General features: G+C 68.7%; 56 protein-coding genes and 1 tRNA gene (1 of these 57 running past the window's edge). 41 read left to right on the top strand and 16 right to left on the bottom strand.

Annotation, left to right across the window (positions count from 1 at the left end; translation table 11 throughout):
- The 25 genes from carB to AC1DG4_RS05135 all read left to right on the top strand — a co-directional run.
- Positions 1-3,071: the 3' portion of a carbamoyl-phosphate synthase large subunit gene (gene carB / locus AC1DG4_RS05255; protein WP_477381789.1), read on the top strand. The gene continues 217 nt to the left of window position 1, outside the view; the window shows 3,071 of its 3,288 coding nt (coding positions 218-3,288); its start codon lies beyond the left edge, outside the window; its stop codon occupies positions 3,069-3,071.
- A 2-nt stretch (positions 3,072-3,073) separates the two neighbouring features.
- Positions 3,074-3,928, top strand: a complete 855-nt coding sequence (gene pyrF, locus AC1DG4_RS05250) for an orotidine-5'-phosphate decarboxylase (protein ID WP_477381833.1) — start codon at positions 3,074-3,076, stop codon at positions 3,926-3,928.
- Positions 3,921-4,835, top strand: coding sequence for a guanylate kinase (gmk, locus tag AC1DG4_RS05245; RefSeq protein ID WP_477381790.1), 915 nt, complete (start codon positions 3,921-3,923; stop codon positions 4,833-4,835). The genes pyrF and gmk overlap by 8 nt, the downstream gene beginning before the upstream one ends.
- A 99-nt stretch (positions 4,836-4,934) precedes the next feature.
- Positions 4,935-5,189, top strand: coding sequence for a DNA-directed RNA polymerase subunit omega (gene rpoZ, locus AC1DG4_RS05240; protein ID WP_477381791.1), 255 nt, complete (start codon positions 4,935-4,937; stop codon positions 5,187-5,189).
- 129 nt (positions 5,190-5,318) lie between these two features.
- Positions 5,319-6,512 (top strand): methionine adenosyltransferase, encoded by a 1,194-nt coding sequence (metK, locus tag AC1DG4_RS05235; RefSeq protein ID WP_477421116.1) that lies wholly within the window; start codon positions 5,319-5,321, stop codon positions 6,510-6,512.
- Between the two features lie 29 nt (positions 6,513-6,541).
- Positions 6,542-8,623, top strand: coding sequence for a primosomal protein N' family DNA-binding protein (locus AC1DG4_RS05230; protein ID WP_477381793.1), 2,082 nt, complete (start codon positions 6,542-6,544; stop codon positions 8,621-8,623).
- A gap of 48 nt (positions 8,624-8,671) precedes the next feature.
- Positions 8,672-9,628, top strand: coding sequence for a methionyl-tRNA formyltransferase (fmt, locus tag AC1DG4_RS05225; protein ID WP_477381794.1), 957 nt, complete (start codon positions 8,672-8,674; stop codon positions 9,626-9,628).
- Positions 9,629-9,762: 134 nt separating this feature from the next.
- Positions 9,763-11,118 carry an RsmB/NOP family class I SAM-dependent RNA methyltransferase gene (locus AC1DG4_RS05220; protein ID WP_477381834.1) on the top strand — a complete coding sequence of 452 codons (1,356 nt, stop codon included), beginning with the start codon at positions 9,763-9,765 and terminating at the stop codon, positions 11,116-11,118.
- 128 nt (positions 11,119-11,246) lie between these two features.
- Positions 11,247-11,942, top strand: a complete 696-nt coding sequence (gene rpe / locus AC1DG4_RS05215; protein ID WP_477381795.1) for a ribulose-phosphate 3-epimerase — start codon at positions 11,247-11,249, stop codon at positions 11,940-11,942.
- On the top strand, positions 11,939-12,202 hold the full coding sequence (locus AC1DG4_RS05210) for a phosphoribosyl-ATP diphosphatase (protein WP_477381796.1): 264 nt from the start codon (positions 11,939-11,941) through the stop codon (positions 12,200-12,202). The genes rpe and AC1DG4_RS05210 overlap by 4 nt, the downstream gene beginning before the upstream one ends.
- A 55-nt stretch (positions 12,203-12,257) precedes the next feature.
- Positions 12,258-13,100 (top strand): ATP phosphoribosyltransferase, encoded by an 843-nt coding sequence (gene hisG, locus AC1DG4_RS05205; RefSeq protein ID WP_477381797.1) that lies wholly within the window; start codon positions 12,258-12,260, stop codon positions 13,098-13,100.
- Positions 13,100-13,861 carry an imidazole glycerol phosphate synthase subunit HisF gene (gene hisF, locus AC1DG4_RS05200; RefSeq protein ID WP_477421115.1) on the top strand — a complete coding sequence of 254 codons (762 nt, stop codon included), beginning with the start codon at positions 13,100-13,102 and terminating at the stop codon, positions 13,859-13,861. Before hisG ends, hisF begins: the two co-directional genes overlap by 1 nt.
- Positions 13,858-14,256, top strand: a complete 399-nt coding sequence (gene hisI, locus AC1DG4_RS05195) for a phosphoribosyl-AMP cyclohydrolase (protein WP_477381799.1) — start codon at positions 13,858-13,860, stop codon at positions 14,254-14,256. Before hisF ends, hisI begins: the two co-directional genes overlap by 4 nt.
- Complete coding sequence (locus AC1DG4_RS05190; protein ID WP_477381800.1) at positions 14,256-14,834, top strand: Trp biosynthesis-associated membrane protein; 579 nt, start codon at positions 14,256-14,258, stop codon at positions 14,832-14,834. The genes hisI and AC1DG4_RS05190 overlap by 1 nt, the downstream gene beginning before the upstream one ends.
- Positions 14,835-14,930: 96 nt before the next feature.
- Positions 14,931-15,161: an HGxxPAAW family protein gene (locus AC1DG4_RS05185; protein ID WP_477381801.1), complete on the top strand. Its 231-nt coding sequence runs from the start codon at positions 14,931-14,933 to the stop codon at positions 15,159-15,161.
- A gap of 2 nt (positions 15,162-15,163) precedes the next feature.
- A complete protein-coding gene (gene trpC, locus AC1DG4_RS05180) occupies positions 15,164-15,973 on the top strand; it encodes an indole-3-glycerol phosphate synthase TrpC (RefSeq protein WP_477381835.1) in 810 nt (269 codons plus the stop codon).
- Positions 15,970-17,193 (top strand): tryptophan synthase subunit beta, encoded by a 1,224-nt coding sequence (trpB, locus tag AC1DG4_RS05175; protein ID WP_477381802.1) that lies wholly within the window; start codon positions 15,970-15,972, stop codon positions 17,191-17,193. Before trpC ends, trpB begins: the two co-directional genes overlap by 4 nt.
- On the top strand, positions 17,190-17,978 hold the full coding sequence (trpA, locus tag AC1DG4_RS05170) for a tryptophan synthase subunit alpha (RefSeq protein ID WP_477381803.1): 789 nt from the start codon (positions 17,190-17,192) through the stop codon (positions 17,976-17,978). The genes trpB and trpA overlap by 4 nt, the downstream gene beginning before the upstream one ends.
- A 29-nt stretch (positions 17,979-18,007) precedes the next feature.
- Positions 18,008-19,021, top strand: coding sequence for a prolipoprotein diacylglyceryl transferase (lgt, locus tag AC1DG4_RS05165; RefSeq protein WP_477381804.1), 1,014 nt, complete (start codon positions 18,008-18,010; stop codon positions 19,019-19,021).
- A 169-nt stretch (positions 19,022-19,190) separates the two neighbouring features.
- Positions 19,191-23,708: a glutamate synthase large subunit gene (gene gltB / locus AC1DG4_RS05160; RefSeq protein ID WP_477421124.1), complete on the top strand. Its 4,518-nt coding sequence runs from the start codon at positions 19,191-19,193 to the stop codon at positions 23,706-23,708.
- Positions 23,701-25,155: a glutamate synthase subunit beta gene (locus AC1DG4_RS05155; RefSeq protein WP_477421114.1), complete on the top strand. Its 1,455-nt coding sequence runs from the start codon at positions 23,701-23,703 to the stop codon at positions 25,153-25,155. The genes gltB and AC1DG4_RS05155 overlap by 8 nt, the downstream gene beginning before the upstream one ends.
- Before the next feature lie 67 nt (positions 25,156-25,222).
- On the top strand, positions 25,223-26,668 hold the full coding sequence (gene pyk / locus AC1DG4_RS05150) for a pyruvate kinase (RefSeq protein WP_477381806.1): 1,446 nt from the start codon (positions 25,223-25,225) through the stop codon (positions 26,666-26,668).
- 75 nt (positions 26,669-26,743) lie between these two features.
- Positions 26,744-26,829: transfer RNA gene (locus tag AC1DG4_RS05145), tRNA-Leu, on the top strand.
- A gap of 93 nt (positions 26,830-26,922) precedes the next feature.
- Positions 26,923-27,540 (top strand): ANTAR domain-containing response regulator, encoded by a 618-nt coding sequence (locus AC1DG4_RS05140; protein ID WP_045252013.1) that lies wholly within the window; start codon positions 26,923-26,925, stop codon positions 27,538-27,540.
- Positions 27,541-27,544: 4 nt separating this feature from the next.
- The gene (locus tag AC1DG4_RS05135) at positions 27,545-28,096 is read left to right on the top strand and encodes a GNAT family N-acetyltransferase (RefSeq protein ID WP_477381807.1); all 552 of its coding nucleotides are present in this window, start codon (positions 27,545-27,547) and stop codon (positions 28,094-28,096) included.
- Positions 28,097-28,100: 4 nt separating this feature from the next.
- Here the strand turns inward: AC1DG4_RS05135 and AC1DG4_RS05130 are convergent, their stop codons facing one another.
- Entirely contained in the window at positions 28,101-28,475 is a 375-nt protein-coding gene (locus AC1DG4_RS05130) for a hotdog fold thioesterase (protein WP_477381837.1), read from the bottom strand.
- A 118-nt stretch (positions 28,476-28,593) separates the two neighbouring features.
- Between AC1DG4_RS05130 and polA the strand changes: the two genes are divergently transcribed.
- The 4 genes from polA (at position 28,594) to AC1DG4_RS05110 (ending at position 34,925) form a co-directional block, all read left to right on the top strand.
- On the top strand, positions 28,594-31,227 hold the full coding sequence (polA, locus tag AC1DG4_RS05125) for a DNA polymerase I (RefSeq protein WP_477421113.1): 2,634 nt from the start codon (positions 28,594-28,596) through the stop codon (positions 31,225-31,227).
- A gap of 94 nt (positions 31,228-31,321) precedes the next feature.
- Positions 31,322-33,007 (top strand): DUF885 domain-containing protein, encoded by a 1,686-nt coding sequence (locus tag AC1DG4_RS05120; protein ID WP_477381809.1) that lies wholly within the window; start codon positions 31,322-31,324, stop codon positions 33,005-33,007.
- 84 nt (positions 33,008-33,091) lie between these two features.
- Positions 33,092-34,126 carry an LLM class flavin-dependent oxidoreductase gene (locus AC1DG4_RS05115; RefSeq protein ID WP_477381810.1) on the top strand — a complete coding sequence of 345 codons (1,035 nt, stop codon included), beginning with the start codon at positions 33,092-33,094 and terminating at the stop codon, positions 34,124-34,126.
- A 31-nt stretch (positions 34,127-34,157) separates the two neighbouring features.
- Complete coding sequence (locus AC1DG4_RS05110; protein ID WP_477421112.1) at positions 34,158-34,925, top strand: SGNH/GDSL hydrolase family protein; 768 nt, start codon at positions 34,158-34,160, stop codon at positions 34,923-34,925.
- 39 nt (positions 34,926-34,964) lie between these two features.
- Here AC1DG4_RS05110 and AC1DG4_RS05105 read toward each other — a convergent pair whose 3' ends face one another.
- The 8 genes from AC1DG4_RS05105 to AC1DG4_RS05070 all read right to left on the bottom strand — a co-directional run bounded on the left by AC1DG4_RS05105 (position 34,965) and on the right by AC1DG4_RS05070 (position 41,806).
- Entirely contained in the window at positions 34,965-35,702 is a 738-nt protein-coding gene (locus AC1DG4_RS05105) for an amino acid ABC transporter ATP-binding protein (RefSeq protein WP_477381812.1), read from the bottom strand.
- Positions 35,699-36,565 carry an amino acid ABC transporter permease gene (locus AC1DG4_RS05100; RefSeq protein WP_477381813.1) on the bottom strand — a complete coding sequence of 289 codons (867 nt, stop codon included), beginning with the start codon at positions 36,563-36,565 and terminating at the stop codon, positions 35,699-35,701. The genes AC1DG4_RS05105 and AC1DG4_RS05100 overlap by 4 nt, the downstream gene beginning before the upstream one ends.
- Complete coding sequence (locus AC1DG4_RS05095) at positions 36,562-37,422, bottom strand: ABC transporter substrate-binding protein (protein ID WP_477381814.1); 861 nt, start codon at positions 37,420-37,422, stop codon at positions 36,562-36,564. The genes AC1DG4_RS05100 and AC1DG4_RS05095 overlap by 4 nt, the downstream gene beginning before the upstream one ends.
- Positions 37,423-37,484: 62 nt before the next feature.
- Positions 37,485-37,916: a cupin domain-containing protein gene (locus AC1DG4_RS05090; protein ID WP_477381815.1), complete on the bottom strand. Its 432-nt coding sequence runs from the start codon at positions 37,914-37,916 to the stop codon at positions 37,485-37,487.
- 23 nt (positions 37,917-37,939) lie between these two features.
- The gene (locus AC1DG4_RS05085) at positions 37,940-39,223 is read right to left on the bottom strand and encodes an amidohydrolase family protein (RefSeq protein WP_477421111.1); all 1,284 of its coding nucleotides are present in this window, start codon (positions 39,221-39,223) and stop codon (positions 37,940-37,942) included.
- Positions 39,220-40,659: an adenosylhomocysteinase gene (locus AC1DG4_RS05080; protein ID WP_477421110.1), complete on the bottom strand. Its 1,440-nt coding sequence runs from the start codon at positions 40,657-40,659 to the stop codon at positions 39,220-39,222. Before AC1DG4_RS05080 ends, AC1DG4_RS05085 begins: the two co-directional genes overlap by 4 nt.
- A 54-nt stretch (positions 40,660-40,713) precedes the next feature.
- Positions 40,714-41,286 carry a dihydrofolate reductase family protein gene (locus AC1DG4_RS05075; RefSeq protein ID WP_477381818.1) on the bottom strand — a complete coding sequence of 191 codons (573 nt, stop codon included), beginning with the start codon at positions 41,284-41,286 and terminating at the stop codon, positions 40,714-40,716.
- 10 nt (positions 41,287-41,296) lie between these two features.
- Positions 41,297-41,806 carry a DUF2127 domain-containing protein gene (locus AC1DG4_RS05070; protein WP_477381819.1) on the bottom strand — a complete coding sequence of 170 codons (510 nt, stop codon included), beginning with the start codon at positions 41,804-41,806 and terminating at the stop codon, positions 41,297-41,299.
- Positions 41,807-41,847: 41 nt separating this feature from the next.
- On the opposite strand from AC1DG4_RS05070, the gene AC1DG4_RS05065 reads away from it, so the two are divergent.
- Entirely contained in the window at positions 41,848-42,591 is a 744-nt protein-coding gene (locus AC1DG4_RS05065; protein ID WP_477381820.1) for a formylglycine-generating enzyme family protein, read from the top strand.
- Positions 42,592-42,593: 2 nt separating this feature from the next.
- On the opposite strand, the gene AC1DG4_RS05060 is transcribed toward AC1DG4_RS05065, so the two are convergent.
- Positions 42,594-43,376, bottom strand: coding sequence for a class I SAM-dependent methyltransferase (locus AC1DG4_RS05060; RefSeq protein WP_477381821.1), 783 nt, complete (start codon positions 43,374-43,376; stop codon positions 42,594-42,596).
- Positions 43,377-43,521: 145 nt separating this feature from the next.
- Here AC1DG4_RS05060 and AC1DG4_RS05055 point away from each other — a divergent pair, with 145 nt between their 5' ends.
- The 5 genes from AC1DG4_RS05055 to AC1DG4_RS05035 all read left to right on the top strand — a co-directional run bounded on the left by AC1DG4_RS05055 (position 43,522) and on the right by AC1DG4_RS05035 (position 46,585).
- A complete protein-coding gene (locus tag AC1DG4_RS05055; RefSeq protein WP_477381822.1) occupies positions 43,522-43,881 on the top strand; it encodes an MmcQ/YjbR family DNA-binding protein in 360 nt (119 codons plus the stop codon).
- Between the two features lie 382 nt (positions 43,882-44,263).
- A complete protein-coding gene (locus AC1DG4_RS05050; protein ID WP_477381823.1) occupies positions 44,264-44,467 on the top strand; it encodes a cold-shock protein in 204 nt (67 codons plus the stop codon).
- A gap of 74 nt (positions 44,468-44,541) precedes the next feature.
- A complete protein-coding gene (locus AC1DG4_RS05045; protein WP_477421109.1) occupies positions 44,542-45,522 on the top strand; it encodes an aminoglycoside phosphotransferase family protein in 981 nt (326 codons plus the stop codon).
- Positions 45,523-45,569: 47 nt separating this feature from the next.
- Positions 45,570-45,836: a hypothetical protein gene (locus AC1DG4_RS05040; RefSeq protein WP_477381825.1), complete on the top strand. Its 267-nt coding sequence runs from the start codon at positions 45,570-45,572 to the stop codon at positions 45,834-45,836.
- Positions 45,837-46,174: 338 nt separating this feature from the next.
- Positions 46,175-46,585 (top strand): VOC family protein, encoded by a 411-nt coding sequence (locus AC1DG4_RS05035; protein ID WP_477381826.1) that lies wholly within the window; start codon positions 46,175-46,177, stop codon positions 46,583-46,585.
- Between the two features lie 76 nt (positions 46,586-46,661).
- On the opposite strand, the gene AC1DG4_RS05030 is transcribed toward AC1DG4_RS05035, so the two are convergent.
- Positions 46,662-47,978 carry an MFS transporter gene (locus AC1DG4_RS05030; RefSeq protein ID WP_477381827.1) on the bottom strand — a complete coding sequence of 439 codons (1,317 nt, stop codon included), beginning with the start codon at positions 47,976-47,978 and terminating at the stop codon, positions 46,662-46,664.
- Between the two features lie 36 nt (positions 47,979-48,014).
- A complete protein-coding gene (locus AC1DG4_RS05025) occupies positions 48,015-49,064 on the bottom strand; it encodes an SDR family oxidoreductase (RefSeq protein WP_477381828.1) in 1,050 nt (349 codons plus the stop codon).
- 84 nt (positions 49,065-49,148) lie between these two features.
- Between AC1DG4_RS05025 and AC1DG4_RS05020 the strand changes: the two genes are divergently transcribed.
- The 4 genes from AC1DG4_RS05020 (at position 49,149) to AC1DG4_RS05005 (ending at position 53,587) form a co-directional block, all read left to right on the top strand.
- Positions 49,149-49,463 (top strand): ArsR/SmtB family transcription factor, encoded by a 315-nt coding sequence (locus AC1DG4_RS05020; protein WP_477381829.1) that lies wholly within the window; start codon positions 49,149-49,151, stop codon positions 49,461-49,463.
- A 45-nt stretch (positions 49,464-49,508) separates the two neighbouring features.
- Positions 49,509-50,927 (top strand): proline--tRNA ligase, encoded by a 1,419-nt coding sequence (gene proS / locus AC1DG4_RS05015; RefSeq protein WP_477381830.1) that lies wholly within the window; start codon positions 49,509-49,511, stop codon positions 50,925-50,927.
- 973 nt (positions 50,928-51,900) lie between these two features.
- Positions 51,901-52,347 carry a hypothetical protein gene (locus AC1DG4_RS05010; protein ID WP_477382208.1) on the top strand — a complete coding sequence of 149 codons (447 nt, stop codon included), beginning with the start codon at positions 51,901-51,903 and terminating at the stop codon, positions 52,345-52,347.
- A 475-nt stretch (positions 52,348-52,822) separates the two neighbouring features.
- Positions 52,823-53,587: a class I SAM-dependent methyltransferase gene (locus AC1DG4_RS05005; protein WP_477382210.1), complete on the top strand. Its 765-nt coding sequence runs from the start codon at positions 52,823-52,825 to the stop codon at positions 53,585-53,587.
- A 75-nt stretch (positions 53,588-53,662) separates the two neighbouring features.
- Here AC1DG4_RS05005 and AC1DG4_RS05000 read toward each other — a convergent pair whose 3' ends face one another.
- Both AC1DG4_RS05000 and AC1DG4_RS04995 read right to left on the bottom strand, forming a co-directional pair.
- Positions 53,663-54,106, bottom strand: coding sequence for an N-acetyltransferase family protein (locus AC1DG4_RS05000; RefSeq protein WP_477421108.1), 444 nt, complete (start codon positions 54,104-54,106; stop codon positions 53,663-53,665).
- Between the two features lie 145 nt (positions 54,107-54,251).
- Positions 54,252-54,812 carry an AAA family ATPase gene (locus AC1DG4_RS04995; RefSeq protein WP_477382206.1) on the bottom strand — a complete coding sequence of 187 codons (561 nt, stop codon included), beginning with the start codon at positions 54,810-54,812 and terminating at the stop codon, positions 54,252-54,254.
- A 179-nt stretch (positions 54,813-54,991) separates the two neighbouring features.
- Here AC1DG4_RS04995 and AC1DG4_RS04990 point away from each other — a divergent pair, with 179 nt between their 5' ends.
- Positions 54,992-55,309, top strand: a complete 318-nt coding sequence (locus tag AC1DG4_RS04990) for a hypothetical protein (RefSeq protein ID WP_477382205.1) — start codon at positions 54,992-54,994, stop codon at positions 55,307-55,309.
- A gap of 240 nt (positions 55,310-55,549) precedes the next feature.
- On the opposite strand, the gene AC1DG4_RS04985 is transcribed toward AC1DG4_RS04990, so the two are convergent.
- Positions 55,550-55,900 carry an ArsR/SmtB family transcription factor gene (locus tag AC1DG4_RS04985; RefSeq protein WP_477382204.1) on the bottom strand — a complete coding sequence of 117 codons (351 nt, stop codon included), beginning with the start codon at positions 55,898-55,900 and terminating at the stop codon, positions 55,550-55,552.
- A gap of 93 nt (positions 55,901-55,993) precedes the next feature.
- On the opposite strand from AC1DG4_RS04985, the gene AC1DG4_RS04980 reads away from it, so the two are divergent.
- Positions 55,994-57,313, top strand: coding sequence for an MFS transporter (locus AC1DG4_RS04980; RefSeq protein WP_477382203.1), 1,320 nt, complete (start codon positions 55,994-55,996; stop codon positions 57,311-57,313).
- A gap of 147 nt (positions 57,314-57,460) precedes the next feature.
- Here AC1DG4_RS04980 and AC1DG4_RS04975 read toward each other — a convergent pair.
- Positions 57,461-57,671 (bottom strand): hypothetical protein (locus AC1DG4_RS04975; RefSeq protein WP_477421107.1); only part of this gene is annotated, 211 nt, incomplete at its 5' end.

Genomic DNA, 57,671 nt, shown 5'->3' with positions numbered 1-57,671 from the left:
TGATCGAGACCATCATCGCCAAGGAGAAGCCGGACGCGATCCTGCCGACCCTGGGCGGCCAGACGGCGCTCAACGCGGCCATGGCGCTGCACGAGCGCGGGATCCTGGAGAAGTACGGCGTCGAGCTCATCGGTGCCAAGGTCGACGCGATCCGGAAGGGCGAAGACCGCCAGATCTTCAAGCAGCTCGTGCTCGATGCGGGCGCGGACGTGGCCGCATCCGTGATCTGCCACACGATGGACGAGCTGATCGAAGGCGCCGAGAAGCTCGGCTACCCGCTGGTCGTGCGCCCCTCCTTCACGATGGGCGGACTCGGATCCGGTTTCGCCTACGACGAGAGGGACCTGCGCCGGATCGGCGGCGCAGGCCTGCACGACTCGCCGACCACCGAGGTGCTCCTGGAGGAGTCCATCCTCGGCTGGAAGGAGTACGAGCTCGAGCTCATGCGCGACACCGCCGACAACACGGTCGTGGTGTGCTCGATCGAGAACGTCGACCCGGTCGGCGTGCACACCGGCGACTCGATCACGGTCGCCCCGGCGCTCACCCTCACCGATCGCGAATACCAGAACCTGCGCGACATCGGCATCGACATCATCCGCGCCGTGGGTGTCGACACCGGCGGCTGCAACATCCAGTTCGCCGTGAACCCGGAGAACGGCCGCGTCATCGTCATCGAGATGAACCCCCGCGTGTCCCGTTCCTCGGCACTCGCCTCGAAGGCGACCGGCTTCCCGATCGCCAAGCTCGCGGCCAAGCTCGCCCTCGGCTACCGCCTGGATGAGATCCCCAACGACATCACCGGGGTGACTCCGGCGAGCTTCGAGCCGACGCTCGACTACGTCGTGGTCAAGGCGCCGCGATTCGCGTTCGAGAAGTTCCCCGCCGCCGATGCGACGCTGACCACGACCATGAAGTCGGTCGGCGAGGCCATGGCGATCGGGCGCAACTACACGACGGCGCTGCAGAAGGCGCTCCGCTCGCTCGAGAAGCGCGGATCCTCGTTCCACTGGGGCACGGAGAACCGCAGCGTCGAGGAGCTGCTGGAGATCTCGAAGATCCCCACCGACGGCCGCATCGTGACGCTGCAGCAGGCGCTGCGCAAGGGCGCCACGATCGAGCAGGCCTTCGAGGCCACCGCGATCGACCCCTGGTTCATCGACCAGATGGTGCTCATCAACGAGGTCGCAGAGCAGATCCGCACGGCGCCGGAGCTCGACGCCGAGACGATCCGGCTCGGCAAGGACCATGGTTTCTCCGACGCGCAGTTCGCCGAGCTCCGCGGCCTCCCCGAGGCCGAGGTGCGTGGCGTCCGGCATGGGCTGGGCATCCGCCCGGTCTACAAGACCGTCGACACCTGCGCAGGGGAGTTCCCCGCGCTCACGCCGTACCACTACTCCAGCTACGACAGTGAGACCGAGGTCACGCCGTCCGGGCGCACCAAGGTCGTCATCATCGGATCCGGCCCGAACCGCATCGGCCAGGGCGTGGAGTTCGACTACTCGTGCGTGCACGCCTCCTTCGCGCTCTCGGATGCGGGCTTCGAGACCGTGATGGTCAACTGCAACCCGGAGACGGTGTCCACCGACTACGACACCTCCGACCGGCTGTACTTCGAGCCGCTCACACTGGAGGACGTGCTCGAGGTGCTGCACGCCGAGGCGCAGAGCGGCGAGATCCTCGGCGTCGTCTGCCAGCTCGGCGGGCAGACCCCGCTGGGGCTCGCGAAGGGCATCGAGGCGGCCGGCTACACGGTGCTCGGCACGAGCCCAGAGGCGATCGACCTCGCCGAGGAGCGCGAGCTGTTCTCGCGGCTGCTCGACGCGGCCGGCCTCGTCGCGCCGCGCAACGGCACGGCGATCGACGCGGACGGCGCCGTCGCGGTGGCCGAGGAGATCGGCTACCCGGTGCTGGTGCGCCCGAGCTTCGTGCTCGGGGGGCGCGGCATGGAGATCGTCTACGACACCCCGGCGCTGCGCGACTACTTCGTGCGCACGGCGGGGGAGGTCATCATCGAGGAGGGCAAGCCCCTGCTCGTCGACCGCTTCCTCGACGACGCGATCGAGATCGACGTCGACGCGCTGTACGACGGAACCGAGCTCTACATCGGCGGCGTCATGGAGCACCTCGAGGAGGCCGGCATCCACTCCGGCGACTCGAGCTGCACCCTTCCTCCGGTCTCGCTCGGACGCACCGACATCGACCGGGTGCGCGAGGCGACGCTCGCGATCGCCGAGGGCGTGGGCGTGCGGGGCCTGCTGAACGTGCAGTTCGCGATCAGCGCCGGCGTGCTCTACGTCATCGAGGCGAACCCGCGTGCGAGCCGCACCGTGCCGTTCGTGTCGAAGGCTCTCGGCATCCCGCTCGCGAAGGCGGCGAGCCGCATCCTGTCGGGGACCACGATCGCCACGCTCAAGGACGAGGGCCTGCTGCCGCCCGTGGACGGGTCGCGCGTGCCGCTGGGTTCGCCGGTCTCGGTCAAGGAGGCGGTGCTGCCCTTCAAGCGGTTCCGCACGGCAGACGGCCGCATCGTCGACTCCGTGCTCGGCCCCGAGATGCGCTCGACCGGTGAGGTCATGGGCATCGACCGCGACTTCCCGACCGCGTTCGCGAAGAGCCAGGCCGCGGCCTACGGGGGAACGCCCACATCCGGCACCGTGTTCATCTCGGTCGCCGACGCCGACAAGCGCGCCGTCATCCTGCCCGCGCACCGGCTGCACCAGCTCGGGTTCACGATCGTGGCGACCACGGGCACCGCGGAGATCCTCTCGCGCAACGGCATCCCGGTGACCGTCGTGGAGAAGTACAGCGAGACCCAGGCGAGCGGCGAGACGAACATCGTCGACCTGATCGACCAGGGCGCGATCGACATCATCGTGAACACGCCGTCCGGCGGCGCCGCACGTGCCGATGGCTACGAGATCCGCGCGGCCGCGGTCGCGGCGGACAAGGCGCTGTTCACCACGATCGCGACGCTCGGCGCCGCCGTGAGCGGAATGGACGCCGCGGACAAGGGCTTCGAGGTGCGCAGCCTCCAGGAGTACGCCGAGGATCGGCTGGCGCGCGCGTGACCGTGACGTCCTTCGGAGAGCGGCTGCGCCGAGCGCTGGACGCGCACGGCCCGCTGTGCGTGGGCATCGACCCGCACGAGGCGCTGCTGGACGCCTGGGGCCTGCCCCAGACGGCGGACGGCGTGCGTGCGTTCGGGCTCGCCACGGTCGAGGCCGCGGCGGGGCGCGTGGGGATCGTCAAGCCGCAGGTGTCCTTCTTCGAGCGGTTCGGATCCCGCGGCTTCGCCGCGCTCGAAGACGTGATGTCCGCGGCGCGCGCGGCAGGGCTCCTGGTCATCGCCGATGCGAAACGCGGCGACATCGGCACGACCATGACCGGGTACACGCAGGCATGGCTCGAGCCCGGTGCACCGCTGGAGGCCGATGCGCTCACGATCAGTCCCTATCTCGGCGGCGGGTCGCTCGCGGAGGCGATCACGCGCGTGCTGCCGGCGGGCAAGGGCGTGTTCGTGCTCGCCGCGACGAGCAATCCCGAGGGAGCGCCGGTGCAGCAGGCGCTCGTCCCCGTCGCTCTCGCGACCGCGCCGGGGGAGACCACTGCGCTGCGCGTCGCCAGGGATGTGACGGCCTACGACTCCCCGGCTGGCGGACTCGGCTCCGTCGGGCTGGTGATCGGGGCGACCATCGATCGGGCCGACTTCGCGCTGGATGACGACACGCTGCGCACGGTGCCGCTGCTCGCACCCGGTTTCGGCGCGCAGGGCGCGACACCCGCGGATCTGCGTTCGAGATTCGGTACGCTGGCAGGTAACGTCCTGGCTTCCGAAAGCCGGAGCATCCTGTCCGCTGGTCCGGACCGGATCGCAGCGACGATCAAAGAGCGCGCCGCGCGCTACCAGGAGGTCATGGGTGGTTGAACCGGCAGGGCGTGCAGTCCCCGAGGTCGATCGCGTCGCCGCCGCTCGTCGAGCGGTCGAGCGCCGCCGCGCGCGGGCGTCGCTGAAGCGCGATCTGACCATGCGGGTCATCGCTCCGCAGGACGTGCTGTCCGCGGCCGCGGCCGACCCGCTTTCGACGGCGGGAACGCTGCGCGTGCCGGACTTCCTCACGGCCCTCCCCGCGATCGGCGCCGGCAAGCGCGATCGCATCCTCGCCGAGCTGCAGATCTCACCGGTCAAGCGACTCGGCGGCCTCGGATCCCGCCAGCAGCTGGCGCTGCGCCACTGGGTCGACTCCCGGTTCCCGCAGCCCGTGCCCCGCGAGGGCCGCAGCCGCCTGCTCGTGCTGGCGGGACCGACCGCGGTCGGCAAGGGCACGGTCGCCGCGCACATCCGTGAGAACCACCCCGAGATCCACCTGTCCGTCTCCGCGACCACGCGCGCGCCGCGTCCGGGGGAGCAGGACGGGGTGCACTACTTCTTCGTCGACGACGCTGAGTTCGACCGCATGATCGCGAAGGACGAGCTGCTCGAGCACGCGACCGTGCACAACCGGTTCCGCTACGGCACTCCGCGCAGGCCGATCGAAACGGCGCTGGCCGAGGGCAAGACCGTGCTGCTGGAGATCGATCTGCAGGGCGCCAGGCAGGTGCGCGCCGCAGATCCCTCTGCGAACCTCGTGTTCCTGCTGCCCCCGTCTTGGGACGAACTCGTGCAGCGACTGGTCGGCCGGGGCACCGAAGACGCGGAGGAACGGGCCAGACGCCTGCGCACGGCGAAGGTCGAACTGGCCTCTCAGTCCGAGTTCGATCACCGGGTCGTGAACGAGGACGTCGCCACTGCGGCCCGAGAGGTCGTAGAATTGACCTCGGCGTCTGCGCGCTGAACGCTTTCGCCGGTCCCTGAGCTTGTCGAAGGGCCGGTGCGCACGCCCGAATTCTTCGCGACACGCGTCGCTGAAAATCCCACCAACAGGAGGTCCACCATGGCCGGACACAACAACGGCATCATCGACCCGCCCATCGACAACCTGCTCGACCGCGTCTCGTCCAAGTACGAGCTCGTCATCTACGCGTCCAAGCGCGCGCGTCAGATCAACGACTACTACTCCGACCTGCACGAGGGCAACCTGTTCGACAACGTGGGCCCGCTGGTCGACTCCTCGGTCGAGGACAAGCCGCTGACCATCGCGCTGCACGAGATCAACGAGGACAAGCTCCGCATCCGCCACGCGGAGTGAGCTGAACCTCCGGAGCCGCCGTCATCCCGTCCGTGGATGTCGGCGGCTCCGTCCATACTGGGCTCGGGCGCACCGGCCCGTATCCAGGGGCGCATCGGCCCCGACCGCCCTCCACACCAAGGAGCACCGATGAGCGCGCTGCGTCTGTTCACCTCCGAGTCCGTCACCGAAGGGCACCCCGACAAGATCTGCGACCAGATCTCGGACTCGATCCTGGACGGTCTGCTCGCGGCGGACACCGGGTCGCGCGTCGCCGTGGAGACGCTCGTGACGACCGGCCTCGTGCACGTCGCAGGCGAGATCCGCACCTCCGGCTACGTCGACATCCCGACGATCGTCCGTGACGTGGTCAACGGCATCGGTTACACCTCGAGCGACACCGGGTTCGACGGCTCTTCGTGCGGCGTGAGCGTCTCGGTGGGGGAGCAGTCGGCCGACATCGCGAGCGGCGTGGACCAGGCGCGCGAGCACCGCGAGGGCGGTTCCTCGGATCCCAGGGACCTCCTGGGCGCCGGCGACCAGGGCATCATGTTCGGCTTCGCCACGACCGAGACGCCGCAGCTCATGCCGATGGSGGCGTGGACCGCGCACCGCCTGGCAGAGCGGCTGACCGAGGTACGCCGCGACGGCACGCTGCCGTTCCTGCGCCCCGACGGCAAGACCCAGGTGACCCTCGGCTACGACGGCTTCACTCCGAAGACGGTCGATGCGGTGGTGCTGTCCACCCAGCACAACCCCGAGATCTCGCAGGAGGAGCTCAAGACGCTCGTCCGCGAGCACGTGATCGATCCCGTGCTGGCGACGACGGGTCTCGACCTCGACGGCGTCACGCACTACATCAACCCGGCGGGTCCCTTCGTCACCGGTGGCCCGAAGGGTGATGCGGGCCTCACCGGGCGCAAGATCATCATCGACACCTATGGCGGGGCGGCCCGGCACGGCGGCGGGGCCTTCAGCGGGAAGGATCCGTCCAAGGTCGACCGCTCCGGTGCCTATGCGATGCGCTGGGTCGCCAAGAACGCGGTCGCCGCGGGTCTTGCGGACCGGCTCGAGGTGCAGGTGGCGTACGCGATCGGCGTGGCGCAGCCCGTCGGGCTGTATGTGGAGACCTTCGGTACCGGCACGGTGGACGACGAGACGATCACCCGCGCGATCCGCTCGGTGTTCGATCTGCGCCCGCAGGCGATCATCGAGGAGCTGGATCTGCTGCGCCCGATCTATGCGGCGACGGCCGCGTACGGGCACTTCGGCCGCGAGCTGCCGACGTTCACCTGGGAGCAGACGACGCGCGCTGACGATCTGCGCCGCGCCGCCGGCCTCTGATCGACCCCGTTCCTTCGCAAGCTCCGCTCGTGCCACGGCCGATCGCCCGCGTCCTGCTGGACTCGCCGGTCCCTCAGCTGGATCGGCTGTTCGACTACGCCATCCCGGCTGAGTTGCTCGATGACGCGATGCCGGGGGTGCGGGTACGGGTGCCGCTGCGCTCCGCGGGACGGCTCATCGACGCCTACGTGGTGGAGCTCGACACCGAGGACGACGACGCCAGGACGCTCGCCGAGGTGGATGCCGTGGTGTCGCGCGCGCAGGTGCTGCCCGAGCAGCTCTGCACGCTCGCCCGGCGTGTAGCGGATCGCGCCGCGGGCAGCGCCTCGGACGTGCTCCGGCTGATCGTGCCCAAGCGTCAGGTCCGCGTGGAGAAGGCGTGGCTCGCCGCAGGCGGCGGCCGGTCGGACGTGGCGGTCGGCGAGCCCGACACGGTCGAGGACGCGCCGGAGGCTGCCGAGGCGCCGACGCAGGCTTTTGACGGCGCCCTGCAGGATCCGGATGATGCCCCGCAGGATCCGGACGGCGGCGCCGCCTCGTCGACCGGCACAGTGCTCCCCGCCGTCTCCGAAACGATCGCCCGGTACGAGGGGCTCGCCGAGGCGCTCGCGGATTCCGCGCGGGCCGCGGTGGAGGCGATTCCGCGGCTGGCTTCCGACGGACTGCCGGAGTGGACCTGGCTGCTGGCGTCGGCCGCCGCGCGCACGATCGCCGACGGCGCCTCGACGATCCTGGTCGTGCCGGACTATCGCGACCTCGACCTGCTGCTCGGTGCGCTCGAGGCGCTCGCGCCCGACGCCCCGATCGCACGCCTGGACTCTCGTCAGACCAATCCCGACCGCTACCGCGCGTATCTCCGCACTCTCGAGGACGCGCCCTGCATCGTCGTCGGCAACCGCTCCGCCGTGTACGCTCCCGTGCGGGCGGGGCTGGTGGCGATCTGGGACGAGGGCGACAGCCTGCTCGCCGAGCCGCTCGCTCCCGGCGTGCATGCGCGCGACGTCGCCCTGCTGAGGCAGGAGCAGGAGGGATCCGCGCTGCTCTTCGCCGGCCACACCCGCACGACGGACGTCGAGCGCTTGGTCGAGACCGGCTGGATCCGCTCGATCACGGCCGCGCGTCGGCAGCTGCCGCGCGTCGTGCTGGACACCACCGAAGATCTGGACCGCCGCGGTCAGCGCTTGCCGTCCCGGGCCTTCCTGGCGGCGCGGGAGGCCGCGGCGACCGGCCCTGTGCTGCTGCAGGTCGCGCGACCCGGCTTCTCACCGACGCTGGTGTGCGCGTCGTGCCGTGCACCAGCGCGTTGCAAGACCTGCGGGGGCCCGCTCGGCGCCGCGCATCGCGGGGCGACGCCGGTGTGCGCCTGGTGCGGACGCGGCGCACGGCAATGGGCGTGCAGCTCCTGCGGCGGCGAGACCGTGCGCCTTGCCGCGTCCGGCAGCGAGCGGACCGCCGAGGAGCTGGGGCGAGCGTTCCCCGGCATCAGGGTGATCGTCGCGGACGGTAAACATCCTGTGGAGCGCATCGACGCGAAACCGGCGTTGGTCGTCGCCACGCGGGGCGCGGAGCCGCTGGCGGAGGGCGGCTATCGCGCGGTCGTGCTGCTCGACGGCTCCCGCATGCTGCAGGCGCCCGAACTGCGGATCGGCGAGTCCTGCCTGCGCTGGTGGTCGAATGCCGCGGCTCTGGCCGCACCAGGAGCGCCCATCCATCTCGTGGGCGTCGACGGGGCGGTGGCGCGTGCCCTCGCCACGTGGTCGCAGGCGGCATACGCCCGTTCCGAGCTGGCCGAGCGCGCGCCCCTGCGCATGCCGCCGTCGGTGCGGGTCGCGCAGCTCGAGGGCACGGGAGCAGGAGTCCGCCGCGCCCTCGACGACATCGCCGCGCTCCAGCTGCCGTCGGACGCCGTGCTCGGTCCTGTTCCGATCGAGGGCGACGACGACGGCCGGGAACGCGCGCTCGTGCGCTTCCCCTACGCGGAGGGCACGCGCGTGGCCGGCACGCTGCGCGCCGCCGTGGTGGCTGAGGCGATGGGGCGTCGTCGGGCCCGCGGCAGAACCCCACGGACTACGCTCTCGGTGAGGCTCGACGTCACCGAACCCGACCTCTGAACCATCCCGTTCACCTCGAACATCCCGCAGCACCTTCGAAGGACCCTCATGCGCCTCGTCTTCGCCGGAACCCCGGCGGCCGCCGTGCCCACCCTCCGTCGCCTCGCCGGCGAGCACGAGATCGTCGCGGTCGTGACCCGTCCCGACGCGCCGTTCGGACGCAAACGGATCCTCACGCCCTCGCCGGTCGCCCAGGAGGCCGATGCGCTCGGGATCCCGGTGATCAAGGCCGCGCGCCTGGACGAGGAGGCCACAGGACGGATCACCGCGCTGCGCCCCGAGCTCGGCGTCATCGTCGCCTACGGCGGCCTCGTGCGCGAACCGCTGCTGAGCGCGCCGGCGCAGGGCTGGATCAACCTGCACTTCTCGCTGCTGCCCGCCTGGCGTGGAGCCGCCCCTGTGCAGCGGGCGCTCATCGCAGGCGACGCGGAGCTGGGGGCCACCGTGTTCCAGCTCGTGCCGGCGCTCGACGCGGGCGACGTGCACGCGATGCGCGTGTATCCGGTCGCGGACGACGCCACCGCCGACGAGGCGCTCGCCTCGCTCGCCGCCGACGGAGCCCAGCTGACGGCGGAGGCGGTGGCCGCGATCGCCGATGGCACGGCCCGTCCGGTGCCGCAACAGGGCGACGCGACGCACGCCGCGAAGCTCGGCCTCGACGATGGGCGGTTGGACTGGACCGAATCGGCAGACGTCGTGTTCGCCCGCTATCGCGGGGTCACCAGTGAGCCGGGCGCGCATACGGCAATCGACGGCGCGCCGCTCAAGGTGCGCGAGCTCGCGCGGGTGCAGGATGCGGATCCACTTCCGCCGGGCGTGCTGCGCGGGGTCAAGGGCGGCGTGCTCGTCGGCACCGGCACCGTGCCGCTGCTGCTCGTGCGCGTGCAGCCGGCGGGCAAGGCTGCGATGGGGGCCGCCGACTGGCTCCGCGGTCTGCGGGTGGCCGAGGGCGCGACAGTGCGGCTCGACGCCGCGTCGCCGAGCGAGCGGAACGAGGCACTGTGAGCGCGCAGGGACGGCAGAACCGCGACGACCGTACGGGGCCTCAGCGGCGCACGGACGGCCAGGGCAGCCCGCGCCGGCAGAGCACGGGCGGCACGACGCATCGCGCACCGTCACGAGACGCGCGTCGTCGCGACGTGCAGCCGGCACGTCGTGTGGCCTACGACGTGATCCGAGCCGTCAGCACATCCGACGCCTATGCGAACCTGCTGCTGCCGGGCGCCATCAGGGAGGCGGGGCTCTCCAGCGCGGATGCCGCCCTCGCCACCGAGCTCGCCTACGGGACGCTGCGTCGTCTCGGGACCTACGACGCGATCATCGCGCAGGCGGCAGGACGGGAGATCGCCGACATCGATCCACCGGTGCTGGACGCGCTCCGCCTCGGGACGCACCAGATCCTCGCCACCCGCGTGGCGACGCACGCCGCGGTCAACGAGTCGGTGAACCTCGTCGCGCTGCAGGCCGGCCGCGGCGCCTCCGGATTCGCCAACGCGGTGCTCCGCAAGGTCGCCGCGCGCACCCAGGAGGAGTGGCTCGACACCGTCGCCGCCGCGGCGCGCTCGGACGACGAGCGCCTCGGACTCCGTTTCGCGCACCCGGTGTGGATCATCCGCGCCCTGCGCCGCGCACTCGCGGCCGAGGGACGGGAGGAGGAGCTCGAGGCACTCCTCGCCGCCGACAACGTCGCGCCCGAGGTCACGCTCGTCGCCCTGCCAGGACTCGCGGAGCCGCAGGATCCCCGGCGGCCGTACGCGCCGACGGCGTTCGGGTCCGAAGGCGGAGATCCCGGAGCGGTCGTCACGGCGAGCAAGGGCAGGGTGCGCGTGCAGGACGAGGGCTCGCAGCTCGTCGCGCTCGCGCTCATCGGCGCACAGCCGGTCTCGGCAGGGGAGCGCTGGCTGGACCTCTGCGCAGGCCCGGGCGGCAAGACGGCGCTGCTCGCCGCGGAGGCCCTGCGCAGCGGCGCGGTGCTCGATGCGAACGAGGTGGTGCCTGCTCGGGCGGGACTGGTCCGCAAGGCGGTCGCCTCTGTGCCTCTGCATGTCGATGTCGCCGAGGAGGACGGCCGGACGCTCACCGCGGACCGGCCAGGAGCCTACGACCGGATCCTGCTGGACGCGCCGTGCACCGGACTCGGGGCGCTCCGGCGCCGTCCGGAGGCGCGCTGGCGGAAGACCGCCGCCGACGTCCCCGAGCTCGCCGCGCTCCAGGAAGGGCTGCTGACGGCCGCGCTCGGCGCGCTCAAGCCCGGGGGGATCCTCGCGTACGTCACCTGCTCGCCGCATCTCGCCGAGACCGCGGCCGTGGTGCAGACCGTCCTCCGAGGCAGGGACGACGTGCAGGAGCTCGACGCCCGCGAGGCGGTCCGCACCGTGTCGCAGCATCCGATCGACCTGCCGGAGCCGTCCAGCGGATCCGGTCACGCCCAGCTCTGGCCGCACCGTCACGGCACCGACGCGATGTTCCTGTCGCTGCTGCGCAAGAAGCCCTAAGGCGGGGCTCCGCTGCCCTCTCCACCTCCGAGTCGTCCCCATCAGCGGAGCCCATAGCGTGCGCTGGCGGGGACGACTCGGAAGTAGGAAGGGGGAGATCGGGGTGTGGATGCCGGGATAATGGGCGCATGCCCGCGTCCCGTGCCGAACTGCCCGCAGCCCCCCGGATCAACCCCTCGATCCTCGCCGCCGACTTCGTGAACATGCAGGCGGATCTCGCCCGCATCGCGACCGCCGACTTCGCGCACGTCGACGTGATGGACAACCACTTCGTGCCCAACCTCACGTTCGGACCGCAGATGGTCGAGCGCATCCAGGCGACGAGCCCGATCCCGCTCGACGTGCACCTCATGATCACGGATCCGGACCGCTGGGCGCCCGGATACGCCGAACTGGGCGCCGCGAGCGTCACCTTCCACCTCGAGGCGGCGACCGATCCCGTCGCTCTTGCGCGGAGGCTCCGAAGCATGGGCGCAAGGGCCGGTGTCGCGATCAAGCCCGGCACCGCGGCGGAGCCGCTCTACGACATCCTCGGCGAGTTCGACCAGATCCTCGTGATGACGGTCGAGCCGGGCTTCGGCGGGCAGGGCTTCATGCCCGAGACGATGCCGAAGCTGCGTGCTCTCGCGGACGAGGCGAAGCGCCGCGGATCGGACGTGTGGCTGCAGGTCGACGGCGGGATCTCCGATGCGACGATCGCCCAGGCCGCCGCGGCGGGCGCCGACACGTTCGTCGCCGGATCCGCCGTCTACGGCTCTCACGACATCGAAGGTGCCGTCACGCGGCTCCGTGGCCTCGCGCGAGCCGGTAGCCTGGGAGGGTGAAGACCTTCGACGAACTGTTCGCCGAGCTGAGCCGCAAGGCGGCCGAGCGCCCGGAGGGATCGGGGACGGTGCGCGAGCTCGACGCGGGAGTGCACACGATCGGCAAGAAGATCGTTGAGGAGGCGGCCGAGGTATGGATGGCCGCCGAGTACGAGAGCGTCGAGGCCGCGGCCGAGGAGATCTCCCAGCTGCTGTACCACCTGCAGGTGCTGATGCTGGCCAAGGGACTGACCCTGGAGAACGTCTACCGACATCTGTGAAGCGCCCCGACGGGCTCTTTTCGAACACAGATCGCTTCGAACGAAAGACCTTCCCATGCTGCGCATTGCCGTCCCGAACAAGGGATCGCTGTCCGAGACCGCCGCCGAGATGCTCGCCGAAGCCGGCTATGCCGGCCGTCGCGACACCAAGACCCTGCACGTGATCGACGCCGACAACGACGTCGAGTTCTTCTTCCTCCGTCCGCGTGACATCGCCACCTACGTCGCGTCCGGCGCGCTGGACGTCGGCATCACGGGCCGCGACCTGCTGCGCGACGTGCGCCGCCCCGATGCGCGAGAGATCGAGCAGCTCGGCTTCGCGCGCTCGACGTTCCGCTTCGCGGCGCCTCCCGGCCGGTTCAAGACCCTGGAGGACCTCAACGGGGTGCGGGTCGCGTCGGCCTACCCCGGTCTGGTCGACGACTACCTGCGCGAGCACGGCGTCGAGGCGGAGCTCGTCCCGCTGGACGGCGCCGTGGAATCCGCGGTGCGCCTGGGCGTCGCCGATGCGATCGCCGACGTCGTGGAGACCGGCACCACCCTGCGCCAGGCGGGCCTGGAGATCTTCGGCCCCGTGATCATCGAGTCCGAGGCCGTGCTGATCAGCCGTCCCGGAGACGCCGAGGGCACCGAGAAGCTGCTGCGACGGCTGCGCGGCGTCATGGTCGCCCACCGCTTCGTGCTCCTGGACTACGACCTGCCCGCCGACCTCGTCGAGCAGGCGGCCGCGATCGCCCCCGGGCGCGAGTCGCCGACCGTGTCCCCGCTGCGGGATCCGGCGTGGGTCGCCGTGCGGGTGATGATCCCGCGTCGCGGCATGAACCTGGTCATGGACCAGCTTTACGCGCTCGGCGCGCGCGCGATCCTCGTGACCGCGATCCACGCCGCGAGGCTCTGATGTCGCTCACGGCGCGCGTCATCCCGTGCCTCGACGTTGCCGCGGGCCGCGTCGTCAAGGGAGTGAACTTCGAGAACCTGYGCGACATGGGGGATCCGGTGGAACTCGCGCGGCACTATGCCGCACAGGGGGCGGATGAGATCACGTTCCTGGACGTGACGGCGACCGTGGACGAGCGCGCCACGACCTACGACGTGGTGCGCCGCACCGCCGAGGAGGTCTTCGTGCCGCTCACGGTCGGCGGAGGGGTGCGCTCGGTCGATGACGTCGCCCGTCTGCAGAGCGTCGGCGCCGACAAGGTCGGCGTGAACTCCGCGGCGATCGCCCGGCCCGAACTCATCGGCGAGATCGCCGACCGCTTCGGCGCCCAGGTGCTCGTGCTGTCGCTCGACATCAAGCGCAGCGCACGCACCGCCTCCGGGTTCGCCGTGACCACCCACGGCGGCCGTACCGAGACCGACCTCGACGCGCTGGTTTGGGCCCGCGAGGCGATCGAACGTGGAGCGGGCGAGCTGCTGGTCAACTCGATCGACGCCGATGGCACCAAGGACGGCTTCGACCTGGAGCTCGTACGTCTCATGCGGGAGGTCTCCAGCGTGCCCGTGATCGCCTCGGGCGGCGCGGGGACGGCGGAGGACTTCGCCCCGGCCATCGCCGCGGGGGCCGACGCCGTGCTCGCCGCGAGCGTGTTCCACTCCGGCCAGCTCACGGTCGGCGACGTCAAGGCGGCCCTGAGCGCCGCGGGGGTGCTGGTCCGATGACTGAGGATATCGAGGCCGAGCTGGGCCTCGTCACCTGGAACGATCAGGGCCTGGTCCCCGTGGTCGTGCAGCAGTGGGACACCCTCGAGGTGCTCATGATGGCGTGGGCCGACGAGGAGGCGCTGCGTCGTACGCTGACGACGGGCCGCGCCACCTACTGGTCCCGCTCCCGCCAGCAGTACTGGCGCAAGGGCGACACCTCAGGCCACGTGCAGCACGTGCGCGGAGCGCGCCTCGACTGCGACGGCGACACCGTGCTCCTGCTCGTCGACCAGATCGGCGTGGCCTGCCACACCGGCACTCGCACGTGCTTCGACGGTACCGATCTCGATCCCGTCGTGACCGCGGTGCAGGACGATGCGGCAGTGGACGACGCAGACAAGGCGACGGAGTGATGCTCACGCGCCGCGCGAAGTCGACGAGCCTTCTGCTGATCCTGCTCGCGGGCGGGCTCGGCATCCTCTCCTCGACGCAGACCTGGCTCACGGTCGGGCGTGCCGACGGGGGAGAGGCGCTCGAGGTCGCCGGCAACGCGGCGCTGCCCGTGCTCGCCCCGCTGAGCCTCACCGCGCTCGCGCTCTGCGCAGCCATCGCACTGGTCGGGCCCGTGATGCGGCGGGTGTTCGCCGCGATCGCGGTCCTCGTCGGCGCCCTCATGCTCGTGCTGACGGCGCGCGTCCTCCTGTTGCACCCCCTCGACGCCGTGAGCCCGGCCCTGACCAAGGCCACGGGTCTCGCCGGGGGCACCGCGCTGTCGGCCCTGATCGACGGGATCGCCGTGACGGCCTGGCCCTGGGCGGCGCTCGTCGGCTGGATCCTGCTCCTGCTCGGCGGCGGACTGGCACTCATCACGGCCGGTCGATGGCGCAGCGGCGGGCGGCGCTACCGCACCGCGCCCGTGCCGCATGACGGACCCGTCGACGCGGTGGAGAGCTGGGACGACCTCAGCCGCGGCACGGATCCCACGCGCTGACGCGCGCCGATCGACGCCCTGTGCCGTCCGGCGTCCTCGCTGCGATGCACGATCCCGATAGACTTTGAACCCACCACCCGACGCTCGGAGGAGAACATGAGCAACCCCATCGCAGATCCCGGCCACGGACACTCGCCTGCCGCTTGGACCGCCGTGGTGATCATGCTGCTCGGCTTCGCCGTCGGCACGACCGCGTTCTTCCTCGAGACTCCTGTCGTGGTGTGGGTGGGCGTCGCGCTGATCGTCATCGGTGCGATCGCGGGCTGGGTGCTCTCCAAGGCCGGTTACGGCGCGAAGGGCCCGAAGTACCAGCCGAAGGCGCACTAATGGTGCTCGCCGACCTCACGGCCGGCGCAGTCGAGGACGCAGCCCGTCGCGAGCGGGACCGTCCGCTCGCGATCGTGGAGCGCGCCGCCCTCGATCGTGCCCCCGCACTCGATGCGCGCGCCGCGCTGACGCCCGCCGACCAGGTGAAGATCATCGCCGAGGTGAAGCGGGCGAGCCCGTCACGCGGAGCCCTCGCCGAGATCCCGGATCCTGCGCTGCAGGCGACCCTGTACCAGCAGGGCGGAGCATCCGCGATCAGCGTTCTCACGGAAGAGCGCCGGTTCGGTGGCAGCCTCGCGGATCTCGAGGCGGTCACCGCCGCCGTGCAGGTCCCCGTGCTCCGCAAGGACTTCATCGCCACGCCGTATCAGGTGTTCGAGGCGCGCGCCGCGGGCGCATCCCTCGCGCTGCTCATCGTTGCTGGCCTGGACCGCCCGAACCTGGAGCGGCTGTACGCGCTGATCCTCGAGCTGGGCATGACCCCGCTCGTCGAGACGCACTCCGCCGAGGAGCTCGAGGTCGCTATCGACCTGGGCGCGCACCTCATCGGCGTGAACGCCCGCAACCTGAAGACGCTCGAGCTGGACCGCGACCTCTTCGGACGGCTGGCGGAGCGGATCCCCTCGACGTCCGTGAAGATCGCCGAGTCCGCCGTGCTCACGCCCGCCGACGTCGCGCATTACCGTGCGGCCGGCGCCGACGCCGTGCTCATCGGCGAGGCCCTCGTCACCGGCGATCCTGTCGCCACCCTGCATTCCTTCCTGGAGGCAGGATTATTCGTCGCACGGAGCGACCGGAGGGAGACGACGTGAGTCTGCGCGATCAGCCGGGGCCGTTCTTCGGCGAATTCGGCGGACGTTTCATGCCCGAATCGCTCATCGCAGCGATCGACGAGCTGACCGAGGCCTACCACGAGGCGATCGCCGACCCGGCGTTCCAGTCCGAGCTCGCGACGCTGCTGCACTCCTACGCCGGGCGTCCGTCGCCGATCACCGAGGTGCCGCGATTCGCCGAGCACGCCGGCGGCGCGCGGATCTTCCTCAAGCGCGAGGACCTCAATCACACCGGGTCGCACAAGATCAACAACGTGCTCGGCCAGGCACTGCTGACCAAGCGGCTGGGCAAGACACGCGTGATCGCCGAGACCGGAGCAGGTCAGCACGGCGTCGCCACGGCGACCGCGGCCGCGCTGTTCGGTCTGGATTGCACGATCTACATGGGCGAGGTCGACACCGAGCGCCAGGCGCTCAACGTCGCCCGCATGCGGCTGCTGGGCGCGGAGGTCGTCCCCGTCACCACGGGCTCGCGCACCCTCAAGGACGCGATCAACGACGCCTACCGCGATTGGGTCGCCTCCGTCGAGACCACCAACTACATCTTCGGCACGGCGGCGGGCCCGCACCCGTTCCCTGCCATGGTGCGCGACTTTCAGAAGATCATCAGCGAGGAGGCGCGTCAGCAGCTCCTCGACGAGGCGGGTCGCCTGCCGGACGCGGTGATCGCGTGCGTCGGCGGCGGATCCAACGCGATCGGCATGTTCGACGCCTTCCTCGACGACGCCGACGTCCGGCTCTACGGGGTGGAGGCGGCCGGCGACGGCGTCGACACGCCCAAGCACGCCGCATCGATCGAGCGCGGCCGGCCCGGCGTGCTGCACGGCGCCCGCACCTACGTGCTGCAGGACGAGGACGGTCAGACCATCGAGTCGCATTCGATCTCTGCGGGGCTCGACTATCCCGGCGTGGGGCCGGAGCACTCCTGGCTCGCCGCGATCGGCCGCGCCGAGTACATCCCGGCCACCGATGACGAGGCCATGCAGGCGCTGCGCCTGCTCAGCCGCACCGAGGGCATCATCCCCGCGATCGAGTCCGCGCATGCCCTCGCGGGGGCCATCCGGATCGGCAAGGAGCTCGGCCCCGACGCGATCCTCGCGGTCTGCCTCTCCGGTCGCGGCGACAAGGACATGGACACCGCCGCCCGCTACTTCGGGCTGTACGACGAGGGTGCCGCAGAGAACGGAGCCGGCGCATGAGCCGCGTCGAAGAGGCCATCCAGCGCGCGCACGACGCAGGACGCGGCGCCTTCATCGGCTACCTGCCTGTCGGGTACCCGGATCTGCAGACGAGCATCGACGCGGCGATCGCGCTCGCGCGCAACGGCGTCGACATCATCGAGCTCGGCCCGCCGTACAGCGACCCCGTGATGGACGGCGCGATCATCCAGGAGGCCACGCAGGCCGCGCTCGCGAACGGGTTCCGGATGCGCGATCTGTTCACGGCTGTCAAGGCCATCACCGACGTGGTGGACGCTCCCGTCGTCGTGATGACCTACTGGAACCCCGTGCTGCAGTACGGCGTCGACCGCTATGCCGACGACCTGCTCGCCGCGGGCGGCGCAGGGCTCATCACCCCGGACATCACGCCGGAGGCGGCGCCCGAGTGGATCGCCGCGAGCAAGCGCACGGGTCTGGACCGCGTCTTCCTCGCCGCGCCCACCTCGACCGACACGCGGCTCGATCTGGTCGCGTCGAGCTCGACCGGCTTCGTGTACACGGTATCGACCATGGGCATCACCGGAGAGCGCGCCGAGCTGGACAAAGCGGCGCGCACGCTCGTCGGGCGGCTGCGGGAGCACGGCGCCGGGCGTGCCTGCGTCGGCATCGGCATCTCCACGGCCGACCAGATCGCGGGCGTGCTGGAATACGCCGACGGCGCGATCGTCGGCACGGCTCTCGTGCGCGCGCTCAGGGACGGGGGAGTGGAGCGACTCGCCGAGGTGACTCGCGAACTCGCCACGGGTACCTCACGCGCACGGTGATGGCGCCCTGACGACGTAGACTCGTGACCATGCCCTTCGCGCTCCAGAACGCCCTCATCGGCGTGCACGCCAGCATCCCGAGCCCGCCGGTCAGCTACTTCACGCTGAACATCTTCGGGTGGACGCTGCAGATCCACTTCTACGCGCTGTGCATCATCGCCGGCATCATCGCGGCCACGCTGCTCACCAATCACCGCCTCAGCAAGCGCGGTGCGGAGCGCTGGGTCGTCGTGGACATCTGCATCATCGCGGTGCCTCTGGCGATCATCGGAGCGCGCATCTTCCACGTTCTGACTCATCCCGGCTTCTACTTCGGCCCGGATAAGAACACCTGGAACCCCTTCGAACCCGGCTCGGTCTGGGCGATCTGGGAGGGCGGCATCGCGATCTTCGGCGCCCTCATCGGCGGCGCGATCGGCGCCTGGCTCGGCTGCAAGTGGACCGGAGTGCGCTTCTCCGCCTTCGCCGACGCGCTCGCACCGGGCCTGATCCTCGCACAGGCATTCGGCCGCTTCGGCAACTGGTTCAACCACGAGCTGTTCGGTCTTCCCACCAACCTTCCCTGGGGCCTCGAGATCGAGTCCACGAACGTCGCCTTCCCCGCCGGGCTCGCCCCGGGGACGCTGTTCCATCCCACGTTCCTGTACGAAGTGATCTGGAACACGCTGGGCTGCCTCTTCCTGCTCTGGCTCGGCCACAAGCTGCGCCTGCAGTGGGGCAAGCTGTTCGCCGTCTACCTGATCTGGTACGGCGCGGGGCGCATCGTCTGGGAGTCGATCCGTATCGACCCGAGCGAGATCTACTTCGGGCTGCGCACCAACGTGTGGGCCGCGCTGTTCGGCGTCGTGCTCGGCATCGTCATCCTCGTCGTGCAGCACCGCCGCCACCCCGGCTTCGAGCCCTCGCCGTACCAGCCGGGTCGGGAGCCGAGCGACGCTGGGGTAGAATCGCAAAACCCCGATGATTTCGTCGACCTGAGCGAGCCTCAGTCCGACGAGAATCGCGCGGAGGCGGACGCCACGAGCGCCGTCTCCCGCCCCTGAGAACGGCACCGACAGGAGCCTCGCTGCGGTGGACGCACGTCCACCGGGAATCACGCACTGAACGAGCGGGCCGATGATGTCCCCGGGTTCATCAGAAATCTGAGGACGGTGACTGGTGTACTTCCAGCCTCCCTACGGCGCCTCTGGCGCCTACCCCCCGAAGCAGGGCATGTACAACCCCGCGTTCGAGAAGGACGCCTGCGGCCTGGCCATGGTCGCGACGCTCCGCGGGGAGCCAGGCCACGACATCATCGCGCTCGCCCTGGAGGCGCTGCGCAACCTGGAGCACCGCGGCGCCATCGGGTCCGACGCGGGTACCGGCGACGGGGCCGGGATCCTGACCCAGATGCCGGACGCGTTCCTGCGGGCCGTCACCTCTTTCGAGCTTCCTCCGGTCGGCGAGTACGCCGCAGGACTCGCCTTCCTCCCGCTCGATTCGCGCACCCGCCGCGAGCAGAAGGCCGGGATCGAGAAGATCGCCCGTGCGGAAGGACTCACCGTCCTCGGCTGGCGCGAAGTCCCCACCGCGAACCAGCATCTCGGCAAGCTGGCCGACGAGGCCCGCCCCGCGTTCGAGCAGCTGTTCGTCTCGCGTCCCGCTTCCAGCGGTGCCGAGGCCCTCTCCGGGATCGCCTTGGACCGCGTCGCGTACCGGCTGCGTAAGCGCGCGGGCCACGAGCTCGGCGCCTACTTCGTCTCGCTCTCTGCGCGCACCCTCGGGTACAAGGGCATGGTCACGACCCTGCAGCTGGAGCCGTTCTACCCCGACCTCCAGGACGAGCGCTTCGCCTCCGAGCTCGCGGTGGTGCACTCCCGCTACTCGACGAACACATTCCCGTCCTGGCCGCTCGCGCAGCCGCTGCGCATGCTGGCCCACAACGGCGAGATCAACACCGTCGGCGGCAACCGCAACTGGATGCGCRCCCGCCAGTCCCAGCTCGAGTCGGAGCTGCTCGGGGACATCCGCCCGCTGCTGCCGATCTGCACCGACGGCGCGAGCGACTCGGCCTCGTTCGACGAGGTGCTCGAGCTGCTCACGCTCACCGGCCGGAGCCTTCCGCACGCCGTGATGATGATGGTGCCCGCGGCCTGGGAGCGCCAGACGGATCTGGATCCCGAACTGCGCTCGTTCTACGAGTACCACGCGAACCAGATGGAGCCGTGGGACGGCCCCGCCGCCCTCATCTTCACGGACGGCACCGTCGTGGGTGCCACGCTCGACCGCAACGGCCTGCGCCCTGGCCGCTGGACCGAGACGACGGACGGGCTCGTCGTGATCGGCAGCGAGACCGGCGTCCTCGAGTTCGAGCCGGAGCGCATCAAGCGCCGCGGCCGCTTGCAGCCCGGCACGATGTTCGTCGTCGACACCGCGCAGCGCCGGATCGTCGAGGACGAAGAGGTCAAGCGCGACCTCGCGGCTCTGCACCCGTGGCAGGAGTGGCTAGACGAGGGCCGCGTGCGCCTCGCCGACCTCCCCGAGCGCGAGCACATCGTGCACCCGGTCGCGTCGATCACCCGCCGCCAGCGCACCTTCGGCTACACGGAGGAGGAGGTGCGGATCCTGCTCACCCCGATGGGGCAGACGGGCGCCGAGCCGCTCGGCGCCATGGGCAGCGACACGCCGATCGCGGTGCTCTCGGAACGGCCGCGGCTGCTCTTCGACTACTTCGTGCAGCAGTTCGCGCAGGTCACCAACCCGCCTCTCGACGCGATCCGCGAGGAGGTCGTGACGAACCTGTCGCTCGGCCTCGGACCCGAGCGCAACCTCCTGGCCTGGGGACCCGACCACGCCCGCACGATCGTGCTGGACTTCCCGGTCATCGACAACGACGAACTCGCCAAGCTCCGTCACATCGACCGGGCGCGCCCCGAGCGCTCCAGCGCGACGATCAAGGGGCTCTACCACTTCGACGTGGGGCCGCACGCGCTCGCGCAGCGCCTCGACGAGATGTGCGCCGAAGTCGACGCCGCGATCGAGGACGGCGCGGAGCTGATCATCCTCAGCGACCGCGACTCCAACAAGGACCTCGTCCCGATTCCGTCGCTGCTGATGCTGTCTGCCGTGCATCACCATCTGATCCGCCGCGAGGACCGGATGAAGGTCGGTCTGATCGTCGAGGCGGGCGACGTCCGCGAGGTGCACCACGTCGCGACGCTCATCGGCTACGGCGCGTCCGCCGTGAACCCCTACCTCGCGATGGAGACGGTCGAGCACCTCGTGCGCACCGGGTACATCACCGGCATCACGCCGGAGAAGGCGGTCCGCAACCTCATCTACGCGCTCGGCAAGGGCGTGCTGAAGATTATGTCCAAGATGGGCATCTCCACGGTCGGCTCATACGCCGGCGCGCAGGTGTTCGAGGCCGTCGGCCTCGGCCAGGACCTCGTCGACGCGTACTTCACGGGTACCGAGACCAAGCTCGGCGGCATCGGCATCGAGGACCTGTTCGCCGAGAACCAGGCTCGCCACGACTTCGCCTATCCCGAAGACGCGGCGGCGCGCGCGCACGAGCGCCTCTGGACGGGCGGCGAGTATCAGTGGCGCCGCGACGGTTCCCCGCACCTGTTCAACCCGCAGACCGTGTTCCGCCTGCAGCACTCGACCCGCACCCGCCGGTATGACGTGTTCCGCGAGTACACCCAGCTCGTGGACGACCAGGCCAAGGAGCTGAAGACCCTGCGCGGCCTGTTCGAGCTGCGCACGGGCGAGCGTCCCCCCGTCCCGATCGACGAGGTCGAGTCGGTGTCGTCGATCGTGAAGCGGTTCTCGACCGGCGCGATGAGCTACGGCTCGATCTCGCAGGAGGCGCACGAGACGCTCGCGATCGCGATGAACAGTCTCGGTGCGAAGTCGAACACCGGCGAGGGCGGTGAGGACCCGGATCGCCTGGTCGACCCGGAGCGCCGGAGCGCGATCAAGCAGGTCGCATCCGGCCGGTTCGGCGTCACCAGCCAGTACCTCACCGAGGCGGACGACATCCAGATCAAGCTCGCGCAGGGCGCCAAGCCCGGCGAGGGCGGGCAGTTGCCGCCGCAGAAGGTGTATCCGTGGATCGCGCGCACGAGGCACGCGACGCCGGGCGTGGGGCTCATCTCGCCGCCGCCGCACCACGACATCTATTCGATCGAGGACCTCAAGCAGCTGATCTTCGACCTCAAGCGCGCCAACCCGGACGCGCGGATCCACACGAAGCTGGTGAGCCAGTCCGGCATCGGGGCGGTCGCCGCGGGCGTGGCCAAGGCGCTGAGCGACGTGATCCTGGTCTCCGGCCACGACGGCGGCACCGGAGCGAGCCCGCTGAACTCGCTCAAGCACGCGGGCACCCCGTGGGAGCTGGGGCTGGCCGAGACGCAGCAGACGCTCATGCTCAACGGCATGCGCGACCGCGTCGTGGTGCAGGTCGACGGGCAGCTGAAGACCGGGCGCGACGTGATCATCGGTGCGCTGCTGGGCGCGGAGGAGTTCGGTTTCGCGACCGCGCCGCTCGTGGTGAGCGGCTGCATCATGATGCGCGTGTGCCACCTGGACACCTGCCCGGTCGGCGTCGCGACGCAGAACCCTGTGCTGCGCGAACGGTTCACCGGCAAGCCGGAGTTCGTCGTGAACTTCATGGAGTTCATCGCGGAAGAGGTGCGCGAGCATCTCGCCGCGCTCGGCTTCCGCAGCCTCGAAGAGATCGTGGGACGGGCGGACCTGCTCCGCACGGACGCCGCGATCAGGCACTGGAAGGCGGATGGCCTCGACCTCGCCCCCGTGCTGGAGGGCCCGGCATTCCCCGCCGACGAACCGCGTCGCAGCGCCCGCGCGCAGGACCACGAGCTGGAGAAGCACTTCGACGCTCCTCTGCTCGAGGCCGCCCGCGACGCGATCGCTCAGGCGGTGCCGGTCTCCTTCGACCTGCCCATCCGCAACACCGAGCGCGCCGTCGGGACCATGCTCGGCCACGAGGTCACCGTGCAGCACGGGGGCGAGGGTCTGCCCGCGGGCACGATCGGGATCTCTCTGCACGGCACCGCGGGTCAGTCCCTCGGGGCCTTCCTGCCGCGGGGCATCTCGATCGACCTGGAGGGCGACGCCAACGACTACGTCGGCAAGGGCCTCTCGGGCGGTGAGATCGCGATCCGGCCGCACCGGGATGCGACGTTCGAACCGCATCGCAACGTGATCGCCGGCAACGTGATCGGCTACGGCGCGACGAGCGGCACGATCCACATCTCCGGCGTTGTCGGCGAGCGCTTCCTGGTCCGCAACTCCGGGGCGATCGCGGTCGCCGAGGGCGTGGGCGACCACGCACTGGAGTACATGACCGGCGGTGTCGCGGTGATCCTCGGGAGCACCGGCCGCAACCTCGGTGCCGGCATGTCGGGCGGCATCGCGTACGTGCACGACCTGCAGGTCGAGCGCGTCAACCCGCTGTCACTGGGCTCGGGGGAGCTGGAGCTCCTCCCGCTCGACGAAGTGGACACGCAGGAACTCCGCGAGTTGCTCGCGCAGCACGTGGAGCGCACCGGATCCCCGCTCGCCGCGTCGATCCTGGCGGACGACGACTTCGCCGCCGCCTTCACGAAGATCCTGCCGCGCGACTACGCCGCCGTGCTGCGCACCCGCGCAGAGGCAGAGGCCGAGGGGATCGACCCCGACGGCTCCATCGTCTGGACCCGCATCCTGGAGGTGACCGGTGGCTGATCCCAAGGGCTTTCTGACCGTCACGGAGCGCGAGCTCCCTGCTCGCCGGCCCGTCCCGGTCCGCATCATGGACTGGAAGGAGGTGTACGAGCCGGGTGATTCGGCCGTGCTCCGCCGCCAGGCCGGCCGGTGCATGGACTGCGGCGTGCCGTTCTGCCACCAGGGCTGCCCGCTGGGCAACCTCATCCCGGAGTGGAACGACCTCACCTGGCGCGGCGAGGGCCGCGCCGCGATCGACCGCCTGCACGCGACGAACAACTTCCCGGAGTTCACCGGGCGGTTGTGCCCTGCGCCGTGCGAGAGCGCGTGCGTGCTGGGCATCAACCAGCCGGCCGTCACGATCAAGCAGATCGAGGTCTCGATCATCGACGAGGCGTTCGCCTCGGGCTGGGTCGAGGCGCAGCCGCCGGCCCGCCTCACCGGCAAGACCGTCGCCGTGGTCGGATCCGGTCCCGCCGGCCTCGCCGCCGCCCAGCAGCTCACGCGCGCCGGGCACACCGTGGCGGTCTTCGAGCGCGACGACCGCATCGGCGGCCTGCTGCGCTACGGCATCCCCGATTTCAAGATGGAGAAGTCGCACCTCGACGCGCGCCTGCGGCAGATGTCCGAGGAGGGCACCCGTTTCCGCGCGGGAGTGAGCATCGGCACCGATATCAGCTGGGCGGATCTGCGCGCTCGGTACGACGCCGTCGTGATCGCGACAGGGGCTACCMTGCCCCGCGAGCTCGCGATCCCCGGACGCGACCTCGACGGCGTGCACTTCGCGATGGAGTACCTGGTCGAGTCGAACAAGGCGGTCGCCGGGGATCCGGTCTCGAACCAGATCACCGCAGAGGGCAAGCACGTGATCGTGATCGGCGGCGGAGACACCGGCGCCGACTGCATCGGCACGGCACACCGTCAGGGTGCGCTCAGCGTGACGAACCTCGCGATCGGCCGTCAGCCGACCGACCATCGCCCGGAGCACCAGCCCTGGCCGATGATGCCGACCGTGTTCGAGGTCTCCTCGGCGCACGAGGAGGGCGGGGAGCGGCAGTACCTCGCCTCCACCGTCGAGTTCCTCGGCAACGAGGCGGGCGAGGTGCGCGCACTGCGCGTCGCCGAGACCGAGTTCGTGGACGGGCGACGGGTTCCCAAGAGCGGCAGTGAGCGAGAGATCCCGGCGGATCTGGTGCTCATCGCGATGGGGTTCACCGGACCCGAGTACGAGGCCTATGGCGAGGACGGACCGCAGCGCACCGAGCGCGGCGCCTTCCGTCGCGACGAGGACTACGCCTCGACCATCCCCGGCGTGTTCGTGGCCGGCGATGCCGGACGCGGTCAGTCCCTCATCGTCTGGGCCATCGCCGAAGGTCGCGCCGCGGCCGCCGCGGTCGACCGGCACCTCATGGGTCAGACCGTGCTGCCTGCTCCGGTCCGCCCGTCGGATGTCGCGATCGGCGTCTAGCCCGCGTAGGCTGGGCCCGGCAGCGTGGCCCTTTATTCCATCCCCCTGACATTTATCGGAGAACGCATTGAGACGTGCCAAAATCGTGGCCACACTCGGCCCCGCAACCTCGACGTATGAGACAGTGCGGGCCCTCATCGATGCGGGCGTCGACGTCGCCCGACTGAACCTCAGCCACGGGGACTACTCCGTGCACGAGAACAACTACGCCAACGTCCGCCGCGCCGCGGAGGACTCCGGCCGTGCGGTCGCCGTCCTCGTCGACCTGCAGGGCCCGAAGATCCGTCTCGGCAAGTTCGAGGCCGGTCCCTACGAGCTCGCCGTCGGCGACATCTTCAAGATCACGACCGAGGACATCCTCGGCAACAAGGAGATCTGCGGGACGACCTTCAAGGGCCTCCCGCAGGACGTCAAGCCGGGCGACTTCCTGCTCATCGACGACGGCAAGGTCCGCGTCGAGGTCGAGGAGACCGACGGCACCGTCGTCACCACCCGCGTGATCGTGGCCGGCGCGGTGTCCAACAACAAGGGCATCAACCTGCCGGGCGTCGCCGTCAGCGTCCCCGCGCTGAGCGAGAAGGACGAGGACGACCTCCGCTGGGGTCTGCGCATCGGCGCCGACCTCATCGCACTGTCGTTCGTCCGCGATGCGACCGACGTCACCCGCGTGCACGAGATCATGGCCGAGGAGGGCGTTCGCGTCCCGGTCATCGCGAAGATCGAGAAGCCGCAGGCCGTGGACAACCTCGAGAGCATCGTCGACGCGTTCGACGGCATCATGGTCGCCCGCGGCGACCTCGGCGTGGAGTTGCCTCTGGAGGCCGTCCCGATCGTGCAGAAGCGGGCCGTCGAACTCGCGCGCCGCATGGCGAAGCCCGTCATCGTGGCGACCCAGATGCTCGAGTCGATGATCTCCAGCCCGGTACCGACGCGCGCCGAGACCTCGGACGTCGCCAACGCCGTCCTCGACGGCGCCGACGCCGTCATGCTCTCCGGCGAGACCAGCGTGGGGGAGTACCCCGTCATCGTCGTCGAGACCATGGCGCGGATCATCGAGTCCACCGAGGACCACGGGCTCGAGCGCATCCACCCGCTGACCACGAAGCCGCGCACCCAGGGCGGAGCCATCACGCTCGCCGCCCTCGAGGTCGCCGAGTTCGTCGAGGCGAAGTACCTCTGCGTGTTCACGCAGTCCGGCGATTCGGCGCGACGCCTGTCGCGGCTGCGCTCGCGCATCCCGATGCTCGCGTACACGCCTGACCCGGCCATCCGCCGCCGCCTGGCCGTCACCTGGGGTGTCCGCACGAGCCTCGTGAACTTCGTGCCGCACACCGACATGATGTTCCACCAGGTCGACGAGCACCTGCTCGGATCCGGCCTGGCAGAGGTGGGCGACAAGGTCGTGGTCATCTCCGGATCCCCTCCCGGGATCATCGGATCCACGAACGACCTGCGCATCCACCGGGTCGGCGACACCGTTCAGGGTGCCGCTCCGGCCTACCAGGTCAAGTAGGACGCGCGCACGAGGGCCGGTTCCCCGAGGGGACCGGCCCTCGTCGTGTCTCCGGGTGCGCTACAGTCGATCCGGGCCGGCGTGGCGGAATGGCAGACGCGGAGCACTCAAAATGCTTTGTCCGAAAGGACGTGTGGGTTCGAGTCCCACCGCCGGCACCAAGAGCGTTGCGGGGCGGCCGCCAGGCCGTTCCGCAACGCCCGCAGCACCCGTGGTTCACAAGATCCGAAACTCCAGTCCAGTAGGATGGATCCGTGACTGAAGAGCAGCAGCCTGAGCAGCCCGCCTCGTCCGCTCCGCGACGCGTCGTCGTCGCCGAGGACGAGTCGCTGATCCGCCTCGACATCGTCGAGATCCTCCGCGACAACGGCTTCGACGTGGTCGGTGAGGCCGGCGACGGAGAGACCGCGGTGCAGCTGGCCACCGAACTGCGCCCCGACCTCGTCATCATGGACGTGAAGATGCCCCAGCTGGATGGCATCAGCGCCGCCGAGAAGCTGCACAAGGGCAACATCGCCCCCGTCGTGCTGCTCACCGCCTTCAGCCAGAAGGAGCTCGTCGAGCGCGCGAGCGAGGCCGGCGCGCTGGCCTACGTGGTCAAGCCGTTCACCCCGAACGACCTCCTGCCGGCGATCGAGATCGCCCTCGCGCGCCACGAGCAGATCATCACGCTCGAGGCCGAGGTCGCCGACATGGTCGAGCGCTTCGAGACCCGCAAGCTCGTCGACCGCGCCAAGGGGCTGTTGAACGAGAAGATGGGCCTCTCGGAGCCCGAGGCGTTCCGCTGGATCCAGAAGGCGTCGATGGACCGTCGCCTCACGATGCAGGACGTGGCGAAGGCGATCATCGAGCAGCTGGCTCCGAAGAAGTAGCGGCGTGGATCTCGGCGACGGGATCCTGTTCCGTCCGCTTCTGGCCGGCGACGGCGAGGAACTCGCGGCGGCGTACACCCGCAACCGCGCGCACCTCGAGCCGTGGGAGCCGCTGCGCTCCGAGGAGTTCTTCACCGCCGCACGTCAGCACCAGCTGATCGCCGAGGCGCTGAGGGCCGTCGTGGACGGTCGCAGCGCCTCATACGTGCTCGCAGACGGTGAGCGCCGCATCGTCGGGCGGGTGAACCTCAGCGACATCGTCCGCGGCGCGCTCTGGAGCGCGCATCTCGGCTACTGGATCGACCGGGGGCTCGCGGGCCGAGGCCTCATGCGCCGAGCAGTGGACACGGTCTGCGCGCTCGCGCGCGACGACTTCGGACTCCATCGCGTCCAGGCGGCGACGCTCGTGCACAACGAGGCCTCGCAGCGCGTGCTGCGGGCGACCGGTTTCACGCGGATCGGGTCCGCTCCGCGCTACCTGCGCATCGCAGGGGAATGGCAGGACCACGTGCTCTTCCAGCGGATCCTGGAAGACGCTCCCGGGAGCGGCGCCTGACAGGTCAGGCGCCGGGCAGATCCTTGATCATGTTCGTGATGCGGATGGTCGAGCAACGTCGGCCCTGATCGTCGCTGACGGCGATCTCGTGCACGGTGACGCTGCGGCCGAGGTGGATCGGCGTGCACACGCCGGTGACGACGCCGCTCGTCGCGGAGCGCGTGTGGGTGGCGTTGATGTCGACGCCCACCGCGAGCCGCCCCGGCCCGGCGTGCAGGTTCGCCGCCATCGAGCCCAGGGACTCGCCGAGCACCACGTAAGCGCCGCCGTGCATGAGGCCGACCGGCTGCGTGTTGCCCTCGACGGGCATCGTGGCGACGCAGCGATCCACCGAGAACTCGAGCCAGCTCAGGCCCATCTTCTCGGCGAGAGCACCCATGCCGCGCTCGATCGCCCACTCCAGTCCGGGGCTCTTCCGCGCGGTGCTCGCGTCGACCTGCTCGCTCACGCGGGTCCTCCTCGATTCGATGTCCGCCGGGGTCGTTAGGCTGGAAGTCGTGACGGACTCCGCAAAGCCTACCCTCATGGTCGTCGACGGCCATTCGCTCGCATACCGGGCCTTCTTCGCCCTTCCGGTCGATAACTTCACCACGAAGGACAACCAGCACACGAACGCCATCTACGGCTTCCTGTCGATGCTGGTGAACCTCATCAAGGCGGAGCGCCCGACCCACTTGGCGATCGCCTTCGACACCTCGCGGCACTCGTTCCGCACCGACGAATACCCGGAGTACAAGGCCACGCGCTCGGAGACGCCGTCGGAGTTCCGCGGGCAGATCCCGCTGCTTCAGGACTGCCTCGCGGCGATGTCGATCCCTGTGCTCACGAAGGAGGGCATCGAGGCCGACGATATCCTCGCGACGCTCTCCGCCCAGGGCTCGGCGCAGGGCTTCGACGTCCTCGTCGTCTCCGGCGACCGCGACACGATCCAGCTCGTGAACGACCAGGTCACCCTGCTCTACCCGAATGTGCAGGGCGTCTCGCAGCTCAAGCGGTACGACCCGATCGCCGTGCAGGAGCGGTACGGCGTGCGGCCCGAGCAGTATCCCGACATCGCCGCGCTCGTGGGCGAGACCAGCGACAACCTGCCCGGCGTGCCGAAGGTGGGTGAGAAGACCGCCGTGAAGTGGCTCACCCAGTTCGGATCGCTCGACGAGCTGCTCGAGCGATCGGGCGAGATCAAGGGCGTCGTGGGCGGAAACCTGCGTGAGCACATCGAGGACGTCCGCCGGAACCGCAGGCTGAACCGCCTCCTGCAGGACGTGGAACTCCCGGTCGGCCCCGCCGACCTCGAGACGCGCCCGATGGACGCGCAGGCCGTGCGCGACATCTTCGCGCGCCTCGAATTCCGCACGCTGCTGCCACGCGTCTTCGAGGCCGTCGGCGAGGACGCTCCCGAAGAGGAGCACGTCGCCACGGTCGCCGTCCCCGCCGCAGCCGAGCTCGCGGCGGAGGGCGTCGCCACCTGGCTGAAGACCGCCACCGGTGATGTCGCGGTCGAGGTGACCAGCGCCGGCGGTCTGYCGCAGCGCGTGGGGCTCGCGCACGGCGACGATCTGGTCGAGCTTTCGTGGTCCCCGCAGGTGCAGGCCGCCCTGGCGGACTGGCTCGCGTCGGACGCGCCGAAGATCCTCCACGACGCGAAGCCGCAGGTGAAGGCACTGCACACCGCGGGCGTGCGTGTCGGCGGACTGGCCTACGACACCAACCTCGCCGGCTGGCTGCTGCGTCCGAGCTACCCCGACAAGACGCTCGCGGATCTCGTGGACCGCTACCTGGGCGAGAAGCTCCCCGAGGCGGATCCGACTCAGCTCGTGCCCGAGACCGAGGGCGCCTCGCCCGCGCAGATCGCCTGGTTCGCGGCGCGCGTCGCCACTGCTCTCCGTGCGGATGTGCCGGAGAGCGTCGATCGGGTGCTCCGCGAGATCGAGCTGCCGACCCTCATCACGCTCGCCGACATGGAGCTCGCGGGCGTCGCGGTCTCGCACGAGATCCTCTCCGGCTTCTCGCAGGAGCTGGGGGAGCGCGCGAGCCGTATCGCCGAGGAGTCCTTCGCGATCATCGAGCGCGAGGTGAACCTCGGCTCGCCCAAGCAGCTGCAGGAGGTGCTGTTCGAGCAGCTCGAGCTGCCGAAGACGCGCAAGACCAAGACCGGCTACTCGACCGACGCGGCCGTGCTCGCCGATCTGCAGGAGAGCAACCCGCATCCGTTCCTCGATCTGCTGCTGCAGCACCGCGAGGCCACGAAGCTCCGGCAGATCATCGAGTCGCTCGACACGGCGATCCGCGCCGATCACCGTGTCCACACGACCTACGTGCAGACGGGCAGTCAGACCGGCCGACTGAGCAGCACAGACCCCAACCTCCAGAACATCCCGGTACGCACCGAGGAGTCCCGGCGGATCCGCAGCGCCTTCCAGGTCGGAGAGGGCTACGAAACCCTCCTCACCGCGGACTACTCGCAGATCGAGATGCGCATCATGGCGCACCTCTCCGGTGACGAGGGCCTCATCGAGGCCTTCAATTCGGGGGAGGACCTGCACCGTTTCGTGGGCGCGCGCGTCTTCGGCGTCGAGCCGGAGGAGGTCACGTCCGCCATGCGCACCAAGGTCAAGGCGATGTCCTACGGCCTGGTCTACGGGCTCAGCGCCTTCGGCCTGTCCAAGCAGCTGCGCATCGAGCAGTCCGAGGCGAAGCAGCTCATGATGGAGTACTTCGCCCGTTTCGGCGCCGTGCGCGACTACCTGCGTGCCTCCGTGCTCGCGGCGAAGGAGGTCGGCTACACCGAGACGATCTTCGGACGCCGTCGTCCTTTCCCCGATCTCGTCAGCCCCAACCGCGTGCTCCGCGAGAACGCCGAGCGCGCGGCGCTCAACGCCCCCATCCAGGGCAGCGCCGCCGACATCATGAAGATCGCGCTGTTCCGGATCCACGCGGATCTCGTCGACGAGGGTCTCGCGTCGAGGGTGCTGCTGCAGATCCACGACGAACTCGTGGTCGAGGTCGCTCCGGGGGAGTGGGACGCGACAGAGCGCATCGTGCGCGAGCGCATGGGCGGGGCAGCCGAGTTGTCAGTTCCGCTCGACGTGCAGGTCGGCCGCGGCGGCGACTGGAACGAGGCAGCGCACTGACACGTCGAGCCGTGATGGGCCTCGCTTCAGGACCCGCCCTTCGGGGACGCGTCGTTCCATGGAGCGGGGCCTGTTCCATGGATAGRCTCAGGGGATGACCGCAGAGCAGCCCACGACGCGCACGCCGTCCACCATCGATCAGATCGCGGAAGGCTGGGTCGACACTCTCGCCGAGCTCTCGCCGATCCTCGGCACCTACATCGGCCGCAACGAGGTCAACGGCCGGCTCGACGACTTCAGCCCCGCCGGACACGAGCACGCGATCGCGGAGACCCGCCGTGTTCTTGCGGAGCTCGACGCGCAGGAGCCCGTCGACGAGATCGACCGCGTCACCAAGACGGATCTCTCCTCCGAGCTCCGGCTCTCGATCGAGCAGCACGATGCGCAGTGGCACCTCCGCGACCTCAACGTCATCGCTTCCGCCGCGCAGGACGTGCGCCAGGCCTTCGATCTCATGCCGACGGCAACGGCCGACGACTGGAGCGTCATCGCCGAACGCCTCGGTGCGGTCCCCGCCGCACTGGAGGGCTATGTCGAGACGCTCCGAGAGGGCATCGCGAAGGGCGTCGTGCCTGCGCGGCGCCAGGTCGTCGAGGTCGCGACGCAGATCGCCCGTTACACCGCGGACGACGGCTTCTTCGCCGCATTCGTCGCCGATGCCGCGACCGACGAGGGACAGCTGCCCGCGAGCCTCGCCCGCGACCTCGCCGACCGCTCCGCCGCCGCCCGCGTCGCCTACGACGGACTGCGCTCGTTCCTCAGTGCGGAGCTCGCACCCGTCGCAGGTGATCAGGACGCTGTGGGGCGCGAGCTGTACGCCCTTGCCTCGCGCCGGTTCCTCGGCGCCACGATCGACATCGACGAGACGTACGAGTGGGGCCGTGAAGAACTCGCCCGCATGGTGGCCGAGCAGACCGCCATCGCGAACGAGATCCTGCCCGGGTCCACGGTCGAGGAGGCCGTCGCACATCTGGAGGCGGATCCCGCGCGCAAGCTCGTGGGCACGGAGGCGCTGCAGCGCTGGATGCAGGAGACCAGCGACCGGGCCATCGCCGAACTCGGCGCCTCGCACTTCGACATCCCCGAGCAGATCCGCGAGCTCGAGTGCATGATCGCGCCGACCCAGGAAGGCGGGATCTACTACACGGGCCCGACCGACGACTTCTCCCGCCCTGGCCGCATGTGGTGGTCGGTTCCGGAGGGCGTGACGGAGTTCGACACCTGGCGCGAGCTCACGACCGTCTATCACGAGGGTGTGCCGGGCCATCACCTGCAGATCGCGCAGGCCACGTACAACCGCGCCGAACTGAACACTTGGCGGCGCGTGCTCGCCGGCACCTCGGGCCATGCCGAGGGCTGGGCTCTCTACGCCGAGCGCCTCATGGAGCAGCTCGGATACCTCGACGATCCCGCTGACCGCCTCGGCATGCTGGACGGGCAGCGCATGCGCGCTCTGCGTGTGGTGCTCGACATCGGCGTGCACCTCGGCAAGCCGCGCCTGGACGGCGAAGGCGTGTGGGACCACGACTACGCGCTCGACATGATGCGCCGCAACGTGAACATGTCCGACGAGTTCCGGCAGTTCGAGGTCAACCGCTACCTCGGCTGGCCGGGACAGGCACCGTCGTACAAGGTCGGCCAGCGCATCTGGGAACAGGTCCGCGACGCTGTCAAGGCGCGCGAGGGCGACGCCTTCGACATCAAGGCGTTCCACAAGCGCGCGCTCGACATGGGCGGCGTCGGACTGGACACGCTTCGTAGCGTGTTCCAGGTGGACTGAGCGCCTGTCAGAGCCTGAGAAGGGGTCGCGGGAATGTCCGCGGCCCCTTCTTAGTTCATTCAGGTGAATAGAAAGGGGCCCGGCATGGAGATCGAGTTCGGACTGGACACGTTCGGCGACATCACGGTCGATGCGGAGGGGAACACGCTCAGCGCGGCGCAGACCATCCGCAACATCGTGGAGGAGGCGGCTCTCGCCGATCGCGTAGGGGTCGACTTCTTCGGCGTCGGGGAGCACCACCGACGAGACTTCGCGGTGTCGAGCCCGGAGATGGTGCTGGCGGCGATCGCCTCACGCACCGAGCGCCTCCGCCTGGGAACCGCCGTGACCGTGCTGAGCTCGGACGATCCCGTGCGCGTGTACGAGCGCTTCGCAACGCTCGACGCGCTCTCCGGCGGCCGCGCCGAGGTGGTGCTGGGACGCGGCTCGTTCACGGAGTCCTTCCCGCTGTTCGGCTTCGATCTGCGCGACTACGACCGCCTCTTCGAGGAGAAGCTCGAGCTGTTCGTCGAGCTGCTCAAAGAGACGCCCGTGAACTGGCAGGGGACGGTCCGCCCGCCGCTCGAGAATGCGGAGGTGTTCCCGAAGACCGCGAACGGCATGCGCACCTGGGTGGGCGTCGGCGGATCGCCGGAGTCGGTCGTGCGCGTCGCTCGTCATGGCCTCGGGCTCATGCTGGCGATCATCGGAGGACCGGCTGCGCGATTCCGCTCGTTCGTCGATCTGTATCACCGCTCGGTCGATGCCTTCGGGAATCCGGCGCTCCCGGTGGCCGTGCACTCACCGGGGCACGTTGCGGACACCGACGAGGAAGCCTGGTCCACCGCCTACCCGGGGTTCGAGACCATGCGTAACACGATCGGGGCGGAGCGCGGCTGGGGCACGGGGTACAGCCGGGCCCAGTTCCAGAACGAGGTGGGGCCGGAAGGCGCCGTGTACGCCGGATCGCCGGCCCGCGTCGCCGCCAAGATCGCCGACACGGTCCGGACCCTCGGCCTCGGCCGTTTCGACCTCAAGTACGCCACTGGCACGACGTCGCATGAGGCACTCATGCGCAGCATCGAGCTCTACGGCACCGAGGTGATCCCGCGGGTGCGGAAGCTGCTCGCGGAGGACTGATGGTGTGCTGGTGTCGTCGTAGGCTGAGGGGATGAGTGCTGTCCGCTACGTCGCCATCGGAGACTCCTTCAGCGAGGRTGTCGGTGACGAACTGCCCGACGGTACTGTCCGAGGCTGGGCCGATCTCGCGGCGATGGGGTGGGCCGAGGCGATCGGCGAGCCGATCTCGTACGCGAACCTCGCGATCCGCGGGCGCCTGGCCTGGCCGGTGGTGGAGGAGCAGCTCGAGCCCGCCCTCGCCTTGAAGCCGACGCACCTGTCCTTCAACGCCGGCGGCAACGACATGCTGCGCCCGAAGGCGGACATCGAGCACATCGCCGACGCATTCACGCGTGTGCTGCGCCGATGCGACGAGGCCGGGGCCATCCTCATCGTGCTTTCCGGCGCGAACCCCTCGGCGCAGTTGCCGCTGACGTCGCTCATCCAGCGGAGGGGCGACGAGCTGTCCGCCGCGGTGCTCCGCAGGATCCAGGATCGCCACGACGTGCTGCAGGCTCTGAACTGGCCCGATCGCGAGCTCAGCAGGCCCGAGTACTGGGCGGAGGACCGCTTGCACATGAACGCGAACGGTCATCACCGCGTCGCCGCACGAGTTCTCGACGCCGTCGGCGCCGGAGCTCCGGAGGAGTGGTGGCATGCTCGCGAGGTGCCGGAAGAGGAACCGCTCAGCACCGCCGCGTATTACCGACGGCATGTCGGCCCGTGGATCAAGCGCCGAGTGACGCGGCGCTCTTCCGGTGACGGCCGCCGGCCTAAGTTCGCCGAGTGGACCGAGATCCGCCCGTCATCTGCAGGCTGAGCAGGCCCTACGGAAGGCCGCTCAACCAGCGAGGGACCTTCAGTGCGGCACTCGGGCGAGGAACTCCGCCGTTGCGGGATGCTGCGGCGCGTCGAAGATCTGCTGCGGCGGCCCCTGCTCGACGAGCACCCCGTCCTTGAGGAAGACGACCCTGTCGGCGACCTCGCGCGCGAAGGACATCTCGTGCGTTGCCATGAGGATCGTCGTGCCGCGGCCCTTGAGCTCGCGGACCAGATCGAGGACCTCACCGACGAGCTGCGGGTCGAGCGCGCTCGTGATCTCGTCCAGAAGCAGCAGCTCGGGATCCGTGAGGATCGCGCGCACGATCGCGACGCGCTGCTGCTGTCCGCCGGACAGGCGGTCCGGGTACGCATCGGCCTTGTCCCCGAGACCCAACGTCGTCAGCAGTTCGCGGCCCCGCCGGGCCGCTTCGGCCTTCGGCAACCGATGCACACGGCGGGCTGCGAGCGTGACGTTGTCGAGCACGGTGAGGTGCGGGAACAGGTTGAAGTGCTGGAACACGACCCCGATCCGCGCGCGGATCTCATCCGCGTCGATCCGGGGATCCGTGATGTCCGTCCCGGAGAGCAGGATCTGCCCGTCGTCGACGCGCTCGATGAGATTCATCGTGCGCAGCAACGTGGACTTACCGGATCCCGATGCGCCGATGAGCACGACGACCTCGTGGGAGTCCACGGCGAGGTCGATGCCGCGCAGCACGTCGTGGTCACCGAACCGCTTGCGGACTCCGAGCGCCTCGATCACGGGTGCGGTCATACGATCCCTCCGGCCTGCTCGCGCTTGTTGAGACGCGCCGTGACGACGTCGGTGAGCCGGATCATCGGCCAGCTCAGGATCACGAAGAAGAGCCCGGCGACGATGTACGGCGTGAAGTTGAACGTCTCGGCGACCTGCAGCTGTGCCGCGCGGACGGCGTCGATCGCGCCGAGGACCGAGATGAGACCGACGTCCTTCTGCATCGAGACGAAGTCGTTCATGAGTGCGGGGACGACCTTGCGCACACCCTGCGGAATAACCACGATCCGCAGGGTCTGTCCGTGCGTGAGGCCGAGCGAACGAGCCGCGACCCGCTGCGAGGGGTGCACGGCCTCCATGCCGGCGCGGAGCACCTCGGCGACATACGCCGAGTAACTGATGACGAGGGCGATCGTCCCCCAGAACATCGCGGGCATCCGGGGGAAGATCATGAGCGCTGGGATCCCGAAGCCCACCAGATAGAGCACGATCAGCAGTGGCACGCCACGGAAGAAGTCGGTGTATGCCGCGGCGAGCAGGCGCAGCGGGAAGAACACCGGACCGCGAAGCGAGCGCATCACGGCGAGCAGGGTGCCGAGCAGCGCCACACAGACCGCAGAGATCACGAGCACGACGATGTTGAGGAGAAGGCCTTGGAAGATCGGGCCGACGCTCGCGAGGGCGACCTTCGGGTCGAAGAACGTCTCGCGGACGACCTTCCAACCAGGGGTGTTGGCGATCACGACGACGAGCACCGCGGCGACCGCCACGCTGCTCAAGAGCGCGAGCAGGACGGACCGCACCGTCGCCCGGCGTCGGAGCGCGCGGCGGGACAGCTCGAGCGTGCTCGGCTGCCACGACGCGTCGACCAGGGGAGTGGTCACTTCAGGACGGGGACGTTCACGGCCTCGCTGAGCCACTTCTTCTGCAGCTCGGCGATGGTGCCGTTCTTCTGCAGCGTGTCGACGGCCTTCGTGACGGCCGGCGTGAGCGAGGAGTTCTTCGGGAGGACGAAGGCGAACTGGTCGCCGCCCTTGTCGTCGGCGAACTGTCCGACGACTGCGGCGTTATCGAGCTGCGCCCCCGTCACGTAGAACGCGCCGGGCAGATCCGTGATCATCGCGTCGATCTGGCCGCCCTTGAGCGCCTGGACGACGTCGTCGACCGAGTTGAAGACGCTGAGGTCGCCGGTGCCGAGCTGCGCCTTCGCGACGGTGTAGCTCGTCGTGCCGGTCGCGACGCCGACCTTGGCCTTCTTGAGATCCGCGATGCTCGTTGCAGTGGCGGCGGGGGTGCCCTTCGCCGCGACGACCGCCTGCGTGGTCGTGTAGTAGGACGAGGAGAAGTCGACGGCCTTCTTGCGGTCCTCCGAGATCGAGAACTGCTGGATGTTGAGGTCCCAGTCCTTGGGCCCAGGGGCGATCGCGGCGTCGAAGCCGGTGCGCGTCCACTCGATCTGCTTGTCCGAGAAGCCCAGCTCGGCGGCGACGGCGTGGGCGACGGCGCCCTCGAAGCCCTTGCCGTTCGACGGGTCGTTGTCTGCGAACCACGGCTCGTAGTCAGGGTCGCCGGTCGCGATTGTCAGCTTGCCGGCGGTGACGGTCTGCAGGGCAGCACCGGTGGCGTCGGCGCCGGCGGAGGGGGCGGAGGCAGCGGGACCGCTGCAAGCGGCGAGGGAGAGCGCGGCGGCGGCGATCGTCGAGACGAGCGCGACACGGCGCAGAGCGGGTGCGAGGGACACGGAGACTCCTGAGATGCGGGTGCGGGGGCGGACTGGTGTGACTGCAGGCGCAGGTGCCCCGTTCATACCGTAGAGGAATCGACGAGTCGCCAGTCGGCGAAGTCGAAACCCGGCGAAACGAAGCAGGAGACCAGCACCTCGCGGTCATCCAGCGGACGAGCGGCCTGCCACACCCCGGCCGGGACGAGCGCCTGCGCGGCATCCTCGGGGCCGAGCACGATCGTCTCCGCCTCTCCCGGTGCAACGTCGGATCCGCCGAGGCTGAGCTCGAGGCGACCGGGGCCGTGCCAGAGCCAGAGCTCGTCGCTGGTGACGACGTGCCAGGCGCTGGACTCCTCCGGCGTGAGGAGATAGTGGATGCAGGTGGCCGCGGGACGCGTGCCGCCGGCGGTCTCGATCGGATTCGGACTCGTCCAGATACGGCGGAACCAGCCGCCTTCCGGGTGCGGCTCGAGACCGAGGCGGATCGCGGTCGAGGGGACGGGCGCAGTCATGGAGGTCTCCGTTCGCAGACGGGTCAGGGGGTCTCGAAAGCCGTCGTGAAGTGACGGACCTCGCCGGCGATCACCGTCGCGGCGGATCGTCCAGCCCCGGCTTCGACGAGTTCCGCGACCGCATCCGGCCCTGGCGGGACGTCGAAGAACGCGAGATCCGCGAGGGCGCCGAYGGCGAGGTAGCCGGTGCGGTCCGGGCCGACGTCGATCCCCATCGCGTGCGCGCCGCCGAGGGTGGCAGCGTTCAGGAGCCGTGCATGCAGGTCGCGATCGGTGTATCCCTGGGACCGGGCGATGCGCGCGAGCTCCGCGACGTCGGCGAGCAGATCGAGCGAAGGACTCGACGAGAGCGAATCGGTGCCCACGGCGATCGGGTTGCCCTCACGCAGGTAAGCCGCGATCGGTGGTTCCTCCAGCCCGATCACCGCGTTCGAGCGAGGGCACAGCGCGACGCTCGTGTGCCGCTCTCGCAGGATCGCACGGTCGCGGGCACTCATGTAGACCCCGTGCGCGATGTGGCAGTCGGGGCCGAGCACGCCGAGCTGGTCCACGAACTCGGTCGCGCTGGTGCCGAAGCCCGCGTCGCGCAGCTCCTGGAAGCTGGCGAGACCTGCCGTGTGCCAGGCGTGCGCCTGGTCGTGCGCGAACTCGCTCTCGAACGCCGCCTCCCCGAGGTGGATGTGGATTCGGCTGCCGCGCTCGCGGACGATGTCGGGGATCTCCAGCAGGGGCTCGATGTCGAGCGAGTACGGGGCGTGCGGCGACAGCCCGGTGCCGGGGGGCGTGGGCAGCGCATCCAGGGAATCCTCCACTTGGCGGCGACCGGTGCGGGYCCACTCCGCATTGGTCCAGCTCATCACCTCCCAGTAGGTGATCCCGTGCAGGCGGGCCTCGTGCAGGGCGGATGCCGCAGACCGGTCGGTCACGACGTCGGCGGCGGCGGTCGTTCCGGTGCGGATCAGACGCGCCGCGCCGTCGGCCGCGTCCGCAGCCCAGTCCCGCCCGCCCTCGTACACCGGATCGAAGGCGGTGACCCAGTCCTCGAAGCCCTGGTAACGGCCTCGTCCGACCTCCGCCATGCCGGTGTACTGCAGATGGGTGTGCGCGTTGACGAGCCCAGGGATCAGCACGCCGGGCCAGCGCACTTCTGTGGACGCGACGCCTCGGTCAGCGAGGGAGCGCTTCACCCAGGTGCGCTCGCCCACGTGCAGGATCCTGCCGTTCTGCACGGCCACCGCACCGTCGGTGATCGGCGGGGCGGTGATGGGGAAGATCTGTCCCGCGGAGTACAGGGTCACGCCGCTCATACTGCCRCCTCGCGATACCGAGGCGAGCGCCAGTCGTCCTGGGCGCGGAGTTGCGCGTCGCTGCGTACGTCCAGCGATTCGTCGCGAGTAGCCAGCGCAGCGCGCGCGACCGCCTCGTCGGCCTCCGCAGCGAAGGCGTGCACGCCCGCCGGCAAGACCGTGCCGAGCAGCTGCGTCACAGCGGACAGCTGCACCGCGAAGGAGAGGTCCATGATCTCGATCGGATTGCCCTCGGCTGCCGCGAGATTGACGCACCCGCCCCGAGCTACGATGAGCGCGCCCTCACCCGCACGTTCGAGGTGCGGGAGCACAGTGCCGGCGAGCTCGACCTGGTGGAGCCCGGCGAGGTCGATATCGACCTCTCCTGGCACACCGCCGGCGATCGCCACGATCCGCGCCGCACGCAGGACCCCGGCATCGATGGTGTGCGGTGCGCCCGTGGCAGAGATGACCAGAGCGCCGGGCGCGAGGACGTGCAAGCGTCCGGTCGCGTAGCCGTCGTGCGCGGCGCGGAGAGCCCGCACCGGATCGGTCTCCGTGACGCTGACCGTGGCTCCGAGGGCGCGCAGATGCGCGGCGACGCCTTCGCCGACAGGACCGTATCCGACGACGACGGCCGGCTGATCGCGCACGCAGACGCCCGCCGCGTCGAGCACGTCCGCGACGGCGAACACGCAGGACTGGCCGGTGCCGTAGCGGTTGTCGAACGCGGTCTTCATCGGGGCGTCGTTCACGGCGACCACGGGGATCCGCAGCACGCCTTCCGCCGCCATCCGGCGCAGCGGGGTGAGGCCGCTCGTGGTCTCCTCTGCAGCACCCCTGAGGCCGGCGAGGAGCTCCTCTTCGTGGGCGAGCCGGATCAGGTGCGAACCGTCGTCCAGCAGCAGATCGTGGCCGCGACGGAGGAAGGCGACGGCAGCCTCACGTTCGGCCGTCCCGGACAGCGAGGGGTGCCCGTCGACCGGGATCCCTCGTGCGCGCAACGCGGCCGCGACCTCTGGATCGATCTCGTCGGGGTGCGCGTAGACCGCGACTTCCGCGCCCGCATCACGCAGCTGCAGCGCGAGCTGCGCGGTCTTCGGCTCGAGCACCATCGCGATCCCGATCCGGACGCCGCGAACCGTGCCCGCGGATCTCAGCGCCTCGGCGATTCCTCGGGACACGGGCATGTGCGAGCCGGCGAAGTCGATGCGTTCGTCGGCGCTCACGCGCCGTGGCAGCGGTGCGCCGTCGAGAAGGATCTCCGTCGCGGCCCCGGGTGCGAACGCGACCGCGCCCTCGCCGACCCGGGCGCCCAGCCGACCGAGCAGCTTGCGCAGCTCGTCGGCTACGTCGTCGTCCCCGACGACTCTGACGGTGCGGCCGGCCACCAGCAGGTTGGTGTCACGGGCGAACCGGCGCACGAGTCGTTCGGCGATCAGGAGGGCGTCGGGCACCCGTTCAGCGTAGACGTTTCGGGGCCCGCTGCTCCGCCGTGCGACGTCGCGCTGTCACAGGGCGTCGGACGAGCGCGACAGCCGATAGGTGAGCTCTGCGAAGGGCCCCGCCTGGCGCACTCCGGTCAGTTCGAGGCGGGACTGATCCAGATCGCGTGGCAGCAGCGGCTTCCCCGAACGGAGCGTGGCAGGGGCGAACGTCACGACGATCTCGTCGAGCAGGCCCTCGTCGACGAACTGCCCAGCGAGGTCACCGCCCCCGACGATCCACACATCGCGGGAGCCGGCCGCTGCGGCGATCTCGTCCCAGTGGTCGCGGACCGCGCCGCGCACGAACCGGATGTCGGCGCCCGGAACTCGGGGGAGTTCTCGCGAGGTGAAGACGAACGTCGGGCGGTCGCCGTAGAACTGCTGCCAGCGCTCCGGGTGGTCCAGCAGACCCTCCTCCCGCAGAACCCACTCATAGGTCGTGGAACCCTCCACGAGAACGCCGACCTTCTCGGTGAACGCGGCGATGTCGGCGGTCGCTGCGTCCTGCGGTATCGAGAGCAACCAGGACAGCGAATCCGCGTCGTCAGCGAGGAAGCCGTTGAGGGTCGAGGCGGTGTAGAAGATGGCGCGCGTCATGCCGGCGACGTTATCCGAGGGCTCCGACATCTCCAGCTGCCTCCCGGCGCCGCAGATGCAGCTGCCACTCCCGTGCGGTGAGGAAGACGATGAACACATCGAACAGGGTGAGCGCGAGCATCCACCAACTGAAGCGCACGATGAGTTCGTAGCACTGCAGGACGATGAACACCCCGAGCGCGGCCAGCATCCATGGATACGCCCAGAGTCGCTGTCCGAGCAGGGCCCAGACCAGCACCACCTTGATGATCCCGTGCAGCAACAGGTATGCGGCAGCGAAGAGCGTGGTCCTTGTGCCCCAGGAGTCACCGAGGTGTATCGCCCAGTGGAAGACGGGGGAGTGCTCGTGGCCCACGAGCACGAACGAGACGACATCGCCGAGCGCTTCGCGCAACGCCGCAGGGGAGATGAAGAGCAGTGCGAGGCCGCCGATCAGCTCGGCCACGCCGTCCAGCCCCTTGAGCACGATGCTCACGGCGAACACCCGGTCAAGGGTGCGGTGGGAGGCGACGGCCGTCATAGACCTGATCGTACGTTCGAGGGCTTTTAGACTGCCCTGAGATGAGTGACATCGAGATGCGCGCCCTGCCGGCAGGTTCCGTCGCCCTGCATGACGCGCGGACCAAGCGCCGCTGGCATGTGGACCTGGCCCCGTTCGAGATCGGCATGTTCGCGGTAACCGAAGAGCAGGTGTCAGAGTTGCTCGGAATCGCGGCTGAACACCCTGATCGCCCCGCCGTCGACGTCTCCTGGCAACGGGCGATCCGATTCTGCAACGCCGCCTCTGAGTGGGAGGGGCTGGATCCGGTATATCGGTTCGACGGCGCGGAGGTGCGCTGGGACGTCTCCGCGGACGGTTACCGGCTTCCGACCGAGGCCGAGTGGGAGTACGCGTGCCGTGCGGGATCGACCGCGCCGCACTACGGACCGCTTGCAGACATCGCGTGGACGGCGGCCGATGGCCTGCGCCACCCGCAGCGCGTGGGGGAGAGGATGCCCAACCTGAACGGGCTCTTCGACACGCTCGGCAATGTCTGGGAGTGGTGCTGGGACCTGCTGGATCCGGCACGCTACGGCGAGTATCGCGTGTTCCGCGGAGGCGGGTTCGCAGACGACGCATGGAGCGTCCGCGCTTCGGTGCGGCGCGGGGGAGACCCGCGTACGGCTCAGGACGATCTCGGCTTCCGCGTTGCACGCGGCGGATTCGATCGCGCTGACGCCGCCCAGGGGTGGTCGCTCTCCGCCGACGAGGAGCGAGCGCTGCTCGCCGGCCCGCTCCCATCGGGTTGGACGCCCCGACGCTGAGGTCAAGGCAGAGCGCGTACCAGCACGAGCGAGCCCTCGAAGCTCGCCTGGTGACGGAGGGTGCCGTGCCGGCGATCCCACTCGCCGGAGTCGAGCGCATTCCGCAGTCGGTCGGCGTACTCGCTCGCCCGTGTCGGATCCACGAAGCTCCAGGCCGAGCAGGCAGCGCGTGCTCGGGCGTCGAGTAGCGCCTCGGGCCGGCCGTAGTACGCCTCGTTGAAGCCGTCGATGCAATCGAGGGGGATCGGCACCGGCTCGACGGTGACGGTGCCACCGAGGCCTGCGGCGAGCCGGGCGATCGCGGGATAGCGCCGGCGCTCGGTCTCGATCACTTCCGGGGCGTACTCGGCCAGCCAGAATCGATCCAGCAGATCCGGGTCGCAGGTGAGGATCGCGACGGGCCCGCGCGTGACGCGGCGGACCTCCGCGAGCCCGGAGGCGAGGTCGCTCCACTGGTGCACGGAGAAGGTCGTCATCGCGGCGTCGAACCTCGCGTCGGCGAACGGCAGCGATTCCGCCAGGGCGTCGATCGCGGAGACGAGGTGCGGCGGCCGCTGTGCGCGCATGCTCGCGGACGGTTCGACGGCGGTCACCACCAGATCGACGGGCTCGTAGCTCCCTGCGCCCGCCCCGACGTTGAGGACCGTGCCGGCATCGCCGAGTGCGTTCCGCAGGATGGCCGCGATCCTCGGATCCGGTCGCCGGAAATCGCTGTAGGTCGCGCCGATGACACCGTAGTCGGCGTCGCCCGCGCTGCCGTCCTGAGCCCGTGACCGATTCGTCATGCCTCCGATCCTGACACGGGAGCGCACGCTGGCTCCCGCTCTCGCGGCGCTGGCATGATGAAGTCATGCCCGAGGAATCGCGCGCAGCAATGGAAGGCGCACACGGTCGCTCTCTGCTCGCCGCGCGTGAGCAGAGAGACTGAGCATGGCGACGATCGACGACGTGAGGGCTCTCGGATCCACGCTCGAGCGCTCGTATGAGGTCTTCCTCCGTGGCCGGTTGAAGTTCCGCGTGGGGCAGATCGTCTACGTCGCATTCTCGTCCGATGAGCGCATCATGGAGTTCGGATTTCCGAAGGAGCTGCGCGAAGGGCTGGTCGGGGGCCAGCCTGAGAAGTTCCAGTTGCCATCGCCGTCGGACATGCGCTTCCACTGGGTGCGATCCGAACTCTCTGCCCTGGATCCGGGGGAGGCTCGGGAGTTCGTCGTGGATGCGTGGCGCATGGTCGTCCCGCAGAAGCTGGCCCGCGCATATGACCTGGCCCATCCGTACGGACCGGCCTGATCCGTGTCTCTGGGCCTTCACTCAGGTCCAAGGGGGATAGGATGTTGTTCAGGTTGTTGAAGTTGTGGTTTCTGCCGGAGTCCTGCTCCGGACCAGCTTCTGGGCTCGGGCATCGACCGAGCGGGTATTCAGTTCAGTGACTCTGGTTGCGTCAGCCATTGTGATGCGCTCCTCACCGGTTGGTTTTCTGATCTCTCCTGCTGTTCCTGTCTCTCTCCCGCGGCCCGCGTCGGCCTCGGGCTTCACGTCGACTCCTCCCACGGCGTCCGTACGCGGACGAGACCGAGCACGAGCGCCGCACGGCACCACCCCACACTTCCCGGCGGCATCGTCGTGGATTCGCGGACCATTCAACGGGTCCCAGAAAAGAAGGAATGACGACATGGCCACTGGCATCGTCAAATGGTTCAACACCGAAAAGGGCTTCGGATTCATCGCCCCCGACGACGGCACCGCCGACGTCTTCGCGCACTTCAGCGCGATCACCGGTGACGGATACAAGAACCTCGAGGAGAACCAGAAGGTCTCGTTCGACTCCGAGCGTGGCCCGAAGGGCATGCAGGCTGCGAACATTCAGGTCATCTGAGTTCTTACCTGCGGCGGGCGTCACGGCATTCACTTGCCGGGACGCCCGCTTTTCGTTGGAAAGGACGCAGCCGAGTGCGGAGAACGGCCCGGGCGCAGCTGTTCGGCTGGCCTATCATAGGCACGGTGACTCAGGATCCGGCCACCGCGGGGCAGGACGTCCCGGGCTCCGAGCTGGTCGCTCGGCTTCTCCAGGAGCAGGCTCCGCATCTCTCGAACCAGGCGGTACGCCCCAGCACTTCATCTGGGAGCAGCAACTGGGTGTTCCGGCTCGGCGGCGCGCAGGCCGTTCGCCTGCCGCGGTCGGACGGTCACGCCGAGGACCTTCTCAAAGAGGCGCGATGGCTCCCGCGACTCGATTCCGCGGTACCTGTTCCAATTCCCCACGTGGAGTTCGTCGGTGATGCCTCGGAGGTGTTCCCCCGACCTTGGACCGTCGTCTCGTGGCTGCCCGGAGACCCGCCGACCGACCTCGACGCTGCACAGCAGGCTGCAATGGCCGAGACGCTCGGCCATTTCCTGCGGAGCCTGCATGACGTGGATGCCTCAGGCGTTTCGGAAGGCGCCGAGCACTGGGGGTACCGGGCCGGCGAGCCTGTCACCGACACGATCGACGAGTGGGCCGAATATGCGGCGACGCGGCTCTCCGACCTGTTCGATCCGGAAGCGGTCCGTCGAGCTTGGCGGCTTCTGCGTGATGTCCCGCCGGCGACAGCGCCGTCCTGCTGGATCCATACCGACCTGTCGGTCGAGAACTTGCTCGTCCGCGCCGACGGGAGCTTGTCCGGCGTGATCGATTGGGGCGGCCTGGGCGTCGGCGATCGCTCCGTCGACCTGCTTTACGCGTGGAGCATGTTCGACGCTCCCGCGCGCGAGGTGCTTCGCGCCGCTGCCGCAGCCGACGACGCGACCTGGGCCAGGGCCCGCGCCTGGGGCTTCGTCGGCCCCGGGCTGCTCACGATCGAGAACTACCGCCAGACGATGCCGGCACGAACCGCAAAGCTCATCACGATGGTCACGTCCATCGCCGCGGAAGTCGGCGTCCGGCTTCGCTGAAGTCGCGTCTCCTGGTGCTTCGAAGGGTGAATCCGTATCCTTCAGCCATGAGCGAGACTCCGATTCCTCGGCCTACCCGGGGCTACATCGTCGCCATCTGGGCCGCCGCCGTATTGATCGGCGCCATCGCCGGGGTCGGCGTCGGCCTGCTGCTCCAGAACGCGTGGATCGGTATCGGGTCCGGCACGGCCGTCCTCGCCCTGGTGGGCTTCTCCTCGGTGCTCGCGGCGCGGCGAGAGGGGCGTGGCACCATCGAGGGAGCGCCTCCGTGGACAGGCGATGCTGCAGCTCGTCACCACAACGGCGCGGCATGAGTCTTCGGGATCCGCGGATCTTCCGGTGAGCCGCAATAACGGTCAGCGGTGGAACCACAACATCCACTTTCACCGCCTCGTCACGCACGCGATCCCCAGAGGCGCGACATCGGCACTCGATGTCGGCACCGGCGACGGCATGATGGCCGGGGAGCTGCGGGCGATGCTGTTCGTACTCCGAGGTTCGCCAGACCGCGGCCGAAGAGCTACCGGGAGTCCGGTGGCAGCGATTCGCGCTGTGGCGGTACGCCCTCACCTGGCACAAGCCGCGGTAGTCCCACCACTATTGCGCCGCAATTATGCAACCGATTGGTTGGATAATGTGGCACTATCGCACCATGACCGAGAATCCTGTGCCCGTCGTTTCTCCCGACGCGCTGCTGCTCGAGCTCGTCCTCGTGCCTGTCAGCGACATCGACCGGGCCAAGGCTTTCTATGCCGATCAGGTCGGCTTCACCGTCGACGTCGATGTCAGCCCTGCTGAGGGAGTCCGCATCGTGCAGCTCACGCCGCCAGGTTCTTACTGCTCGATCACTCTCAGTGCCGGCCTGCCCGGGACCGAGATGCCGGCCGGATCACTCCGCGGGCTGCATCTCGTCGTCGCGGACATCGCCGCCGCTCGCGCGAAGCTGGTCGAACGCGGCGTCGATGTCGGGCCCGTAGAGGACGTCGGCGGCGTGTTCTACGCCGGATTCGCCGATCCTGACGGGAACACCTGGACCCTGCAGCACATGCCCTGGCGACGATGATCGGCTCTCCACCTCGGGCGTCCGGCACGGGTCGGGTACGCCACGGACGTGGTCGTCGATCCCACGGACAAGCTCTTCACTCTTCGATGACGCCGAGCTCTCCTGACGGACTCGGAACGTCTTCGTGTCGCGCATTCCGCAGCGGCGAGAAGAAGACGATCGCCGCAGCGATGGCGAAGACGAGGGCACCGATCCCGATGGTCACCGGGAATCCGGCGAACGTCATCAATGCTCCTGACGCGAGGGCGCCGAAGAAGAAGAAGACCCGGTTGATGGTGCGGATGGTGGCGTTCATCCTGCCTTGGATCTCGTCCGGTGCGACGGCTTGACGATAGGAGATGTCGTTCGCGTCCTCGATCCCCATGGCGAGGCCGTAGAGGAACTGGGCAACGGCCACGACCGCGAGAACGACGGCTACTCCGGCCGCCTTTGAGAGCGGCGCGACCGCAAGGGCCAACCACGGGACGACGATCAGCGCGCGACCGAGCAGGATCGCCCTTCCCGCACCGAGCAGCTCACCGAGCCGCGGGGCGATGAGCGCGCCGACGAACCCGCCGACGCCTCCCGCGGCGAGCGTGATGCCGAAGGCCCATGCGGGCAGACCCAGATCCCGGAGGACGTACACGCCGAAGGTCGTCGTCACGATGCTGTTGGCGAGGAACCAGACGTGCACGGCCATGGCTAGAGGACGAAGGGTCGGATGTCGATAGGTGAAACGCATCCCTTCGGCGATGTCGTGGCCGACGTGTCGCCCCGGCGGTCGGGAGGCGGGCTGGGGCTCCTCGACGCGTATGCGGGATTGCAACAGCGCCGCGATGACGTTGATCACCGCGTCGAACACGAACAACCACGCCGCACCGATCAGCTTCAGCAGTAGTCCTCCGAGTGCGGGACCGACGGTTCCCGCGATCGTGTCGGTCTGGCCCAGGCGGGCGTTCGCTGCAACGAGCGAGGAACGTGGAACGATCCGGGGGAGCAGCGGCTGGGCGGCCGAGTCCGCGAACAGAGTCAGCACGCCGAGCGCGAGCGTCACCGCCGCGAGCGTCCAGAAGTTCAGCACGCCCACGAGGAGAAGGACCGGCACTGCACCCAGGACGAGCGCGCGCCCGATGGTGGTGATGACGAGCGTTGGTTGCCTGCGCCAGCGATCCATCAGCGCGCCGATGATCAGCCCGAGGAAGAGATAGGGAACGACTCCGAGCGCACTCAGCACACTGATCTGGAGGGGAGTGGCATTCAGCACCGTCACGATGAGCACCTGGAAAGCGACGCCGGCGATAGCCCCACCGAAGGCTCTGATCGTCGTGGCGCTCCAGAAGTAGGCGAACGCCGGATGCGCCAGAACCTCGCGACGGTGTGCGGCCGTCCGAGCATCGTCCGCAGCACCGCGCATGCTCCCACTGTAGGCAGATCCGGCAAGGTTACGGGCCTACGGAATGATGCGCTGGTCGCGGAGGTCCTGGAAGATGCGGAGGAACATCGCCTCGGTCTCGACATAGTGATGGAAGCCTGCGCGGCGGGATTTCGATGTGTCGGCGATCACGTCGTAGTCCCAGGCGAAGGCGAAGTCTCCGAACGGCCACGAAGACACGTCTTCATAGGGGGTACGGCGCAGCCCGTGCTTCTCGACCATCGCATCCCAGAGCTCGGCCTTGTCCGCCATCACCTCGGACAGGCTCATCGGCAGGGGAGGCGCGACGTCGAGCTCGAAGAAGGCGGCGATCGCCGGCCACATGCTCGACCAGCGGAACAGGTCGCCGTTGGTGATGTTGTAGGCCTGATTGCGGCTGCCAGGGCTTGTGGCGGCCCAGACCGTGGCCTTGGCGAGCAGGTCGGCGTCCGTCATTTCGATCAGGCTGGTGTACGCGCCGGGCTTTCCAGGAAAGCGCAGCGGGATGCCGAGTTCTTTGCTGATGGAGGCGTAGACGGCGATGACCATGGCGAGGTTCATCGGGTTTCCCAGTCCGACCCCGGCCACGACCGAGGGACGCAGCGCCGACCATGACCAGGAAGCGTGCTGCTGGCGCCGTTCCAGGAACTGCTGCTGGTCGACGTTGAACTCCGGCGGCATGTGCGGAGGGTCGCTCTCTTTGGCTGGGGTCGAGAACGGTCCGAGGTGCGCGCCGTAGACCTTGTAGCCCTGCATGAGGCTGATGTGCTCCAGCCGGGGCGCGATCGGCTCGACCGCCTCTACGACGTTGACCAGCATCGCCAGGTTCGGCGGCACCAGCTCGGCCCAGGACGGACGATCCTGGTAGGCGGCGTAGAAGATGTGGGTGACGTCGGTGAGCTCCGCGAGCTTCGCGGCCGTGTCGTCGCGGTCGAGGAGGTCGACGGCGATATGCCGCACGGCAGCGGTGTCGTGGCCGCCCCGGCGCGACAGTCCGACGATCGACCAGCCCCCTTCGCGCTCGAGATGGGCGATGAGGTTGCCCCCGATCACGCCCCTGGCTCCGACCACCAACGCGGTCCTGTTCATGTCGCTCCGATCATGCATCGTCTTTTTACGATGTACTGTCTAGCACATCATCGGTAAATCGCGATGTTGCGATACAGTGAAGGCATGCACGAAACCGATGAGGATCGCCTGGTGACGGTGTTCAAGGCCCTGGGGCATCCCACTCGGCTCGCGATCCTCGGCTGGCTGAAACACCCTGACTCGTTTCCTCCGCAAGATCGGCCGGCCGAAGAAGTGGGAGTGTGCCTGAAGCACATACAGGCCCGGGCGGAGGTTTCGCAGTCCACCGCCTCGCAGTTCATGGCGACGCTGCAGCGCGCGAACCTGGTGACCTGCACACGGGTGGGGCAGTGGTCTCATTACCAGCGCAACGAGAACGAGATCGCTCGACTCGGTCACCTCATCGGAGCGTCGCTGTAGGAGTTCGCTTCGGCAAGGCGGGTCAGGGGGTCATACCCTGGTGTCGTGGCAGAACGACAGAAGATCCTCGCACCCGTGGATACCGACTTCGCACGGTGGTATCAGGACGTGCTCGAGAAGGCCGAGCTCGCCGACAACGGACCCGTGCGCGGCACGATGGTCATCCGACCGTACGCATACGCGATGTGGGAGCGTATGCAGTCCGAGGTGGATGCACGCATCAAGGCGACCGGCGCCGAGAACGTCTATCTGCCGCTGTTCATCCCGCAGGCACATCTCGAGCGCGAGGCCGAGCACGTCGAGGGTTTCAGCCCCGAACTCGCCGTGGTCACGCACGCCGGTGGCAAGGAACTCACCGAGCCCGTGGTCGTGCGCCCGACGTCCGAGACCGTCTTCGGCGAAGTGATGGCGAAGTGGATCCAGTCGCACCGCGATCTGCCGATGCTGCTGAATCAGTGGGCCAACGTCGTGCGGTGGGAGATGCGTCCGCGACTGTTCCTGCGCACCAGCGAGTTTCTGTGGCAGGAGGGGCATACCGCCCACGCCACGCGCGAGGATGCCGCTTCGTACGCCACGCGCATTCACCTCGAGGTGTACCGGGACTTCCTGGAGAACGTGCTCGCGATCCCTGTGCTGCCAGGCTTCAAGAGCCCGTCCGAGCGCTTTGCAGGCGCCATCAACACGATGACGTGCGAGGCGATGATGGGCGATGGCAAGGCGCTGCAGATGGCCACGAGCCACGAGCTCGGCCAGAACTTCGCCAAGGCCTTCGACATCACCTACACCGACTCCAACGGCAAGGTGGAGACCACGTGGACCACCTCTTGGGGCTCGTCGACGCGCATGATGGGTGGCCTGTTCATGTCGCACGGTGATAATTCCGGGTTGCGGATTCCGCCGCGCATCGCGCCGCATCAGGTGGTCGTCATCGCCGTGAAGGACGACGACCGCACCGTCGGCGCCGCGACCCGGATCGTCGCCGACCTCGCCGCCGCGGGGGTGCGCGCGAAGCTCGACGCACGCATGACCCCCGGCTTCGGTCGCCGCGCCACCGAGTGGGAACTCAAGGGTGTGCCGCTTCGCGTGGAGGTCGGACCGCGAGATCTGGACGCCGCGCAGGTCACATACGCGCGCCGCGACGCAGACGGCAAGTCGACGCTGCCGCTTGCGGACCTCGCATCGACGATCCCGGCGCTGCTGGTTCGGATGCAGGACGACATGCTCGCGAACGCCCGTAGACGCCTCGCTGAACGCACGACCCACGTGTCGACGATCGATGAGGCGCGTGAAGCCGCGAAGACCGGTTTCGCCGTGATCGACTGGGCTGTGCTTGGCGAAGACGGTGAGAAGGAACTCAACAAGGACGCCATCACGGTGCGCTGCCTGCAGACGCGTGACGGACAGATGCCCGACCCGCTGAACCCCGGGCGGGACCTCGTCGCGATCATCGCGCGCTCGTACTGATGCGTCCCGTGGGGCCGTCCGCCCGGACCTTGCGTCGCAGGGGACCCTGCACGGAGCTCAACGGGACTGATCAAGTCACGAGTGGAATCTCGATCACCCCTTCCGGAGTCGTCCGGCTGCTCTCCATAGATTCGGATCCAAGAGTTTTCAGATCCACCGCGGACGAACACCTCCGTAACGAACCCGTCAGCCTGTTGCGAGGACCCGGGATCGTTGCGCCGCAACGAATATCGTTCCTCAGGTGACGACCATGGGCTCCTCAGACCCCGTCAATCATTCCCTCGGCACCGGAGCCGACATCGGCCGGCCTTGGACACGTCTCGCCGTCGACTACGAGGCTGCCCGCGCCCGCGAAGACTCACTCGACAGTCTTGTCGAGTGGCCCGCCCAACGTGACTCCGGGCTAGGAGGGGCTGGATGGAAGCGAAACACGCCGCACAAGTCGCCGCGGTCGTTGTACTGGCCTGCCTCGGGGTATCGGGACTGACCGGCTGCACCCCTGCGCCACGAGACCAGGCTCGGGACACCATCGTGCGCCTCCAAGAGGCGACGAAATCCATGTCAGCCAGAGAYGCAGAAARATACAGCTCCACGTRAAGAAGYTTCTGTGCCCGGAGAGCAAGGATCAGATGCCCGACGSCACCARTCTTCTTTGGGGCGCGCCCCAATTCGACTGGTACACGATTCTCGGCGTGACCGCGACGAACGCTCCCACCGGAGCCGAGCCCAGCAGCTACTTTCAGGTTGTTTACATACACGGCGCGAATCCCAAGCCCACGCCACTGCCTTCGGACGGTGGCAGGTATCCCTCTTTGGTCGTCCGCGTGGACGACGACGGCACGAGCTGCATCTATACTCTCGACGGCGGCCCTCGAAAGGTTCGATAGGCGCAGCACAGCTGCTGCGCAAAGCACGCAGCTCAGAGGACTCCGCGCCTGGGCACCTGGCGCGATGCTGGGCTAGGAGGGACCGGATGGAAACGAAACACGTTGCGCAAGTCGCCGCGGTCATTGTWCTGGCCTGCCTCGGAGTATCGGGACTGACCGGGTGCACACCGGTGGCGCAGGACCAAGCACAGGCACAAATTGAGCGGCTCGGACAGGCCACCATCGACTCCGTCGACGAGGACAGCTACGCCCGAGCCATCCAAGCTCTCCTCTGCCCAGAAAGCAAAGACCAGTTCATGGCCCAAAGTCTCATGGATGCTCCGCACCGCGACTGGTACACGATCGCCAGCGTCACCCCAACGAGAACTCCGGATACGGCGAAACCCGGCACCTACTTCACCGCCCGCTACTACGTAGGCAATAACCCCAAGCCCACACCGCCGCTCACATCCGAGGAGGGATACCTCTCATCGATTGTCCGCGTCGACAACGACAATACCGCCTGCATCTACACGCTCTACGACACACCATAAGGTCGCACGGGACCCTGCACGGAGCTCAACGGGACTGATCAAGTCACGAGTGGAATCTCGATCACCCTTCCGGAGTCATCCGGCTGCTCTCCGGCGATTCGGATCCAAGAGTTTTCAGATCCACCGCGGACGAACACCTCCGTGACGAACCCGTCAGCCTGTTGGGAGGACGCCCATTCCAGCACGTCAACGATCGAGGGCGCCTCAACGATGTCCCAGTCGTCCGCAGCCCAGGATTGCATCGGGAGCCGCGGTGGCAACCAGACGCGAACCATGTAGGCAGGCGCGCGATCATCGATGTCATAGTCTCGACGGCCCCGACGAACAGCTCGCATGCCACCAGGCTACGACCCTAGGGGGAGCTCAGCCGGGCACCGAAACTGGTGACCTTGCGTCTCCGTTACAGGTCTACCTGAGAGCAGCTCGACCCTGGGATCGTTGCGCCGCAGTGAGTATCGTTCCTCAGGTGACCACCATGGGCTCCTCAGACCCCGTCAATCATTCCCTCGGCACCCGAGCCGACATCGGCCGACCTTGGACACGTCTCGCCTTCGACTACGAGGCTGCCCGCGCCCGCGAAGACTCACTCGACAGTCTTGTCGAGTGGCCCGCCCAACGTGACCTCCTCGGCGACGTGACCGGACAGTCGATCCTCGATCTCGGTTGCGGAAACGGGAGCAAACTCGCCGAGCTGGTGAACAATGGTGCGTCTGCATCGGTCGGGGTTGACATCAGCGGCAACTTCATCGCGGACAGGCCGCAGGGACTGGAGCTCATCACCGGGGACTTGTCCGATCTGAGCGCCGTTCCGCAGCTCTCCGGGCGTACGTTCGATCGCATCCTTTTCCTCCAGTCCTTCGGGTATACGCCTGATCCGGTGCGCACTCTCCGTGAGGCGAAGGAGATGCTGAGCGAGGACGGGTTCATCATTCTGAGCAGGACCCAACCGGTCCGATATGCGCTGGAACGCGCGGAGCAGAACGGCACGACCTTGGGGGAGGAGTACTTCTCCGACTCTGCGTTCTCTTATCCCAGCGGCTGGAACGAGAACATCACCCTCAAGAAGCGCACGTACACGATGTCGAACCTCCTCAATGTGTTCAGTGCCGCAGACCTGTGGATCGAGGCCGTGGTCGAACCGCGTCTCTCAGATGAAGCGGCCCTGCGGTACCCGCACAAGCAGGCATGGATGAACAAGTACCTCGGGATCCTGATCTTCAAACTACGCCCGAGGCCGTGACCTCGAACGGCGAGAAAGGCGCAGTTGGCGACCTGCGCCGCCTAGCTACCGGCCGGTGAGGCAGATGCCACGCGCTCAGTCCGACGCGGGTACGTACCGCAGCACGTTCGTCTTCCGACGTTCGAACCCCACAGACTCGTATAGCCGCAACGCCGATTCGCGCGACGGCCGGGATGTCAGGTCAAGGGTCCGGAGCCGGCGCCRCGTCGACTCTTGGGTAATCGCTTCGAGCAGCAGGCGGGCGACTCCAAGCCCGCGAGCGTCGCGGTGGACAACGACATCCTCGACGATGCCGCGCCAACCGGTGACGAGAGGGAAGGTCACAAGGGTTGCCATGCCCACCACCCGGCCCGCGCTTCGCGCAAGGAACAGGTCCACGCCGGGTTCCCCGATGATGGCCTGCAATCGCTCAGGATCGAAAGTGGCTGTCGACGAGAGCTGCTCGAGAAGCTCTTCAATCTGCTGACTCTCGGCATTCGTCACGGCCTCAGCGATCGAAATGTTGATGTTGTCGGCCATACGCGGGAGCCTACGCGTCCAGAGGTGTGACCCCATCGGGAACGGCCGCGGGCAAGACCCGCACAGCCCTCAGGGCGAACCGCACATCCGATGATGGGTAGTCTCGTTCGCCGTTTCTTCACCACACGGCTCCGGACGGCGGCGACTACCGAGAACGCGACTGCTCCGACACAACGTCGTGTCGATCTTGGCCCAGGTCCCGCAGGATCCTTGAAACGAGATCATCCGTTGCAAGGTCGGGACCCACCCTCGTCTCGTTGTGCCAAGACAGCGGCTGCCACCCGTCGTACCACTCGCGCAATTTGCCCTCGCCGAACTCCTTCGACAATGGGCGGCCCGCATGGCGTCGGAGCGTCTCGTCGAGCCCGACATCGAACTGATAGATGCGTGTCAGGCCGCGGTGGTCGTGATGCAGCCGTTCCAACAGCGCGGAGTAGTCGCGCAGATTGAAGATCCCGTCCAGGATGACGTCATATCCGAGCTTCAGGGCCTGTCTCGCGCTGCTGACGATCAGAAGGCTCGCATCCCGAGAACGTTGCCCTCGATCCTCGTTCCACAAGACCTCGCGACGAAAGTAGTCCTGATGGATGAGCGCAACGCGTGTACCAAGCTTCTCCCGGAGAGCCAGCGCTGTCGTCGTCTTTCCAGACGCAGAGTCTCCGCGGAGGACCACGAGGCGAGTTGATTCGCTACCGACACCAGTCATTCCTACATCGTGCCAGTGAACAGGTCGCGCCCCTGATCTTCGCCGAACCTCCTGATCGGCGGCGCGGCCGGAACAGCCATTCACCGGGGCGACACGAAACTGTCACCCGCATGCGCATAAGAAGCGTCCCTGTCCTGCGTCTCTAGGTCGAGAGCGGCACATCAGCGGAAGGGGAGCGCGTGGAGCATGACACCGACGACAGCGGACGAGGAGTGAGTCCGTCGTATCAGGATCTGGTCGAACGAGCGATTGCGGACGCCGATACGAACCTCCGTGCAGGCGCGTATTGGAAGAGCATCAGATATCCGATTGATCGCGCTCAGATCACTTTGGCGAGGATCGCCGCAGACCTCTACTCGGAAGCCCAATTGTCATCCGCGCTGCCGGAGCTGGCCTCACGACGGCAGGTCGCCGAGATTCAGGGCGCCATATCGGCTCTCAAGGACGCTCGAGTGAACATCAAGCACCGCTTCCACGGTGCGACCGAACAAGGGTGAGCGCACGCCGCAGTGCATCACGAGTTCCGGCGTCGGCGATCGGTACCTCTGTTCGGAGGCACTGGCGGTATTAGATCCCAGGGATGAGCCCGGTTTGCTGCGCTGGAGTAGTCCCAAGGTCGCGACGCTTCGTCAGGGTCAGGCACCCAAGGATTGATTCCACCGCGGACCACGTCGGCGTCGGTGAAGACGGTGAGAAGGAACCCAACAAGGACGCGACGACCGTGCGCTGCCTGCAGGTCACCTCTGCGCGGAGCCAGTGAGTGCGTCTGGGACATCCGTGCTGTCACTCGCGATGAGGTCGAGGAGCCCGGGGAATCGCGCCTCGATGTCGTCGCGCCGCAGGGTGACGCCGCGCATGTTGCCGCGATCGACCTGGCGCACGAGTCCCGCTTCGCGAAGCACGCGGAAGTGATGAGTGCGGGTGGACTTAGAGATGGGCAGCGCAAAGCTGGTGCACGTGCGCTCCACGCCGGCGTCGCTGTGGAGCAGGTCGTGGATCACCTTCCTGCGGAGTGGGTCGCTGAGCGCGGTGAGCACGTGCCCGAGCTCCATCTCGGCGGTCTCGGGGTGTCCCTCGCTGTCGGGCATCTCATCGTCTCCAAAAGGTTTCATTTGCATCATACCTCTACGGCGGCCACTATAGGTACGTACCCACTCGTACCTACGTTGAGAGTCTTACCTATGACCGCTCAAGAAGTCGCCTCCGCTTCGCCGCAGCCAGCGCCTCACCGCGCCGTGCTTCCGGTGATCCTGCTTGCACAGTTCGTCATCCCTTTGTCGATCGCGGGCACGGCGATCGGTCTCCCGTCGATCTCCGCAGAATTGGGGACGGAACCCGTCCTGCTACAGGGGGTCGTCAACAGCTTCAACGTTGTGTTCGCCCTTTGCACCGTGCTGTGGGGAGCAGTCGCCGATCGCTTCGGTGCCGGTCGCGCATTTGCGGGCGGCGTGCTGTTGGTCATCATCGGCTCGGCCGTGAGCGCGCTGAGCCCGACGCTGATCATGCTCGACATCGGCCGTAGCATCGCCGGTGCCGGAGCAGCCGCTGTGATCACCGGGGCAACGACGACCATCTCCCGTGTCTACCAAGGCTCCATCAGAGCGAGGGCGTTTGCCGCGTTCGGCACCGTCAATGGGCTGGGATTGGCGGCCGGGCCGAGCATCTCCGGCGCACTGATCGGGTTACTGGGGTGGCGGGCCGTGTTCGTCGTGCACGCGGGCGTGCTCGTCGTTGCGCTCGCGGGGAGTCTGATGCTTCCGAGCCAGACCGTTGTGGCTGTGAGGCGCGGCGAGCCAGTGTTCGGCTTTTCCCTCCTTCGCAACCCCGGTTTCCTCGCGATGACCCTGATTCCGGTGGCGGGCGCCGTTGGCTTCGTCACCCTTCTGACCTACCTGCCCGCCGCGCTCCAGGCTGTGCACGGGCTCTCGGCGAGCTCAGCCGGCGCCATGATGCTCTTCATGACGCTGCCAGTGTTGCTCGCGCCCACTGTCGCTCATCGCGTCATGGGACGCTATCCGCGTGTCGGTGCGGGGGCCATCAGCCTGATCGCACTGGCCTGCTTGCTCATCGCGCCTCTAGGTCTCCTCGCATTGCGTCCCGACGTGACCGCGATGCTGATCGCGATTCCGATGGTCCTCGCCGGGCTCGGATTCGGGCTTCCCCTGGGCATCGTCGACGGGCGGGCGTTGAGCTTTGTCCCTCCGCACCGGAGTGGTTCTGCGGCCGGACTTCTCAACTTCTTCCGGATCGGGAGCGAGGCGGCCTTCGTCGCCCTCTACGGTGCGGCCCTCACTGCGTCCATCAGCTCGCAGCCCGGTGCGGCCGGCGCGGCCGATCGAATCGCCGCCGGGCAATCGGGCCACTCAGACATATATGCAGGAGCGCTTCCACCGGTGCTGCTCGGCATCTGCCTCACTGTCCTCATCCTCGGCGTCGCCCATGCGCTGCTCTATCGACGCGCAACGCGCGCCGGGGGAGACGATGCCCACGTCGCCAGTTAGCTGTCGCGGGGGATACGCCCACGCCCCACCGTTGCCTGCTGGCGCAGGCGTCAGCTTTGGTGGACGGCGGGGAGTGGGCGAGCGGTCCGCTCTGAGCCGGCGCGGAGTCCTCTGAGCTCCGTGCTTTGCGCAGCAGCTGCGCTGCGGCTATCGCACCTTTCGAGGGCCGCCGTCGAGGGTATAGATGCAGCTCGTGCCGTCGTCGTCCACGCGGACGACCGAAGAGGGATACCTGCCACCGTCCGAAGGCAGTGGCGTGGGCTTGGGATTCGCGCCGTGTATGTAAACAACCTGAAAGTAGCTGCTGGGCTCGGCTCCGGTGGGAGCGTTCGTCGCGGTCACGCCGAGAATCGTGTAC

The sequence above is a fragment of the Microbacterium sp. 05N427 genome, assembly GCF_056397105.1.
The sequence above is the reverse complement of the archived record's forward strand: the minus strand, read 5'-3'. Positions and strand labels throughout refer to the sequence as shown.

Bases quoted from the DNA above. Each gene is read 5' to 3' on its own strand.
- rpoZ (WP_477381791.1), top strand. From the start codon at position 4,935: ATGGCCGGACACAACAACGGCATCATCGACCCGCCCATCGACAACCTG.
- fmt (WP_477381794.1), top strand. From the start codon at position 8,672: ATGCGCCTCGTCTTCGCCGGAACCCCGGCGGCCGCCGTGCCCACCCTC.
- rpe (WP_477381795.1), top strand. From the start codon at position 11,247: ATGCCCGCGTCCCGTGCCGAACTGCCCGCAGCCCCCCGGATCAACCCC.
- hisG (WP_477381797.1), top strand. From the start codon at position 12,258: ATGCTGCGCATTGCCGTCCCGAACAAGGGATCGCTGTCCGAGACCGCC.
- hisI (WP_477381799.1), top strand. From the start codon at position 13,858: ATGACTGAGGATATCGAGGCCGAGCTGGGCCTCGTCACCTGGAACGAT.
- AC1DG4_RS05190 (WP_477381800.1), top strand. From the start codon at position 14,256: ATGCTCACGCGCCGCGCGAAGTCGACGAGCCTTCTGCTGATCCTGCTC.
- AC1DG4_RS05185 (WP_477381801.1), top strand. From the start codon at position 14,931: ATGAGCAACCCCATCGCAGATCCCGGCCACGGACACTCGCCTGCCGCT.
- trpA (WP_477381803.1), top strand. From the start codon at position 17,190: ATGAGCCGCGTCGAAGAGGCCATCCAGCGCGCGCACGACGCAGGACGC.
- lgt (WP_477381804.1), top strand. From the start codon at position 18,008: ATGCCCTTCGCGCTCCAGAACGCCCTCATCGGCGTGCACGCCAGCATC.
- AC1DG4_RS05130 (WP_477381837.1), bottom strand. From the start codon at position 28,475: ATGGGTGCTCTCGCCGAGAAGATGGGCCTGAGCTGGCTCGAGTTCTCG.
- AC1DG4_RS05120 (WP_477381809.1), top strand. From the start codon at position 31,322: ATGACCGCAGAGCAGCCCACGACGCGCACGCCGTCCACCATCGATCAG.
- AC1DG4_RS05115 (WP_477381810.1), top strand. From the start codon at position 33,092: ATGGAGATCGAGTTCGGACTGGACACGTTCGGCGACATCACGGTCGAT.
- AC1DG4_RS05105 (WP_477381812.1), bottom strand. From the start codon at position 35,702: ATGACCGCACCCGTGATCGAGGCGCTCGGAGTCCGCAAGCGGTTCGGT.
- AC1DG4_RS05090 (WP_477381815.1), bottom strand. From the start codon at position 37,916: ATGACTGCGCCCGTCCCCTCGACCGCGATCCGCCTCGGTCTCGAGCCG.
- AC1DG4_RS05075 (WP_477381818.1), bottom strand. From the start codon at position 41,286: ATGACGCGCGCCATCTTCTACACCGCCTCGACCCTCAACGGCTTCCTC.
- AC1DG4_RS05070 (WP_477381819.1), bottom strand. From the start codon at position 41,806: ATGACGGCCGTCGCCTCCCACCGCACCCTTGACCGGGTGTTCGCCGTG.
- AC1DG4_RS05065 (WP_477381820.1), top strand. From the start codon at position 41,848: ATGAGTGACATCGAGATGCGCGCCCTGCCGGCAGGTTCCGTCGCCCTG.
- AC1DG4_RS05060 (WP_477381821.1), bottom strand. From the start codon at position 43,376: ATGACGAATCGGTCACGGGCTCAGGACGGCAGCGCGGGCGACGCCGAC.
- AC1DG4_RS05055 (WP_477381822.1), top strand. From the start codon at position 43,522: ATGGCGACGATCGACGACGTGAGGGCTCTCGGATCCACGCTCGAGCGC.
- AC1DG4_RS05050 (WP_477381823.1), top strand. From the start codon at position 44,264: ATGGCCACTGGCATCGTCAAATGGTTCAACACCGAAAAGGGCTTCGGA.
- AC1DG4_RS05040 (WP_477381825.1), top strand. From the start codon at position 45,570: ATGAGCGAGACTCCGATTCCTCGGCCTACCCGGGGCTACATCGTCGCC.
- AC1DG4_RS05035 (WP_477381826.1), top strand. From the start codon at position 46,175: ATGACCGAGAATCCTGTGCCCGTCGTTTCTCCCGACGCGCTGCTGCTC.
- AC1DG4_RS05030 (WP_477381827.1), bottom strand. From the start codon at position 47,978: ATGCGCGGTGCTGCGGACGATGCTCGGACGGCCGCACACCGTCGCGAG.
- AC1DG4_RS05025 (WP_477381828.1), bottom strand. From the start codon at position 49,064: ATGAACAGGACCGCGTTGGTGGTCGGAGCCAGGGGCGTGATCGGGGGC.
- AC1DG4_RS05020 (WP_477381829.1), top strand. From the start codon at position 49,149: ATGCACGAAACCGATGAGGATCGCCTGGTGACGGTGTTCAAGGCCCTG.
- AC1DG4_RS05005 (WP_477382210.1), top strand. From the start codon at position 52,823: ATGGGCTCCTCAGACCCCGTCAATCATTCCCTCGGCACCCGAGCCGAC.
- AC1DG4_RS04995 (WP_477382206.1), bottom strand. From the start codon at position 54,812: ATGACTGGTGTCGGTAGCGAATCAACTCGCCTCGTGGTCCTCCGCGGA.
- AC1DG4_RS04985 (WP_477382204.1), bottom strand. From the start codon at position 55,900: ATGCCCGACAGCGAGGGACACCCCGAGACCGCCGAGATGGAGCTCGGG.
- AC1DG4_RS04980 (WP_477382203.1), top strand. From the start codon at position 55,994: ATGACCGCTCAAGAAGTCGCCTCCGCTTCGCCGCAGCCAGCGCCTCAC.